The following is a 54,201-nucleotide window of genomic DNA, read 5'->3' as shown; positions in this document are numbered from 1 at the left end:
TCTGTACAGGGCTCGGCCGCTGTTGTCGGCAATCAGTCACATGATATTGTCGCTCTATCAGGCGGTAGAGAGTTTAATAGAGGCTTTAACCGCGCTTTTCAGGCGTATCGCCAGCCGGGTTCAACCATCAAGCCGCTGCTTGATTACGGCCCTTTTATGGACACATATGGCGCCGGCCCGAATTACTTAGTGTCAGCTGATAAGTTTTGTTATCAAGGAGACTGCCCTTCAAACTACAGCGGAGCAGAATACGGAATGGTTACGCTGAATGAAGCGTTAACGAAATCCCATAATACCGCTGCCGCCCGTCTGTATGTGCGTACAGGGATGGAACGCTCTTTCACGTATTTGGACAAGTTTGATTTTGACCGTGTCATTCAATCTGATCGTGTTAACTTATCCGCTTCACTCGGGGGATTCGAATATGGCGTCACCGCACTTGAAATGGCCGGTGCTTACAGTTCGTTTGTAGACGGCACATTTACAAAGCCGCACGCCATTAAAAATGTAACTGATTTACAAGGCAACGTTCTATACCAATGGAAAGAGCAGCCTATCCGTGTCTGGTCCACAGCCACAACGATGAACATGCGCGGAATGCTGACGAGTGTTGTGAAAAATGGCACCGGCAAAAAAGCCAATTTCTCTGCACCTTATATCGGCGGTAAAACGGGTACAACCAATAACTATCGTGATCTATGGTTTGTTGGATTGACTGAAGGGTACACTGCAGCTGTCTGGACCGGCAAAGACCAATACGAAAGCAAATACGATAATATCCGCTACATGGAATCCTATGCACCGCACCAGCTTATTTGGCGGCGTATTATGAGGTAACAATAAAAAAAGAATCGGAGCCTGTGAACGGCGGCTCCGATTCTTTTTTATGCTTTTTCACGCTCGTCATCGTAGATTGGCACCCATCCTTCTTTTGTAACAAAGATGCGGACTGCCACCACTTTACGGTCTTCCATTAATGTAAAATAGTGACGCGTGTTAACCGGTACAGAAATCAAATCCCCCGGCTCAAGCTCAACATTAAAAAATTGGCCGTCTTTCGCCTGAATCGCAAAAATACCGTGGCCGCTCACAATAAAACGAACCTCATCATCCGTATGGATATGAATTTTTTGAAAATTCGTCAATAGCTCATCCAGATTTGGCGTGCTGTCTGATAAGGAAATAACATCATGTGCCTCATAGCCGCGGCGCTCTGAAATATCTTTAATTTCCGCGGAAAATACATCAAGCACCTGCTGCTTGTCTTCATCCGTCAACGCGTAATTTTCACGTAAATTTTCGGGAAGTTTCGTAATATCCCAGTTCTCATAAATCACTTCCTGGCCTGTTAAAAAGGCGTCAATTGCATTTTTATCCGTAATACGTTCGCCTGTTTCCTGAAATTGAATCACTGCCATTTGTTCATCTTCCTTTCAACATGAGTAGTTTAATATGCCATGAAAATAAAAATTCATATGCTTCTAAAAATTTCTTCGCTTCAAAGGCATCGCGTCCCCAGACGGTGATTCCGTGATTGCGGATTAATACCGCACCGTTATCTGCACGAACATATTTGCCAAATTCTTTGGCAAGCGTCGGAATGTCCGCATGATTCAGAATAATTGGCACCGTGACCGATGCATTTTCTTCCCAAACGCCGAATGCTTTAATGATTTCCTGGCCGGTAAACGTCACTTCGCCCTCTTCACCGTACAATTCACCGATCACATTATTATCTACTGTATGAACATGTAAACTGCATCCTGCATCCGTTTTTCCATACACTTCCACATGCAAGAGTGTTTCTGCAGACGGTTTGCCGGCAAAACCATCAATGGCGGTACCAGCCGCATCCACAAGCAGAAAATCCTCAGCTGTTTCTTTCCGCTTATCTTTCCCGCTCGCTGTCACGAGAAACGATGCATCGTCCACTTTAATGGACAAATTCCCGCTTGTTCCCGGAAACCAGTCACGCGCCGCCAGCTCCCTCTTTACGTCAGCCAAATCGTTCCATCTTAATTGCAATGTATTCATCCGATACCCTCTTTCACATGATCCAGACAATCATAAAATGTGTCAAACGGCTTGTGGTTCAAACCGAGTTCACGGCATTTATCAAGCAATAAATCCCGTGCGATCACGAAATCCGCCAGTTTCGCGGCTTCGAGATCGGTAATGGAATCACCGATGACAATAATGTCTTTCCCCTTCGCGATCTTCCGTACGATGGATGGCTTACAGCAGCCGCACTCATTATAGCAATGTTCATCACATGAATGCGGCCAATGTATCTGAATGTATTCGCCTGAAAAATCGGCCCGGTTGCAATAAATATGATCCTCCGGTACAAGACCATTCAAAATCGGCTTTACAAAAAAGTCCATCCCGCCGCTCAAAATATAAAGAGGAATGCCGGCATCGCGCGCATACGCCACAAAATCCGCAAACCCCCTACGAATTTTTGCATCATTTAAAATAAATTGAGTAATCTCTTCTTTTTGCGACGATGGAAGGAGCGCAAACATTTTTCCGACACCTTCTTTTATGGAAATACGCTGCGAAAGAACAACTTCTTTCAACTCTTCCCAGCCGTCCGGCGCAAACCGTTTCATAATCGCAATAATGTTATCGTTTTCCGTAATCGTACCATCGAAATCACAGATCAATACCGGATTTTTTATCATTTGCCTGTTCCCCACAATTCGAGTGCGGCGCGCAAATCTTCCCGGTTTTTTGCCGCTTCTTCAAGTGTCCGTCCGGCTGTAACGGCGTCCACTGCCTGACGGAACGCGCGTCCGCCTCCCGCTGCGCCGTTCGGATGCCCGTGTACACCGCCGCCTGCATTAATGATTGAATCGATGCCGAAATCTTCGAATAAAACAGGCACGAGACCCGGATGTATACCGGCGGACGGTACCGGGAATGTCTGTTTATAGATGCTTTCTTCCAGCGCCATTTCCGCTGTTTTTAAAGCCGCTTCCCGCTCAAGTGCAACCGAGCCGTATGGTGACGGGAATAAGGTGAAATCCGCACCGGCCATACGAACAAGCTTGCCTAACATGAGTTCCGTTGAAAAGCCATGATAAGGAGCGGATGTGAACGCACCGGATACAGCGGGATGTGCCATAATCGGAACCGGAATATCGCGGTCTTCCGCGAGCTCCTGCAGCACATCAAGTCCATAAGCGAAGACATTAAATAAATATGCGGTTGCCCCGAGTTCAATACCGCGGCGCGCTTTTTCTTTCAAATCGCTCGTCCGTCCGGTCAAGTTCACCGCGTACAATGCTTTTTTGCCGCTTTCTGCAATCACCTGCTGGCCCAGTTTCAAACGCTCTTCAAACGATGTCAGTTTATTATCGAACAAAATTTCATCGTCTTTGACAATATCAATGCCGCCTTCAAGCTGTGCTCTCAACTGCTTTTCCATGTACGACAGATCGCGGCCGATGACACCTTTAAATATGCTCATCACGAGCGGCCGCCCGTAAACACCGGTCCGTTCACGAATGCCCTCCACTCCGTACTTTGGACCGGGAAACCGCTTTGCCAGATCATGAGAAAAATCAAGATCCATTAAGCGAATGACACCGTCTAATGACAATTTCCCAAAGACAGTCACTAAAATAGCCGGCAAGTCGGCACTGAAGTTTGCAGCAGGATAAGCGATTGTGATATCCGCTTCCTTTCCTTCTGCTGTTTCACGTCCTGTTTCTTGAATGGAAACAACGCCCCCTTTATGCTTTTTGAGCTGTTCCTGTTCAAGGTGCGGCAAGTCGGTCCATGACCCTATCGTGAGGCCCAGCGCAATCCCTTCCGCTTTTTTTTCAAAGTTGCCGTTCCGGTCAAAAAGCCGGTACGTTGCGATCACTTCACTCATGATTTGTTCTCCATTCTGAATACCTACTAGTTTACTAGGATTGTGTCACTTTTCTTCATTTTTGTCAATGAACAGACCGAGCTTTCCAATGCGTTCCACCGCTTCTGCCAGCCGCTTCTCATCGGTCAGGAGACCAACGCGGACGTACCCTTCTCCGTACGCCCCAAACCCGATTCCCGGGGCAGCGACGACATGAGCCTGCTCAAGCAGAATATCCGCAAATTGAGCAGATGTGTAAGGTTTCGGCACAGGCAGCCACGCAAAAAACGAACCGGCCGGAGCAGTGACATTCCAGCCGATTTTCCGGCACGCGTCTATGAAGATGTTACGTCGCCGCTCATACATTGCAGACAGCTCACGCACACAATCCTGTGGACCTGTTAATGCGTCTGCGGCCGCTTGTTGAATGGCACTGAACAAGCTCACATACATATGATCCTGCAATAAATTAATTGCTGAAATCACACTTTTGTTCCCGGCCGCAAAGCCGACACGCCAGCCGGCCATGTTGTATGTTTTCGACAATGTATACACTTCCACACCGGTTTCTTTCGCGCCTTCCGCCTGTAAAAAGCTTGGCGGCTTCTGCCCGTCAAAACCGACACCGCCATAGGCAAAATCGTGAACGACGCAGATATTATGTTTTTTTGCCAGTTCAACCGTCCCGTCAAAGAATGCGGCATCCGCCTGTGCGCCTGTCGGGTTGTTCGGGTAATTCAAAAGCATTAACTTAGCCCGGTCAAGCCGTTCTGCGTCGATCGCTTCATAATCAGGCAAAAATCTATTTTCGGCAGTCAGCGGCATATAGTCCATTCGCGCTCCAGCCAATGCGGCACCAGACCAGTAGTCTGGATAACCTGGGTCCGGTACGAGCATATAATCCCCCTCATTTAAGAGACACATTGGCAGTTCAACGAGCCCCGCTTTTCCCCCAAACAGGATGGCTATTTCCGTTTCCGGATCGAGATCCACGTTATATTCACGCTTGTAAAATTGCGCGGCTGCTTCCTTTAAAAACGGCTGTCCTTGAAACGGCGGGTATCTATGAAAATCAGTCCGGTCTGATGCGTCTTTCAGCGAATCCACAATGTGCTGCGGCGTCGGCTGATCCGGATTTCCCTGCCCGAGATTGATCACATCGTGCCCGGCATTTACATACTGCGCCGCTTTTTTTGTCAATGCCGCAAAAAACTGCTTTGGCAATGTATTTAATAATGTCGATTGTTCAAATTGAATCATTTATACACCTACTTAAAATTTTCTTGCAATTTCAGACATAAATATATATTGTATTAGTCAAATTGTAAATATATTCGGAGGGATGAACATGTCTTCATATGAATCTTTAACGACCGGGTCAGCCGTTTCCCTTGTGAAAAAACTTGGTTTATTCGCTGAATCTGAAACCCTTTCCAGCCGCGAAATCGGTGATGGAAATTTAAATTACGTGTTTCATATAAAAGGTAAAGAAAAAAGTGTCATTGTTAAACAGGCACTGCCATATGCAAAAGTGGTTGGTGAAAGCTGGCCTCTTACTTTAGAACGGGCGGACATTGAAAACCGTGCACTCCGTCTGCAAGGTAAATTTGCACCTGATTATACACCTAAAGTCTACTATTCGGATAAGGATTTAGCCATTACGATTATGGAAGATTTGTCTCACTTGGAGATTGCCCGCACCGGATTCATTAACGGTGAAGATTATCCGCTGATCGCGCAGCACACTGGTGAATTTATCGCTCGGACACTATATTCGACATCTGATTTTGCCATGGGTCCGCAAGAGAAGAAAAAATTACAAAACACGTTCTGCAATCCGGAACTATGTGATATTACGGAAGGGCTTGTGTTTACGGATCCTTTTTTCGATGCTGAAACAAATGATTTTGAAGAGGGCTTGCGGCCGGATGCAGAAAAATTATGGCAGGATTCGAATTTGAAGCTTCATACGGCACAGCTAAAACGGCTATTTTTAACGTCAGGTGATGCTCTTTTGCACGGTGATCTTCATACAGGCAGTATTTTTGCGAGTGAAACAGAAACGAAAATTATTGATCCGGAGTTTGCATTCTATGGTCCGTTTGGGTTCGATATTGCGCATTTTACAGCGAACTTGTTTATGAATGCGTTGTCGCGCGAAGATTCACGCCGTGAGCCGCTGTATGCTCATATTGTGACCGTATGGGATGTGTTTAATCGTGAATTTACCCGTTTATGGAAAGAAAACAACACGGAAGCATTCGCAAAAACAGAAGGCTATCTGGAATGGCTGCTGGCTGATATTTTTGAACAGGCAGCCGGGTTTATGGGACTTGAAATGATCCGACGGACGATCGGACTTGCGCATGTCAAAGATCTGGATGGGATTGAAGATGAGGCGGCACGTCTTCAAGCGAAACAACGGTCACTGGCAATCGGGGCACGCTTTGTTAAAGAGCGTCATCAGTTTACATCTGCTGATCAGCTTGTCTCAGCATTTCAGGAGGGCTTACAATGAATATTCCACAGTCTGTCATTTGGGAGAACGATACGATTCAGCTCTTAGATCAGCGAAAATTGCCCCATGTGACGGAATATTTGACGCTTGAATCCGTTCCCTCCGTGTTTGATGCGATTAAATCACTTGCTGTTCGCGGTGCGCCAGCCATCGGGATCGCGGCGGCGTTCGGTATCGCATTGTCGGCGCTTCGCCACGAGACAAATGATATCCATGAATTGAAAGAGCTTGTGCTTATGGACAGCGGCTATTTATCACAGTCGCGGCCAACAGCGGTAAATTTATTCTGGGCATTGAACCGGATGAATGATGTGGTTGTCCGCTCGAATGCAGCGGAAACGCTGCGTGAAAATGTGCTGGCTGAAGCGCTGGCGATTCAAGCGGAAGATGCGGAAGTTTGCCGTTCGATTGGGGAACATGCACTTGAATTGTTTCAAGAGGGTGACCGGGTTATGACCATTTGCAACGCCGGCTCCATTGCTACCGCAAAATACGGCACGGCTCTCGCTCCGTTCTTTTTAGCAAAAGAACGCGGTATTGATATATCCGTGTTTGCTTGTGAAACGCGTCCTGTTTTCCAGGGTGCTCGTCTCACCACCTGGGAATTAATGCAGGCCGGCGTTGATGTGACGCTTATTGCCGACAGCATGGCGGCGCACACGATGAAGACGAAAAACATTTCGGCTGTCATTACTGGCGCGGACCGGATTGCGGCAAATGGGGCTGCCGCAAACAAAATCGGAACGTTCGGTCTGGCCGTTCTCGCAAAGTCTTTCGGCATTCCATTTTATATCGCGGCGCCGTTGTCGACGTTTGATCTCGACACACCAAATGGGGATGCGATTCCAATTGAGGAACGCGATCCCGCTGAAATTACGCATGTAAACGGGCTGAACGTTGCACCCGATGGCGTAAAAGTGTTTAATCCTGCTTTTGATGTGGCGCCGGCTGAATTCATTACCGGTATCGTAACGGAAAAAGGCGTTATTAAACCGGATGCCGCTGCGATCGCCGCTTTATTTGAATAAATATGCATGATTAAGTTGTCTCATAAGTGCGGATGGCCTTACCAAAAATCCGGCTATAGTAATGATGAAAAGGGTGTCTCAATGAACTTTTGAGGCCCCTTTTTTATTCACATATTCCGATTTGGTCACGTTCATTTTCAATAACTCACGCTTACTTCACTTTGCCCGTGCTCCATGTTTACAGACACTCATATAAAAAAGCCTCCCGCTAATTTCAGGAGACCGTGCGTTTTTACAATGGCAGCGAGGCTAAAATTCCGTTGTACAGCTTCATAAAAATGAGGGCCAGGAGCAGTCCGAAGAAAATCCAGAACAGTGCTTCAAACACAATAATACCGATCATTTGTGGTGTTGTGATATGCGGGCTTAATTTATAGACAAAATAGACAATGTAAGCCATGGACGTTACTGCAAAAATAATCATAATGCCGGCTGCCGATGAGAAGCTGACAAGTGATATAAGACCGCCGATGAAATAAATAACGGCACCGAAACGGGCTTTTTTTAACAGTTCACCTTCCGTGTCATTTGAAAAGAAAAGAAGTGCAAGTTCGTTCGCTGTGTTTGCCAGCAGCTTTAATGTTGCGAAGATCATCGTGAAGAAAAGCATGAGGCCGCCGATCACGACGAGGTTCATTTCTGTTTTTGTAAAAAAATCGAGCATCCCGTTATATAAATTAGCCTTTTTCAGTACATCGACTACAAGAGCCTGTCCATACATTGCAAACGACAGGCTGAAAAGCAAAATAGCTAACAGCGGCATATAGCCGGTTAAATATGAATTTTTCATCAAAATGATTCTCTCCTGTCACAGTCAGTCACTGTTCATTATGCAAGAGGATGGTGATGATGACAAGTGATTTTCGATATTTTTTTGGAAATTAGGTACAGTTTCTGGCAAAATCCGCACAATTTTATTCCTACCTAAAAAATTTTTTTCAGCTAAAATAACTGTATTTCTTCATATTTATTATCAATGATTAACTTTTCAGGAAGATCGGATTATAAGAATGCACAATCATTTTGTTTACGCTATAATTTTAAGCGTGCACTAAACTTTAGGGGGGATTTCATTGTCTTTGCTTCACTGGGCCATTCTCGCTCCTTTTATATTGGCCGCATTCGTTCCTTTTGTGCGAAAAAAAGCACCATCTATACATACAGGCTGGTTCGTTTTCGTTTTACCCGTCGTCCTGTTTGTTTCGTTTCTTCAATACCTTCCTGTAACGATGAATAATGACTCCGTTTCGAAAACGGTTTCTTGGATTCCGTCTCTCGGTATTGACTTCACAGCATATGTTGATGGCCTCAGCCTGCTTTTTGTTCTTCTCATTACCGGAATCGGGGCACTTGTTGTGCTGTACTCCACCTACTATTTGTCAAAAACGAAAGAAAGCCTGCAGCACTTTTACGTTTATTTGCTTATGTTTATGGGGGCCATGCTTGGCGTCGTTTTATCGGATAACGTCATTACACTGTACATGTTCTGGGAATTAACATCTATTTCATCCTTTCTCTTAATCGCTTACTGGTTTGACCGTGATCGTTCCCGTTACGGGGCCATGAAATCGATGCTCATTACTGTATTTGGCGGATTGATGATGCTTGGTGGATTTGCTGTACTGTCGATCATGGGCGGTACATTCAGCATTCGGGAGCTCGCTGCACAGGCCCCAGAATTAAACAACCACCCTCTTTTCTTATTAGCGATGATCTTGATCCTGCTTGGTGCCTTCACAAAGTCCGCGCAGTTTCCATTTTATATCTGGCTGCCTGATGCAATGGAAGCGCCTACTCCGGTCAGCGCGTATTTGCACTCGGCAACGATGGTTAAAGCCGGTATTTATCTCGTCGCCCGTTTCAGTCCGATTTTTGCGTTTTCCAGCTACTGGTTCTGGATTGTTGGCGCTGTTGGATTATTTACTATGGTATGGGCATCCTTTAATGCGGTTAAACAGACCGATTTAAAAGGAATTCTTGCTTTTTCAACAGTCAGTCAGCTCGGATTGATTATGTGCCTTCTCGGAGTTAGTTCCGCAGCTCTTTACTTTGATTCGCTTGATGATAATTTGTACACAGCAGCGGTTATTGCGGCTGTCTTTCATTTAATTAATCACGCAACGTTTAAAGGAAGTCTTTTTATGGTCGTCGGGATTATTGATCATGAAACCGGCACACGTGACATCCGCCGTCTTGGTGGATTGATGAGTTTAATGCCTGTCACGTTTACGCTTTCTGTCATCGGTGCATTTTCCATGGCCGGGCTGCCGCCATTTAACGGTTTCCTTAGTAAAGAAATGTTCTTTTTATCCATGGTACAACTGACAGAGTTGAATTTGTTCCAGCTGGAAACGTGGGGCATGCTTCTCCCTGTCCTTGCCTGGATCGGCAGCGTGTTCACGTTTATTTACAGCATAATCCTTGTATTTAACGTATTCGGCGGGAAATTTCAGCCCGAAAAACTGGAGAAAAAACCGCATGAAGCACCAGCCGGCATGCTGATTTCTCCGATCGTTCTTGCCGCGCTTGTCATCCTATTTGGTTTATTTCCAAACTTGCTGTCTTACAGCTTGATCCAGCCGGCGGCGGCATCCATTGTGCCATCCATTATCCCGGCAGGTGATCAGCTTTACGTAAATATTTATTTTTGGCATGGCATTACAGTGGAATTATTAATGACGATCGGTGTAGTGGCTGTCGGAATTGTTTTGTATAAGTTTTTGCCGAAATGGATCGGTTTGTACGATTATTTCCCGGGAAAAGTCACGCTGAACCAATTTTATAATAGCAGCCTGTATGTGGCGGAACGTGGATCAAATTCACTGACAAAAGCCTACATGACCGGCTTTATCCGCAGCTATCTTGTTTATATATTCGCTTTTTTCATTGCGATTCTTGGTTTTACCATGTGGGCGAAAAATGCGTTCCGGTTTGATGCATCGAATACGGCGCCGATTGGTTTTTATGAAGCCGGGCTGCTCGTTGTGCTTTGTATTTCCATCGTGACGATTTTGATGGCTAAATCCCGCTTAACCTCGATTATTGCACTCGGTGCGGTTGGATACAGTGTATCGCTGTTTTTCGTCATTTTCCGCGCACCGGATCTTGCCTTAACGCAGCTTGTTATTGAGACGGTATCTACTGCTTTGTTCCTGCTTTGCTTCTATCATTTGCCGAAATTGTATCGGCATGAGGAAAAGATCGGCTTCCAGATCGGAAATGCGATCATTGCGGCTGGAGTCGGGATTATCGTCACTTTAATCGGAATATCCGCCCACAGCACGAAATTATTTTCGTCCATTAATGAGTATTACATTGAAAATACGTATTCAAAAGCGGGCGGAGAAAATATGGTCAATGTTATTCTCGTTGACTTCCGCGGGTTCGATACGTTGTTTGAAATTTCGGTACTCTCGGTAGCCGCACTTGGTATTTACGGATTAATTAAATTACGGATGGAGAAAGGCGGCGAGCAGCATGAAAACAAATGATGTGATTTTTCAAACCGTCGCTAAAGTTGTTTTCTTCATGATCATCTTTTTCGCCGTCCGTATTTTTTTCGCTGGTCATTATTATCCAGGCGGCGGATTTGTCGGCGGGTTGCTTACATCAGGCGCAATCGTTCTGTTATTGCTTGCATTTGATATGAAAACAGTGAAGAAAGGGCTCCCGATTGATTTTAAATGCCTGATTGGTCTCGGCTTGCTGTTTGGAGCCGGAACTGCCGCCGGATCTTTATTGTTTAACGTACCTTTTTTTACACATGCGTACGATTATTTTCAACTGCCGCTCTTCGGCAAAACATCGCTTCACACCGCAATGCTGTTCGACCTCGGTGTGTATTTTGTTGTCATTGGTGTAACCATGACCATTATTCAAACGATTGGAGAGAGTGAATAATGGAAATTTTAATGTGCATGATTGCCGGTCTGCTGTTTGCAGCGGCAGTCTATTTAATGCTTTCAAAAAGCTTGCTGCGGATTATTATTGGAACGGGTCTACTGAGTCACGGGACGCATTTAATGCTGCTCACAATGGGCGGATTGAAAACAGGTACTGTGCCTGTTTTAGGAGAAAATGCGGCGGCGTATACGGATCCGATCCCGCAGGCGCTTATTTTAACAGCCATCGTAATCAGCTTCGGTGTTACTGCGGTCTTTCTTGTTATCGCGTACCGCGCGTATCAGGAGCTTGGCACCGACAATATGGATCAATTGAGAGGAACAGAATCGGATGATTAATTTACCAATTTTGCCGATTCTCATTCCTCTTGCCGCTGCGATTGTGTTAATCTTTTTGTCTAAAAGCGTTTCTGCTCAGCGGATCGTATCCGTCATAGCCTCGACTGCAACGGTCATATCGGCCATTATTGTCATGGCTAAAGTGAAATCAGACGGCATTCAAACTGTCGATATGGGCAGCTGGCCGGCTCCGTTCGGCATTACACTCGTATCCGATATGCTCAGCATTTTGCTTGTATTGACGGCTTCTGTCATTACGCTGTGCGTCGTACTCTATTCATTCCGATCCATCGGGAGCGGACGTGAAAATTTTTACTATTATCCCATCGTGCAGTTTTTACTGCTCGGCGTGAATGGTTCGTTCACGACTGGCGATATTTTCAATTTGTTCGTATTCTTCGAGATCATGCTCATGTCGTCTTACGTGCTCATCGTAATTGGCGGGACGAAAATTCAGCTGCGCGAATCCATCAAATACATTCTCGTCAATGTCATTTCATCCGCCATTTTCGTTATTGCCGTTGGTTTTTTGTATTCGGTGACCGGTTCTCTGAACATGGCTCATATCTCAGTGCGTATTTCCGAAATAGGCAGTGAACCGATTATTACGGTTCTCGCTGTACTATTTTTAATCGTATTTGGCTTAAAAGGCGCTATTTTTCCGCTGTATTTTTGGCTGCCGGGATCATATGCGGCACCGCCCGCGCCGATCCTCGCTTTGTTCGGCTCACTTCTGACCAAAGTCGGGATATATGCGATCTTACGGACGTATACACTTTTCTTTTATCACGATCAGCCATTTACGCATGACATTTTGTCTATGCTTGCGTTATTAACCATTGTGGCCGGTGTCATCGGCGCGCTCGCCTATCGTGATGTGAAACAAATTTTAATTTACAATATCATTATCGCTGTCGGCATTCTGCTGTTCGGCATCGCGACGATGACGGAAGAATCAATTGCCGGAACCGTGTTTTATTTAATTCACGATATGATTATCAAAGCCGGATTATTTTTGCTCGGCGGGATTATGATTTATATCGCCGGCACATCGAATTTGAACAAAATGGGCGGCCTTATCCGCCAGTATCCATCGCTTGGATGGACCTTTTTACTTGCTTCGTTTGCACTTGCCGGCATTCCGCCATTGTCAGGTTTTACTGGTAAATTGTTAATCGTCCGCTCCGGATTTGCAGAAAGCGAATATGTCGGGTCAATTATTGTGCTGCTATCCAGTTTAGCGGTTTTATATTCCGTCATAAACTTGTTTATGGCCGTATTCTGGAAAACACCAGAAACGCCGCTGCCCGACGTGAAAAAACGGACAGGCTTACTGTTTGTCCCAGCAGCTGCGCTCGTCGTCCTATCTGTTTTATACGGTGTTGGAACTGAAGCGGTATATCCTTATGTGATGCAGGCTGTTGACGCCCTCATCCAACCGGAAATCTACATCGACGCCGTGTTAAAGGAGTAGATGGTATGTCCTTTCAAATTTTATTAAATGTATTTTTAGCGTTTCTCTGGATGTTTTTTCAAATGTCATTCAGCGCCCGCACATTCATAATTGGCTATTTATTGGGCTTAATCGTTATGATCGGAATGCGCCGTTTTTTCAGACACCGTTTTTACCTCCACCGGGTGTGGGCCGTGATCTATTTGTTTTTCCTTTTCTTGTTCGAATTGATTAAAGCAAATATCGACGTGCTTAAATTGGTTCTTCGTCCAAAGTTGAATATGCGTCCAGGTATTTTCGCTCTTGAAACAGAATTAAAATCGGATTGGGAAATAACCTTGCTGTCAAACTTAATTACATTGACTCCAGGTACACTTGTGATCGATGTTTCAGATGACAATAAAACATTGTACATTCATGCGATTGATATCGGCGAAGTATCGGAAGCGGTCGACAGCATTAAAAACTCGTTTGAAAAAGCCATTATGGAGGTGAGCCGGGGATGATCGACATCGCTTTAAAATTATCACTTATCATACTGGCCATCGCCATGCTCGGGCTTGTTTACCGTCTCGTCAAAGGACCCACAACACCAGACCGAATTGTGGCGCTTGATGCGATGGGTGTCAATCTCGTTTCCATCGCCGCTGTTCTCTCGATGATTCTCAATACGAGCAACTTTTTAGACATCATTTTGCTCATTGCGATTTTGGCGTTTATCGGAACGGTTGCTTACGCGAAGTTTTTGGAAAAAGGAGAAGTGATCGAATATGACCGTAATCAGTGACATTATTATTGTGTTTCTGCTGCTTGCAGGCGCGTTTTTAAGTCTCGTCGCGGCGTTCGGTGTTATCCGTCTTCCGGATGTGTATACACGCAACCACGCGGCGTCTAAGAGTGCTACACTCGGCGTTATGTTCATTTTACTCGGCACATTTATTTTCTTTCTTGCCAAGGACGGTTTTTTCAGCTCCCGCCTCCTTCTCGGCATTGCTTTCTTTTTTATCACCGCACCGGTAGCCGGCCACCTAATCAGCCGCGCCGCCTACAATTCCGGTGTGAAAATGTGGGATAAAAGTGTCCGTGATGACCTGAAAAATAAAAAATAACCTTAAATGGGTGTCAGGAAAATGTGCTTTCCTGACACCCTTTTTTACTCATATAACGTCTCTTCTTTTTCCCCATTTTCTTTATAGATGGCTAAAATGCCATCATGTTCTCTCACGTATTCCTTTACGTTTGTCAGCAGCTCCTGCTTCTTATCTCCAGAGAGGATTTTTCTCTTTCCATCTTTTTTCATTAAACACCAGCCGTCATCTTTTGATTTTACTTCATAATGCGGTCTCCCCGTCTCTTCTTTTCCAACAGAACTGCGTGCCCGGTCAATCGCAATGGCAATCGATCTACCTTCTTCGTAACCATCTTCAAGAAGTGCATTGGCGATTTCAATCGCTTTACGGCGAACAGCATCTGGCAGATTCTTCATCGAATCAGGATAGTCATTTTTGTTCCAAGGCATCAAAAATCCCTCCTTCATCGAAAATTTTCCCCGCTGAGCATTTGATAAACGTTATTTTTTCTGTACGACAGCCACCGTACAGCGTGACAGGCAAATGAGCGCCCCGTCCTCATCCGTTATTTTAATAGTCCAGACCATCGTTGTCCGGCCCCGGTGATCGATTTCAGCAGTTGCAGTAACGATACCGTCACGTTTTGATTTTATGTGATTCGCGTTTATTTCCAGCCCGAAACATAATTCCTTTTCATGGTCAATGAGCAGTGCCGCACCAACACTGGCAGCTGACTCTGCAAGAGCAACAGAAGCACCTCCATGCAAATACCCGAATGGCTGGCGGGTCCGTTCATCTACCGGCATCGTCATCACAACACGCCCTTCTGTCATTTCAACCATTTCTATGCCAAGCGCTTCCACCAGTGTTCCTTCTGTTTTAAAGTCCATTTCCCATTCCCCCTTATCAAAATAAAAGCGCCCGGTCCTATACGAAACGGGCGCTTTACTTACAGCACCATCGCTGCAATCCATCCAAAAACAATGACTGATATATTATAATGTAAAAATGTCGGGACAACCGTATCCCAAATATGATCATGCTGCCCATCCGCATTTAAGCCGGACGTCGGCCCAAGCGTACTATCTGAAGCCGGTGAACCGGCATCTTCAAGTGCTCCCGCCGTTCCGACAAGGGCAATGGCCGCCATCGGGCTGAAACCAAGTTCAAGCGCAAGCGGAACGAAAATGGTGGCAATTATGGGAACAGTTGAAAATGAGGAGCCAATTCCCATTGTAACAAGAAGCCCGACAACGAGCATTAAAAGCGCACCGAGAGGACGATTGCCGCCAATGGCTGCCGCCGAATTTTCAACGAGAGTTTCAACGTCTCCTGTTGCACCCATCACACTCGCAAAACCGGATGCTGCAATCATGACAAATCCGATAAATGCCATCATGCGCATCCCATTCGTTAACAATTGATCCGCTTCATTCCAGCGAATCGCCCTGAAAATATACAAGGCGATGATACCTGCCAGTGCGCCAAATACCATTGACTCCGTCCAGAGCTGGGTGGCAAGTGCTTCTGATTCAACCTGAACCGGCAACTGAGATTCATCATAATCACGCGGCTTCCGGTACTTGATTCATTTCCACTTCTAGACCACTTTCAGCCATATTCGTTACAATAATTTAATGGAAAATCTGTCCGAATCCAACCGGCAAAAGCATGTAGGGCGTGACAAGACCAAACGTTAAAACACTTGCCGTTAAACGGCGGTCAATCCGCAGCTCATTCATAATTTTAAGAAGCGGCGGGATTAACAACGGAATAAACGCGATGTGCACAGGCACGACGTTTTGTGAAAAACAAGCCATGATTAAAATGACCAATAAAATGAATGCTTTCGGCAATTTTTTGGAACGAGCTTCTTCTTTTTTGCCGATCAATTTTAAAACAAAATCAACGAGGGCTTCCGGCAGACCTGTATGTGAAATGGCGACTGCAAATCCGCCCAGCATAGCATAACTAAGCGCTACATTCGCGCCGCCGCCAACCCCTTCCGAAAAAGCGGCGATTGTTCCTTCCAATCCGAGCCCGCCGATCAATCCGCCTAATAATGCACCGGTAATCAGTGAAAAGACCACATTGACGCGGAGCAGGCTGAGTACGAGCATGATGATAACAGCAGTGACAACTGCATTCATGACGATATTCCTCCTACACTTTACTATATTAAAATACTAAAGAATCGTTTACACAATAGCAAACCGCCTGTCCGCTTGTCAATGCTTTTTAAGATAACGCTAAAATGGCCAGTGTGCGCGTCATAACGCCCGGTGACATTTCAGCGCTCCCGGCGATATCGAGATGCACCCATGGTGTCTCCTCCGCAAATTCACCGATAAAGCCGCCGCCCATAATCGCGTGTCCATCCCGTCCGGGCGAATTATTCAAATCCGCTACATCACTTTGGCGAATCCGCTTTTTATCGAATTCCGTGAGCGGCAGCTGCCAAATAAATTCCCCCGCTTCATGCGATGCTTCAAGCACTTGTTCAAAAAATGGCTCGTTATTCGTCAGTGCGCCTGTTTTATCTTTGCCGAGGGCAATAATGACGCCGCCTGTCAACGTCGCAACATCCACAATCCTGCCCGCCCGCTGCTGTTTTGCATATGTAATGGCATCCGCCAATATGAGCCGCCCTTCTGCATCTGTATTTTTAACTTCAATGGTTTTGCCTGACAGCGACGTGATCACATCATCCGGTTTAAATGCATGGCCGCTGATCACATTGTCAGTTGCCGGAATGACTGCCATAACCGGCTGATCTGGCCGCAGTTCGCCGATGATTTCCATGGCACCCAGTACTGCCGCCGCTCCCGCCATATCCGTTTTCATACCGACGATCCCATCTTTTGATTTGATTGAGTAGCCGCCTGTGTCAAATGTCACGCCTTTGCCGACAAACGTAAGCACATCATTCCAGTCCTCATTCGGCTTGTATTTAAGTGTAATCATTTTTGGCGGGGCAGCCGAACCCTGTGCGACCGCGAGAAATGACCCCATCCCTATTTTCTCCATGTCCTCCCGCTCTAAAATTTCAATATCGAACCCGTATTGATCCGCCAATTGTTGTGCATGATGGGCGAGATCAGACGCAGTCATCATGTTTGGCGGTGTGGCCGTAAGCCGCCTTGCTGTATTTGTCCCGCCGGCCATTGCTCGGCCGACTTCACATGCCGCTTTTACTTCCACCGCATCTGCTTCTGTCCACACATCAATCGATTTTAATATTTTTTCCGGTTCGTTGCCTGGCGTGCGGTAGCCTGAATAGTGAAAGCGTGCCATGAAAAAAGCTTCAAAAATTGCTTTGGCTGCTTCAACAGCTGTCACATTCTCATTAACAAATGAATCAAGCGCGACAGCAATCGATTCGAGGCCGTAGGTTTCTGACTGCTTCGCGGCAATCGTTACCGCTTCGTGAATCGTGTGAAAATCCGCTTCTTTTTCTTTCCCAAGCCCTGCAAACACGATACGCTTCGTTTGAATTTGACTCATTGTCGGGATAACGGCCGCCTGTCCTTTTTTTGCAGAAAGGTCGCCATTTTTAACAAGGCCGGTAAGATTTCCTTGAAAGGATTCATCAAGTGTTTTCAGAACGCCTTCAAATTTCAATGGCTTGTCGAATAGTCCAACGAGGAGTGCGTCCGCATTTGTTTCAGTGAATGGTCCGTTTTTAATTGTAAACATATTGATCACCTCACGTGTTATTATAGTAGAAAATGCAGGAGTGATGCAGAATTTGAGGATTGTGTCGATTTGTCCAAGCAATACGGAGGTTTGCGAATATTTAGGGATAGACGATAAAATTGTGGGTGTCGATGACTTTTCGGATTTGGAGCGCGTAAGACTTGGCCCGGATTTAGCCATTGATATAGAAAAGCTTGAATCATTGAAACCGGATGTGGTGCTGGCATCACTCAGTGTGCCGGGAATGGAGAATAATGTGGCAGAGCTTGAACGGCGGAAGATTCCACATATTGTGACGAATCCCCATTCTCTCGATGACATCGGCGCATCGATCAGACAAATAGCAGATTCATGCGGGGTGGACGGTGCTTCTGCAAGTGAGCGGTGGCATCAGTCGCTCGAATCTTATCGCATACGCAAATGGAATCAACGTGTGCACGTGTACTGGGAATGGTGGCCCAAGCCCTTGTTCACCCCGGGGCGTACCAATTGGCTGACCGAAATGAGCGCGCTTTGTGGAGCGGAAAATGTCTTTGCGGATCATGAAGAAGCCAGCGTGCAGACAGACTGGGAAACGGTTCTCTCAAAAAAACCGGATGTCCTTTTTCTCGCGTGGGTCGGAGTCATGACGGAAAAAGTCAACATCGGTGTGGTGAAAAAGCGGCCGGGATATAATGGCCTGCCAATTCATGTGATGGAAGAGAAATACTTTTGCCGGCCGTCGCCGCAGCTGCTTGCCGGGCTTGAAAAATTAGATCAAGTAATGAAAAAAATCCGCTCATAAAAAAGAACCTTCAGGTGCCTCCCTGAAGGTTTTCTTTAAAACATTTGATAGCCTTTTGCACGGAGAAGCCGCATAACAAATCCGCTTACGACCGCGCCGAGAAAGCCGCATAATAATATCGTATTATCAACCGGCTGCAGTCCAACGATCCGCTCTCCGAGAATACGAAATGATTCACCGGCATTAAATATGTAGTCAAACGAACTGATGCCATCGACAATGGCAATCGTGACGAGCGGATAAATGAACGCCATAATCCAGGTCATCCGGAGCAGCATGTTTAAAATAAACCCGATGCCGAAAAAAAGCACAAAAAAGAGCAATGACGACACGAGCACAGTTGCGATATGCATGAAACGATTCCCCCTAAACTCATTACTTTTAGTTTACTGAACCGCCGCTGAAAGGTCAATGAACGAAAATGTGACAAAAAAGAAATGCGTAAGGTGCCTGTGTATCGGCGACAAGCATAAGACGATCACTGGCGAGGCGCTTTTTCCCTCCAGAAGGGATTGGCTTATGACCTCGAGCCGATGGCGCCTGGAGCTGGACAAAAAACACCTGCAGCGAGGGGGGTCACTGCCGGTGTTTTGCAAAAGTATTTCCGATTCTTCTTCACCTAAAGACGGAAATAATCTTTTCTTTAATTAAGATAACCATTTTCGACTACTTTTATTAGTATATTAATTTACCAAAAATGTAAATATCAAATGAAAAATCGGTATGAGGTGTAGCCAAACTGCGGACCCGGGTCTGGAATCTCCGGGCAGCCAAGTCCTGCAGTCACAAACAAATTCACAATGCTGCGAAGCAAAACGGATGTGTCCGGACTTTCTTCAAGCTCCGCTGCCGACATCCAGCGAGCATCAAGCAGTTCTCCTTCGTGGGCCGCCGGCTCTTTTTCTTTATCGGGCGTCATTTGAAAAATGATCATCGTATCACTCACATCATGGCGGATCACGCCAGACCGAATCCCTGCCACACCGCATACTGTCGCATCGATTCCTGTTTCCTCTTTCACTTCACGCACTGCCGCTTCATCTGCTCTTTCTCCCGCATCAACAAAGCCGGCAGGCAGCGACCACTGTCCCTTTAAGCCGCCATATCCTTTTTTAACAACGAGCCAGCGTCCTTCGCTGTCAATCACAATGCCAGCTGCTGCTAACCAAACTTTTCCCCTTTTCACCGGATCTCTTCCCTTCTGATAAAGAAAAAAACTCCGAATAAATATCCGGAGCTTTCATATCCATTTACATTAAAGTACGTTAAATTTACCTTTTTTCAGCACAAGAGATGGACCACCGATTAGGAAGAGCGCGCGGTTATCAACCATTTTCTTCATAAATGATGCTTTTGTGCCAGTAAGTTTCTTGTCGAATACAACGCCGATTGCATCGTCATCACCAAGAGAGCAAACTGTTCCTTTAAGGTGAGGCGTAAATGTTTCAAGGTCGCCTTCGCCTTTTACAAGTTTCACGATGTTGCGGGCACATGTTTCCCCTTGCTGCATCGCGATTTGTGCTGTCGGCGGATACGGACGGTTGATTTCTTCATTGATGATCAGTGAGCAGTCACCAATGACGAAAATGTCATCATGGTTTGGCGCACGAAGATCAGGATTTACTTTTACGCGTGCGCGCATGTTTTCAATGCCTGATTTTTCGATGATGCTGCTTCCGCGGACGCCCGCAGCCCATACAACTGTACCTGCTTTAATTTCTTCTGTTTCATCTTCGTCTTTTGCGACGATAATGCCTGTCTCTGTTGCGCCTTTGATCGGCGTGCCGATTTTGAACTCGACGCCTTTTTTCTCAAGCTGTGCCACTGCGTATTTCACAAGCTCCGGATCGAAGCCAGGAAGAACCATCGGCGCTGCTTCTACACAGTAAATGCGGACTTTTGAATAATCGATGTCATATTCTTTGCAAAGCTCTGGAACACGGTTCGCAAGCTCGCCAAGGAATTCGATGCCTGTGAAGCCGGCGCCGCCGACAACAAACGTCAAACGCTCTTCTTTTTTCTCTTCTTCATTTGCATATGTAGCAAACTGGAATTCAATATGATCACGGAGCTGACGTGCTGTGTTCACGTTTGATATAGTGAAAGCGTGTTCTTTCAGTCCTTCAATGCCGAACGTTTCAGACTCGCCGCCAAGTGCCACCACGAGGTAATCGTAATCAACTTCTCCCGTGTTCAAAATAACTTTCTTTTCTTCAGGCTTAATGTCCTGAACTTCCGCGCGGATAAATTCCACTTTGCTGCGGTTGATTACAGCATCCACATCGTAACGGACACGGTCATGATGCAATGTCCCGGCAGAAGCTTCATGAAGCCATGTTGTTTCATAGTGGTAATCATTTTTATTTACAAGCACAATGTTTGCTTCGTCAACAGACAATGCTTTTTGAAGACGGGTTACGGTAACAAGACCGCCATAACCGGCGCCCAATACTACAATTTTCGGCTTTCTCACTGTCATCTTTATCCACCTCTATTAAAATATTCGGTAAAGAATGTGATATTCTTCACGTATGGTTATAAAAAAACATGTTTCATTTTGACACAAAATGTTAACAATGTGCACAACTAGTTTTATCATAGACGTTTTGACATCGTTTTTCAAGTTATTTTGCCAACTAATTTCAGACAGGACTTGGTCTGAAAAGTTCTGTCTAATAAAGAAAAAAGAGCAGCGGGAGGTCACTCATTAAAAAATTGGGAGCTTGCGAAAGAGAAAAATTCCATTACTGTCAAGGTATTTACGCAGCTGGGAAAACGCTGCATATGAGGGAAACATAAAACGAATCGCCACTGGATGGGTGAAGCGTTAACGGCTGTGAATAACACAAAATCCTATATTGACCCATCAGTAAAAGTCCAGCCTTTGCACAATACTTGCCTGTTTTAAGTCAGTTAGTGCGGGTAAACTAACAATAAAAAGGGTGATTGACTATGAATGTGCTCGTTATTGGCGCCGCCGGTCATACAGGCCGTCTCGCCGTCAGCAGCCTGGCTGAAAACATTCAGCATCATGTAAAAGCAATGGTCAGAAAAACAGATCAAATGCGGGAGATGGAAAAGTTAGGCGCAAAGCCTGTTTTGGCCGATCTGGAGCAGGATTTCAGCTATGCGATAAATGATGTAAATGCCATTATTTTTGCTGCCGGTTCAGGCTCTTCAACCGGTCATGATAAAACCATTGCCGTTGACCGCGACGGCGCGATAAAAGCGGTGAATTTAGCTGTTCAGCACGGGATTACACGATTTATTATGCTCAGTTCTATGGGAGCTGACCGTCCGGATGCCGCTTCTGAATTTATTCGTCATTATCTTGAAGCGAAATACGCGGCAGATGCCCATTTAATGAAAAGCGGGTTGAATTATACCATTGTCCGGCCCGGATGTTTAACAAATGACTCCCCTTCTGGAAAAGTGGCGGCGGCTGTACAAATTGCTGACCGAACCGGAACCATTTCCCGCGCAGATGTGGCAGAAGTACTCGTACAATGCTTACTCGTTCACGAAACAGAAGGCCGCATTTTTGAAATCGTTTCCGGCGATGTCCCAATAGGAGAAGCATTGAGACAAATTTGATGAAAAAACCGGCTGTGTGCCGGTTTTTTCATAGGTGAATTTTTGTTTTCCTTGACCAATTTAAAAACCGTCCAGCCTCCGCCGGACGGTTTTCTTCTGGCTAACCAGCCATTTCTATTTGTTCTTCTTAAAAATTGCCGATTAAAAAATTGGTTATTGTTCATATTAGTAAAAAACAAAAAATGAGGTGGTTTTTGTGTATGATATGATCATGCTCCAATTTATCATTGCGTTCTTTATCGTTTTCTATGTTGCCATCCCGGCTGCTGTCATTTTACTGACGCTGAAAAATAAAAAAAGATACTAACCGCAAAACTTTATTTCATTTGCCGCTAAAAAACGATCTTCTTTTATCGAGTTCCAATGAACCGGTAAAGAAGATCGTAAATAGAATAACTTTTTTTAATGATTAGCTTCAGCAGTTCTCCGGTGTTCCCGCTTCTGTTGCTGTTCAGAAGGATGAACCGCAGCCGCATGATGCGATGGCGTTCGGATTGTCAATCGTAAATTATGCGGTATACGATCGAAGCCCCAAACGCTAACTTAACCGGATTTTCGCGATATATCGTAGCTATGTATTTTTTCGTTCTTACGTATTCAACGTAACGTGTATTGTTTCTTAATTATAACGGCGTGGGTTTCGTTGTACAAGTTATTTCCTGATTATAGGCACAAAAAAAGAGCCGCCTCGGAAGGCAGCCCTTTGTTTATTCGTTATGCTCCCCCCTCTACAGCCTGCGCCAATCTGCGATTTAAGAACGCGGAGAAGCGTTCCATTTCGGATTCGGTAAGCGACGGGCCGCCTGCATAGTTGACCGTCAGGTAGACGTTATTGACGCCGGACTTTCCTGCGCGATATACTTCTGCTTCCGGTCTTGGCAAAACTGTTTCCCCTTTGTGCAACTTGTAGAGCATATTATCCCGGGGTACAAAACGCTCGCCGTGAAATGCTGAACCATCTACGCCGCTATCTCCGCCTGGAATAAGGTTCTGCGCCCATTTCGACATGGACGGCAGGCTAATCTTCGGCATTGAGAAGCTAGTTATTTTACTTGTTAATGACTCCCAACGCCCTTTTGCGTCTGAAATAAAGTCGAGTAACGGCTGGAAGAAATTCTTTACTTTTTGCTTAGCTGCGTCCATTGCGCCACTGATTTTCGACTTTATACTGTCCCACGTTTCAGCCGTTTTTTCCTTCAGCGCTGACCACTTGTCTTTGATCCACGTCCACAACTCACCTGCCTTCGCCTTGACGATATCCCAGTTTTTATATAGCCATACGCCTGCCGCTACTACCGCGCCGATTGCAGCGATAATCCAGCCGCCAGGGAATAATAGCATCGACAATCGTAGTATCGTAAATGCAGTCTTCGCGAGTTTAAATGTCTTCGAAAGTACACCGAAGACGCTAATTGCTCCTTGTACTAGCAACACCACGGTCCCGATAATCTTAAACGCTGCAAACGCCGCCGCAACTCCGAGAATAGTCGGCTTGATGACGCTCCAATTATCCACGATAAAGACTGCGATGTTTTTAATCGCGTTGCCAACGTCTTTCAATACGACTAACGCACTCGATGCAAACTCCATAATAGCCGCGCGGTTCTCGTACAGCTTCGTCACGCCAGCGCCAAATGACTCAAACATCGATGCAAATGCCGTTTGTGCCTCAGACTGGAACTTCGCGAAGGACGAACTCTCCATAAACGCCGTTAGTTTATCGACCATCGGCCCGACCGAAGTGAGCGCCGCTTCGCCTAGCTTCCGGAATGCGGCCTGAACCGTATCCGTCAACTTGTTCCATTTTGCATATGTCGTGTCGTTAACCGTGCCGAGATATTCCGTAGTGATGCCAACGTCGTTCAGAATCTTATTTAACGCCGCCAGTTTCTCCGTCTGTGAAGCCGCCTCTTTCAATGGAGCCAACTGGTCACTCGTCAAGTTAAAGCGGTCTTTAATCGAAACTAAGTCGCCGCCTAGCGCTTCCTTAATCGCAAAGCCTGCACCCTCGAAGCCTTCCATCGGATTTAAGTACGACAGCCGCTCGGTTAATCCGACCATTTCTTTGATCTGATCCGTATTCTTCGTCAAAGTCGAGAATGATTGCGTTGAACCGAGTACATCTTGATAGGACATAACGGAGTTCATCGCTTTGTTTTCGATAAACTTCGTTAGTTCTTCGGCCGCCGCTTGGTCACCTTTGAACATCGCCTGTAAACTTACGCGGTTATAGTCGACTTTCATCGCTTCTCCGACGGTTGCGTTGAGGAGCTTTTGCGCCGCGTAAACGCCTCCGATAGCGCCTGCAAGCCCCGCAACAGCTCGCGTTGCACTGCCTGCGCCGGATTTCATCGACGATAGTCCTTGCGAAAACTGTTGATTTGTGTTTTTGGCGTTTTCTGTAGCGATTTTCAGCGAGTCCATTGTTTTGCGGATGTTTTTCATAGGACGCGAAATTTCATCTCGAAGACGGAGTACAGCTGTCAGGTCCATTGCCATTATGCACCGACCACTTTCTCAATAGCTTCGGCAATATCCGTTACCTTTGCACCCATCTTCTCGATTTCAGAAAAATCAACAAGGCGCTCATTATACGCCAATGCGAAAGCACGAACAGCCTCGATTTGTAACAATGCAAGCGCTCCAGCCTTCGCTGTCTTCTCGTCAAGGCTGCGCGACATTGATTCGAACACTAACTGGTGATTTGTAACACGAGCGATTTTGCGCTTACTGATTCTATCTTTCTTCATTCCGTTTACAACAGCTTGTGTATCGCTCATTAAGTTCATGATTTTTCTCCGATTTAAACTGTCCATTCTCTCATCCCCTTTGTTCATAAATAAAAAAGCAGCCCGCGTGGGGCCGCTCTTTATGCGCTGTATGTTGCGAGATACTTTTCTTTTAGCAACGAATAACGTCCGATCGTTTCTACTGTTTTTCTAGCGCAAGCAATTTCGAACAACTTAGACAACTCATCCGCATCGACGCGAATGTCATCCACGCTGATTTCATTGAGATTTTCGCCTTCAATTTTCGCTAGTAATGATTCATCGCCTGTGATGACGATTTGTCCGTTTTCACTGTGTAGAATTTTCAAGTATACGACCCCTTTTTTGTTTTTTTGCGTGAAAACGGCGCCGTGTCTTCGTTCCGAGGCGTAAGGTCACGACGCCGGCTTGCTTAACGGAGGTTGATGCGGTCTGACTTCCCGGTATGTCACGCCGGAGCCATTCAAACCCGCAGTTTTTTTCTTATTCGTATTCCGCGCTCAGCAAGGATTCTTCCATTGATATCAGCGATGTATTAACGTTTGCCGCACCCGGATTAGCTGCGAAGTAGGCAGCCGGATTTTCAAAACTCTGCTGAGCCGTTAAGCTGACTGTCGAAACATTGTCGGTTACGATAGAACTCCAAAAACGACCGTTGCGCAGTGCCTCGGCCGTCTCCATTGCTTTTAAAGCCTCGACTCCTTCCGGTCCGCGAGCTTTGGTTTTCGTTTCTTCAAATAGATCATTGAACTTGTAACGGGTTGGCATGTCAGCTTGTCAAATTACCGGCGCAATAAGAGAAGAAAACTCATGGCGGACGCGATCAACTAAAGCCTGCTCATCCGTGTTGGTAACAAAATCGGAAATCATTTGAAGCGCCTTTTTCGGATCACTCAGCATGACTTGCGTTTTTAATTCACCGAAACTCTTTTCCCAGCGAGCTGCTTTTTCCTCATCAACCTTTGGAAGCGGAGCATATGCGATCTTGTCAGCTGCTTTATAGGCATCATCCAGGTACTTACGATAAAGACTGACCTGGGATTCCGCGAGCTTCATAACCTCTATTTCTTTACGCTTATTAAGTGCGGCGATCAGTTTATCCTGACCTTCCTGCGTCAGTTCACGGCTTGATCGTATCTTTCCGGCTTCCTGATCGTATTTCTGGCGCCAAGCGCGGTAAATGCCCGTTGCTTCGTCTCTAGTTGCATGAGCCTTGTTGATTAGTTCTTTAATTTCTACGATTGTTTTTCCCATATTTATTAACTCCTCTTAGTTAGTTGTGTTTAACGATTGTCATTTTCATCAGCTTTTCGCGAATTTCGTCCGCTAGTAAATCAGCTAAAATAAAACCTTGTTTCTTGTAAATTTTCGGCGGTTTCCGTTTTTGTCGAGCCATTTACTGCTTCCCTCCTGTGATTTTTAATGAGTGAAGATCGCAAGCCTTAAACGGAGACAGTACTTTATAATATTGGGCTCGTGCATCCGAAACTTCTCGCTGCTTTTCTTCTGCAAAACGATTAAACTCGGCAACCGCCTCTTTTTCCGTATCTTTCAAGTAATCCGAAGATGTAATTAACACCTGCATTTTTTCGTGCATATCATCCGCCGCTCGGATAGCCGAGTCTCTAAGGCTGGTTAACTTGGACATTTCCTTTTCAGTTCCGGTGCCGTCGCGTCTCAGCTGATCGATTTCTTTCTCTAATGTGTGCGCTCGTTCTGCGAATCCTGACCACGCCCAGTAAAGGCCGTAGGAACCAGCGTCATGTACCGCTTTTTGCTTTTTATAGAGCTCTAATTTCTCCATCAGTTAGCCTCCCATTTAACAACGTTGCTGCTAGACAAGTACTGAATACGCCGCTTTGAAACATGCGGACCAACTTTTAGCCAGCCCACTCGATTATTTTTCGTGATTTTTACTAGTTTTGCGTTACGATTGACGCTCTCACAGACTGTTATGTGCATCCTGACCGAACCTCCATGTAAAAGTGTGTGTATTTGACAGATTTTCAAGGCGAAATGGCATCTCAGACGGGCTTTTATTACGTTTGAATACTAGCGGTAGGGTAAGTTATAAAACTGCTTAAATCGCTTTATTTTCACGATTATCTGCCTTCACATTAAACATCCTTTCAGCCGACCTCCGCTGCTCAATCGGAATCTTAAATTGAACACCAACAAGACGGTTTCCCTTGAAGTAATCCGCTAATATAATCCAATCCCGCTTATACCGCTTGATTCTGCGAATGAGGTCGCGATCCTCTGTATAGCCGCAGAGAAATCCGGTTTCAAACTTCCAAAGCTCGTTGTTCACCCAGTCGCCTCCTCTGCAGCCCATCCGGCCATAATTTTACGAATACGCTCGTTATTCCACTGGCGCTGTTCCTCTACAAATTCAGCCAGTACATTGCGGTAAGGAACGCCCCGACGCGAAGCCACTTGATGCATAAGCTCGTCCGCTTCTCGATGTCTTAGCCGAACCTCAAGAAAGTCGAGGAAATCACCGTCTTTCTTTTCCTGGTTACAACGGGCACATACCGCGGTGCAGTTGGAAATCGTATTCGGATGTCCTTTGCTCATTGGCAGTAAGTGTTCGAGGGTAAGCCGGTCTAGTCGATTGCAATAGCTACAGCGGCCGCCTGAGATCGTGAACAGATACGCCACATCATCGGCAGTAAGATCGCTGTACACTCCGAACTTGGCGGCTTTCTTTGCGGCATTACGTGCTGCAGTAGCCGCAATATTTGCTTTCGAGTGCATACGCCACTTTGCGCTCTGGCGTTCACAGGCGATACAGTAATGGCGGCCTGGATTATAGAATTCCTTTAATCTCTTCGTTTGGTCACAGCGGCTACAATGTTTCGTTTTCATCTCCCTCATCATCATCACTCCTCATCGTCTTCGTTTTTACCTCTCGATGCCCAATCGTTTTTCAATTGCGGCGATCGCGCGGTCTACTTCCTGCTGGTTTTGGAGACCGGCTCTTTTCAAGTCAGCCAGAACCGCGAGATATTTGATTAGCTCCATGTTTGTCAACGTCTCCACCTCCGAAAATGCCGGTTCCTCAATTACATAAAATTCCACCAAAAACGCTATTTACTTTACAAAACAGGTATGATAATATGATAATGGATAATTATTTTCATTTTGATTTATAGAGCCGAAAAAATATAAGTTCGTCATCAACAGAGATTTTCTCCTCTAATCGATACCGAACCGCATCTGAAATATTGCGTCTTTTATTCTCAATCGCCGCTACAGTGCTCTCGGAAATACCGAGGTAGGATCCGAAAGCAGACTGAGACATCCTTTTGGCTAAGCGGCAGTTTTTGAAGATAGAAGCATCCATTCATTTCCCTCCTTTTCCGTACACGAAGCCCCAAAAAAAAGAGCTTACTATGTCTCACCTATATAGGGAATTCTGCAGGGTATAGCGGCACATTCTTTCTTTGGCCACTCAATCTTTGCCGCATTTACAAACTTCGGCTCATCGATAACCTCCGAAATGTGACGGGTAATAACCGGATACACTCTCCCATCATCTTCCCGCACCTTTTCGCGCCCTTTAGTCCGGTAATTAAACGGCTTTTTATCAAACTCATCCCGTCCAACGTACGCCGGCTTTAGTTTACCGTTCATGCGCACCTTATCATGCTTCGAATCTTGCTTGTAAATCATCCATTCTAGGTTATCCGCAGAACGAGCGCCTTCACTCTTGTTCGATAGCCACCACATTTCATACGGATTGTAGAAGCCATATTCGAGGTCCATACGCTGACGGTCGCCTTTCCGACGAGTCTCATCCTCAAGACCGAGCACTTTCTCGTTATAAGCAGACCGGTTGCGCAGTCGATTCTTGAAACGGCCACACTGAGCGCCGCAGACTTTGGCCATTTTGTTTCTACTGCGGTCAATAAAGTTCGACTGGCAAATCTCGCATACTCTAACGCGCTTCTCCTCGTCTTCGGTTAGTTCGCCCATTTCCATAAAGTCGCGCGCCCCTTCACCCAACGGCGGCACCTCATCGTCAATCTCCAGCTTTCCGTCCGCATAATCTTTTCGCATCAAACCGAGAGCATGATCTTCCGCTAAAATGTAGTCTGTCAGCAACTCTACGGAAGATTTAACACGCGGCATCGGCATCATAACCTTCCGGGCAGGCATCGTGTGCTTGTAGCCCGGCTTTTGCAACGCCACAAAAAACTCCCACATTTCCTTCGCCAAGCTGTCCGCAATATCCAGACGCTCAAGCAGCCCTTTATTAGCCGAATGCAGTTCGTAATGCTGCGGATACTTATTCGGGTAGGAGCTTGCAATCATTTTCGCCATTTCTTCGTAACCTAGTTTAGTCGTTTTAGCTGCTGGTTGTTTGGATGCTTTAGTCGTTGTCATGTACGTTCCCCCGTTTTAGTTATTTTGGATGAAACTAGCAATTTCTTCGTTCAACGCCTGTGATTCCGCAAAAACAAAAACTAGCTGACCCCTTACCTTACGGCTCGGCTCGATGTCTACGAGCTGAAATCCCCTCGCCAACAAATGCCGGGCGATCCGCAAGCTCAACACACATTTCTGCTCCACCATAACCCCTCCTTAAAGTTCGTAATTACTCCATTCGTTGAGTAGCCGCCGCATTCTCGACGACGGGATATAAAGTTTGATAGACTCGCCATTCCTAATACAGCTGCGCCAGACCCACTGCAGCAAGTCCGAAACCGCAAGCAAATCTTCATTTACCGTGACGCCGTTATCCTGGAAGAACCCCCTTTCCTCCGGATTCATAAAGCGATTGTAGGCGTAAATGAGCGTATTCCGGTCTGCATACTGATTGGTAGCGCGGGCATTTACAGCTACGAATCCTTTTGAGTAACCTCTGCCAGCGAGCTCATAACGATAGTCTTTCAACGTCGTCCACATGACGTCTGTAGACTTCGCTTTGGCAATCCGTCGAACATACGAATACATACTCCTTTTCATCACCTCAAAATCTTCCGGATCCCGACGTGACAGCCAGCCCCGTGCAAAAGCAGTCCGACCCTCTCCGTGACGGTTGTGGTCGCCATCATAAAGGTCAATCAACTGACGCAGTTCCGGACGATTATCTGCTTTCGTATCATGCTCGATCAGCTGGCCGGCTTTAATGCTTTTAAGCTCATACGGTACCTGAAACAGCTCGAAGTAATACTTCTGAATCTGCGCCGGAAACAGGTAGGTCATGACGTAAACCTCGCTGAAAGCCCGGAAAACCTGCGAAGGAAACGCCCAAACAAGGAAACTATCACGGTGATAAAACAGCGTGCCAGCCCGCGCAAGCAAGCGAATGTCATCAAAGCGACCGGAATCATACTCCAGTTCACTGGCGACCCACTCGACGCGATTGTTTTCAATGCGGATGAAACTCTTATCGATAAGAAGGCGCATGTCCGCCTGGGAAACGGACGCTCTTGTAATGACGTCCATAACTTCGTCCAGCACCAGGACATAATCCGACGCCATAAGCAGATCAATTAACTCATCATCCGCCATTTCGAACAGCGCGTGCGTTGCAGCAATGTTAGCGCCATCCTCTACTAATCGCTTTAAACTCGTCAGCTTACGACCGCCCTCAACAGCGTTTGTCGGCGAAAAGAAGGTGCGATTCGTGACGGATTTTTTCACCCGTTCCACTTCGTCGAGAAATGGGGTAATGTAAATGAACTTCTTTTCCGGAGAAGCTTCGTTAATGTAGTCCAGCATGAAAGTCGTTTTCCCTGCGCCCATTACCGCATCGATCACTTTTACGTTTTCCATCGTAAGTCCCCCTTTTAATTCCGATTAATATTGTCGGTAATAACCCCATTCCGCTTAGTTACGCGTGCACTTTTTACTACCTTCTCTTTAAGGAAATCGTTTAGAAACGTTGATATGGCGCGGTTTATCGAGGGTGGCGTGCACTTTTACGTGCACCGTTTGACTAGCGCTTATTAACTTCGCAGGAAGATCACCTGCTCAGGCAGCCGGGCAAGCCGTCTGCAATATCCCTTTTCGAAGGTTTTCATACGATAATAAGAACCTACGATAATAGAGATTCAAGGACATGGCGGTTTTCCATGGACTTGGCGGCTGCTCTTTGCCGCGTGGTGTGTTCATTACGATTCCTCCCGATTTATTAGTTCACTTTATAAAGGCGTTTAAATTTGTCGTATCCGGTGTTATAGCGTGCAGATACCCACTCGTTGCCGCCTGCGTCTGGATGTGCCTTCGCACGAGCTTTCCGAAATGCGCGATCAACCTCTTGCACAGTTGCGGTTTCCGGAAGACCTACCATTGCAGCGAAGACAGCGAGCCCATTATCGACTAAAGAACCCCAGCTTTTTAATTGCTCCACCTCTTTTCTGTATGTTTCCGCTCCCAAGTTCCTTTACTGTAACTGCCATTTATACCGCCTCCATATCGATTATTGTTTCGCCGTCAACCCGGACAACCACACGGCCGACTTCGTTTGTGAATTGTTTCAGCGTTTCTAGCGCGGTTTCATACTGACGTAGAGTAGCGTCGTCTGTATTGCGTATGATGGTGCTATAGTTACGCAAGTATGAAAACCTTTGGACTAACTCCCGCACTTCCGAAGAGAACATCGCAGACATTGCCCGGAACTCTGTTTCGTCGTCGATCGGCGCCGTCCTCCCTTCCCCGCCAAGCTCCCCGTATATTTCACGATAAAGTTCGAGCTCGGCAGCGGTCTTTTCGTCGGTTACTTCGATGTATTCCGTTTTAGGCGACTGTCGTGCGGCTTGCTCCGCTTCCTTAAGCGCCTTTTTAACTTCGCGTAACTCACGGACGGTCATTTCGTGAACGTGCTTTTCGACTCCGTTGACGACGTGCGGCTGGTCGCGTGATTCTTCCGACATGGTTGCGATTTCATATAATACGTTCAATCCCAAATCTGACGACGTCGTCATTTTTTCATCTGTTAATTCGTTCACGACTTTCATAAATCTGTTCGCTTGTCGGTAAGGTATTCCGGCAGATTGTTCGACCCATTCGGTAAATTGTCCGTGCGCCAGGTCGTTCTCCTTAACGTGTTTCAGTCGGCGCCCGATTTCGAATATAGCCTCGCCTGCGACCTGCTTGTAAGCGTTGATTTCCGCTGTGATTACGTTTATGTCGGTACTTAATGAAACGGTAGCGCCGCCCTTCTGTACTTCAGTCATTTTCGCCAATCCTTTCTTTCGTGTATTTGGCGTAGGTTTAATATGCGTTCGGCACGCCCTTATTTAACGTATTGCATGAACAACGTTCTTTGTTGTGAAATGCCGTCCCGGTTTTGGACGCAATGTTTTATCTCGTTAATATTGGCTCTTGTTATTAATGGCTATAGTTAGTGTTACGTGTAGCCATGTTAGCTCTAGCCGTGTGCTCCTACGCGTCACTCGGCTGTCCATCGAATATTGCGAGCTGACTGACCGGTAGTATTGTGTATCTTGCGTTCTCCCAGCGTTGCGTGTCGTTTGACCGCGCCTGCTCCTTAATGACGACCGGCCGCCCCTGCCAGCGATAGTCACATAACGATTTCACACGTCTGTTTGCCGTTTCCCTTCGGATATTCAGCGCACTAGCGATTTGGTATTGCGTCGGATAACATCGACCCTCTGCGTCCATAAATGAAGCTAGTACGCAAAGTGTCTGCCATCGTTCCGCCCCCATGTCGGCGATCAATCCGTTTTTAACGGCTGATACGTACATCTTTACGAAAATTCGCGTTTCTGACTTGCCGCTGGTGATATCGTATTCCTGCTGCGTCTCTACTGAAACGAGTTTATTGTCGGACAATTTACCGCCCCTTTCCGTGTGACTTTTTCGCCTTACACTTATTAAAACCGTTTGCGCCCGCCCGTTTGGTTCATAAAATCGAAAATAATTTAAAAAACCTTTTCGCCTTACACCGTATTTGTTGCTCGTCAAATCCGTTTCGCACAATTTTCCGCAAACTTTTTTCGTAAAAACGTAAAAAAAAACGCCGATTGGCGTCTTAAATTTCGCATATACGTATATATCGTTGGGCTAGCCGTGTGTGGGGACGGTTTTATAAACTTTTTTCGCATTTACCGTCGCCGCATCGCACGCAACCGTAAGCATTCCGCTTTGACGTGCCTTCTACGCAACAATAATTCGAGCATTTCCTCCGAATACAATTCCGGTCTACACCGCATACCTAGTTCGTTTATACGGCGATCAATGCGCTGATTCTCTTTGCGATGATACTGAAAATCAGCTTCGATAGTTGCGTTATCCATAATCATAGCCCGTTCACCTCCGCGCAGCCAAGCGACCCTGTAGGCGTGTAGCCGAGCAACGCCGTCATTTGCTGCGGTGAAAGAGTCGCGATGATTGTTTCGCTTCCTGCGGTGCACACGTTGTAGAATCCAATTACCGTGCGTGTGTAAGTGATTTGTTTTGTCATTTTGACGACCTCCACTTCTTAATTTGACTACATAAAGTTGTCGATAAACATATATTAAACCGACTACATAAAGTTGTCAATAATTTTTTGACAACTTTTTTAAGTCAGAAGCGTATACTTGAATAATAAATATTAAGGAGGAAAAACTAATGCGTATTAAATCAAACTTAAAAACTATTCTCGACGAGAGAAAAATGTCAATTCGTGAACTTGAAAGAAAAACCGGTTTAAAGTTCGAAACTCTCCGTCGCTTATACAATGACACTACAGTTCAATATCATCGAGATGCTTTAGGAAAGGTATGCACAGTTTTAAATATTAGAATTTGCGAACTATTAGTGTTAGTGGATGAGGACGTTGAGGAAGAAATACATATGTAAACATAGAAAAGCCCCGTCTAATGCAGACGGGGTGCTTCTGTATTACTTTACGTGATTTTTATAAAGTTCATAAATACCAAGTTGAACAATTTCATCGTCATCTATATTGTATTTTTCTTTAATTTTTTCTAAGTAGTAATCTGTTATATCAGATGATACTTCAACGTTTAAGTTCTTCTTATTTCTTGCCATTGCTCTTAATGTTGATATCCAAGCGCCAATTTTATCAGTTTTCTTTGTTCGTCTGACTCCTCCCTGTATTTGCTGTCTTTCTTGCACATCATCGCTTCTCTTATACCAACATTCTCCGTCTTTGCCGTAACCTTCTTTTCTTAACCGATCCTCGATTGTACGCCTGCTTCTTTTAAGTATCTTCGCAATCTCTTCGGTCGTCTTTCCTTCTTCAAGCATTCTTACAATTTCCGGTGTGTAATCATAGTCTTTCAAACAAAATACCTCCTACGTAACTCTACGTAAATCACTTTACGCAAACGTATCGTACCAAAATACGTTACGCATTTCACTAGTCCAAATTATTCCACGTAAGCATTTACGTAAATTTTATCTTCACTTTATGCGTGAATCCACACTTATTAACGAATATAGTTATCCGATGGTAAAATATGGTCAAAGAGTTTTTTTGTTGCGCGCAAATTCCGTGCACCAGTTGCGGGTTATCCGATCGGGGTACTCTGGGGGGTCAGCGTAAATAAAAAAGCAACGGTCACTTCGCCGCTGCTCCTTTCTCTTCGTATTGTTTAACAAGCCGATAAAACTTCGTCTTCTTTACGTCAAGCAAGCGCATGAACTCGACAGCCTTTACTTGATCGGCTTTCCAACGCGGGTACACGTCAGCCCATACTTTACGCTGTGCATCCGTTAATTCCTCAACAGGACGACCTAGGTGCTTGCCTGCTTTCTTCTCGCGGTCAATGCCTTCACGCTGGCGCTGCCGGATATTCTTACGCTCCTGCTCAGCTACATACGCCAATAACGATAGGAACTGGTCTTCCATTAGCTTGCCCATATCGCCCATTTCACGGAATTTGCGGCTGTCGAATAACGCCTCGTTCTCAAGCACAATAATATCAGCGCCAATTTCCCGTGTGATATAGCGCCATTCAGCAATGACGGCATCATAGTTACGGCCCAGGCGATCTAGCGCGTCAATATAAACGAGGTCACCTTCTTGTAATGCCCGGCGCAGCACCGTGTATTCCGGACGATTAAAGTCCTTTCCGCTGGCCTTATCGACGTATAGATTGCGTTCTGCTACGCCCTTTGCATTTATTTTATCGAGCTGGCGCCCCTCGTTTTGATCCTTTGAGCTTACCCGTACGTAACCGAATACCGTCATTGTTATCGCTCCTTTTTCATCGTTAACATAAGTATAAACAAAACGTTCGTTAAGGTCAACGATAATTAAAGAACGTTCTATAATTAATCCCCGAACTTAAAGAACGCTATTTTATATACTAAATCGGTCATTTCCGATTGTTCCGTAAGGTATACCTTAGAGAACGAATAAAAAAGGACTATAACGGTTGCCCATTGTAGTCCGAACAGGGATAGAAATGTCTTCTTAGTTTATTCCGAATGATAATTATCGCGGCGGCGTAAGCCCCAGTGATCGCTCAAATCGGAAGTTTTCGGCACCCCCTGAGTTTTTCAAAGGCGTCCGTCTCGCGACCTTCCTGCCGGTGAAATGCACACTGATGCACAGCGATTTATTACGTATTCGGAAGCTAAGGATTCCGTTATTTCGCCGTTCAAAAAGTTTCCCATGGGTCTGCTTTTGGGTGTGCATGCCGGTAAAAACTGAACTATACTGCAGCGTCAAAATGTTCCGAGGGTCACGCGCCAAGACCTCGGTGCAGGTAAAACGTATAAAAAAGTGTAATGGACGCCCTCCAAAATGTTCGTAAAAGTGTCATTTTGTAACTACCCTTTAGATCGCTTTGAATGCCGATAAAAGCTGTTGCAACGCCTTTGCATCGCCTGCCAACGCCATTTCCGCATGTGTCCGACCCTTTGGTACTGTCTTGCGCAAGTATGAGCGGAGCATTTTACCTTTTTCATACTGGAAGTCCTTGCGTTGTTCCCAACGGTAAAGCTGCATGCGTGATATACCGACGAGCTCCGCAATTTCTGTGCGGCTCGGACGGCGGTTGCGGCCAGGTTTCTCGTCATAATATGGCTTTATCATAAGTTCCATTGCGATGTAATGTCGTTTATCCAGCGGCGGCACCTGTGAAGGCTGTTTGCTGCCCTTTTTCTTACGTTTTGTCATCCATTCAATACCTCCTTTAGCGGTTTGTATCAACTATGCTAAGAAACCTAATCAAGATTGTTCTAAAACTCCTCCTATAAAGAAGATTACATGGTAAAATAGTAATTATTTTCATATTAAATAGACTAAAAGGTTAGAAAGGTTGTACACATCATGAATGAATTATGGCTTAGCATAGGTAGTTTAATAGTTGGTGCACTTGTATCGCACTATTATTATCGACGATCTGTTAAAAAGAGCTCCTTAACCCCATATATTCAGTTCTCTTCTGCTCCTTTACGCGGAATAGATTCTACTGTACGCAAGGCTCTCTCAGTTAAATATCAAGATCAGGAAATTGAAAACTTATATGAAATTCAATTTTTAATAGCTAATACAGGTGATACGACAATAAGCAATATAGCGGAACCATTGTCTTTAACACTGCCTGATGGTTGCAGATTATTGGACGCCCATATACTTCACGTAAGTCCTGATGGCCGCAAAGTTACGCTAAATTTTAATAATGATAAAAATGTAATAGAGTATAATTTCGCCTTATTAAACAGCGATGACTTTTTCATTACTAAATTATTGATTAATGGAACTCCGAAAACAGAAGATTTTGCTTTTTCAATTGCAGCAGAAGAGTTACCACCTGTATTAAAAACAGCTTATTTATCACATGATTTAATTGGGCATTCAGAAGAGAAACGAGAATTCGAAATAGAACTTCTTGTTATGGGACTGGCTTTTTCCTTACTTGGTTTATCTATATTTAAAGTGGTTATTGATAATATCTCTCCTCTATTTTCTGGCAAGTTTAATTTAATAAATTTTATTTCAAATTTAGGCTTTAGTGAATTTGCTTTATTTTTAACTTCTATTGCAGGACTTTTTTTCACGTTGCTTGGAATTTTACTCAGTATAGGATCTTTTACAAACTTTAGCTTTCCAAAACAAAAAAGAAAATTTATAGTACCCAACGATAAAAAATATTTAAGATATGGGAGATTCCCTTTTGATTATCTTGAATCCCATAAAAGAATTGGTTAAGACCTTATTAATTCTCTCTAAACTCCCTTGATACTATATCTAAGGGTTTTTTGTCTTTATTATATTTTGTCTTATTGGGAGAGAACTGTTTGATATCTAAAGTCCTTTCTAACTACTGTTCTAACAGTAATTCTCTTGTCTTTTTAATAACTAAAAGATCCAGAATGCGATCAAACACACTGCTGTAATAACCAGCAATGTTGCGAATACGCTTCGTTTTGCACGCCATTACAGATGCTCGTAACGCTTCATATCCGGCATGTTCAACGTCAGCTTCTTCAAACGCTCCGTACTTAGTCATTGGCGTTGAATGCGCCTTATACACACCAAATAAACGACTAACGAGCGCCTGGTCGCCTCCGATAGTTGACGCAATAAACTCCTTAAATCGACGGTAAAACGGGCGGCACGGCGAAGCCCCATACGTATTCTTTAGAACTTTTTTAAGTTTAATAGAAGAAGCGGTTTCCTTTTCCGTTTTACTGGCTTCCGGCTTACTCTCACAAGGCTCTGCGTCTTCCTGCCGGCTGGACATGCACGGTTGGACAGTATATATATTTGCGCCCTGACCACCGCTGACAGGCCGTGTTGTAACGTGCTTAACAATAGCGCCTAGTTCGGCCAGCGACTTTAATGCCCGGTAAACAGTTTTAGTACTAACGTTAATACCAACAGCAATAGTAGCGGCTTTTAAATGTGCAGCGCCAGGATACTTTACAGCGTAATTGCTGACGAACCAAAGCACGCGAAATTCAGTCGCTGTAGTTAGATTGCGCCACTGATCGACGTGATGATTCAATTCCTGCACGCTGTCGAACGTTTTATATTCAGATAGATATAGCGTCATTTTAACGGCTCCTTTACGAAGCCACACAGCACACACGTTCTATCGAATAGACAGACAGGCAGTATTTGCGTTAATCCGAAATTTTTGATAAACTGACGTTGCGTAGGCGTCATTTGGTAACTCTTTAGTTTCGGCTAACGGGGTGCTGGATGGCCCTTTTTTTGTTTTAGCGTAATCTAGTCCGGAACTTCTTCACCGGCGAAAACTGATCGTGCTTGATACGTACATCGTCGGCAGTCATTTGAACGTAACGGCGTGTCATGTTTATCGAACTATGTCCAAGCAAGCGCATTAGTGTATAAGGATCGCCACCGTTTAAAATGTAATTGCGCGCTGCTGTATGCCGCCATGTGTGCGCTGTTGACCGAATCTCTTTGCCCACTCCCGTTATATCCCCGTAATACTTCAAGCGCTTATTCATCTGCGTATCCTGCACCTCGTCACCGTAGCAGGACAAAAATACCTTCTCTGCGTGCGGAAAATGGATGCGGTTCTCATCGATTAATTCCATAAGCAACTTAACGGTTTCAGCGGATAACGGAATAATCCGGACACGCCGGTTTTTATTAAAACGGGCTGCCAGCGTAACGGACCGGGTTTTTATGTCTATATCCTCCGGCTTTAGCGATAACAGTTCATTCATGCGCATCGCCGTATCTAGCAGTGTCCATTGAAAAACGTAGTCACGGAAGCCAACGTAACTGCGCTGATCGCAGGCGCCGAGCAGTGCTTCGACCTGTTCATCCGTAAATGATTTGATTTTATCCTCGTCGACTTTTTGACAGCGGATATTATCCATTGGGTTCTTGCGCACAAAACCTTCACGATACCAAAAGTTGAACGCCACTTTCAGCCCTCTTATGCGCATATTGATCGTGGCAGCCGACAACCCCTTGCCCTGGTCCGTTTGGATGTACTTGTGTCCTTTGTAACGCGGCGCCTCAACAGTAACGTAATGAATATAGGTGCGGCATATTTCCGTGGTGATTTCATGTACATACGTGACGTCATAGTTTTCCTCGGCGAGCCAACCGGTGAAATAACGCCACGTATTCGAATAGTCATCACGGGTTCTGTCGCGGATTCCTTCGCCTATCTTTGCAGTAATAAAGTAGTGGAACGCCGGTTCAAGTGCCATCGGTTGAATATCCGTTGAATCATTCGCTCGCTTTTCTACTTTCGTGCGTCTGCGTTTGATCGATCGTTCATCTGACATAACAAAAAACGCCTCCTAACGTATCGTTAAATACGTCAAGAAGCGTTTAAATAATAACTCGATATAGTCGCTTAGCCTGCTTCACAACGGAAGCCTGGCGCCTGCAAATACGCAAGCCCCACCGTTTAACTTACCGGCTGGCTAACGTTAGCAGTTCTCCGGTGTTCCCGCTTCTGTTGCTGTTCGGAAGGATGAACCGCAGCCGCATGATGCGATGGCGTTCGGATTGTCAATCGTAAAGCCGCCGCCCATGAGTGATTCTTTGTAGTCGACGACTGTTCCGTTTAAAATCGGCGCACTGTCTTTTGCGACCACGATATGAATACCATGCTGTTCAAGCTCAATATCATTTTCCTCCGCTTCCGGTGTGAAGCCCATTCCATATGAAAGGCCGCTGCATCCGCCGCCGTGCACAGCTACACGCAAAAAAGAGCCTTCTTCTTCATTTTGCTTCATCATATCTTTTATTTGAAAAGCCGCCGCTTCCGTAATTATGACTACTTGCTGCTCAGACAAATGAGATCTCCCCTTTCATTTTCTTTTAGTATACGGTTTATCCTGTTTTTCCTCAACTGAGCCGCTCAGCATATTTTTCCAGAAAAATTTTCAATCTTTTTTCCCTGTAACTATTGTATACTATTCATAAGCACAAAGACCCTACAAAAAAATGAACGGGAGGCTTATCTTATGTCAAACGTCCCTCCACTTTACGATAAAGAAACAAAGTGTCCATTATGCCAGCAATCATTTACCGCGACCAAAGTCCGGAAAAGTACAATCAAAGTCGCCGGCCAGGACACAGACTTAAAACCGATTTATGACAGTGATCAATTAAATCCGCTTTTTTACAATGTTCAAGTGTGCCGTCATTGCGGTTATTCTTTTACAGAAGATTTTACCCCTTATTTTGCACCTGGAACAGCTGATGTATTGCGGGCATCCGTTACGGATCACTGGGTGGAACAGGATTACAGCGGAGAACGGACTCCCGCAAAAGCAATCAAGAGTTACAAGCTCGCCTTGTACTCCGGCGTCCTGAAAAAAGAAAAGCATTTAACGCTTGCAGGACTGGCGCTCCGGACAGCGTGGATTTACCGTGATCTCGGACGAAAAAAAGACGAGAACCGGTTTATGTCCATCGCCGCGCGCGAGTATGAAGAAGCCTTCCTAACAGAAGATGTTGCCTCTAAAATGTCCGAAATGAAAGTGTTATATTTGATGGGCGAATTGAACCGCAAGCTCGGAAAAAACGATAAAGCCGCATCCTTTTTCTCAAAAGTGATTGAGCGGCAGCGAAATTCCAATGAAAAACAGATTATTGAGATGGCACGTGACCGCTGGCATGAGCTTCGGGAAGAAAAAAAGGAACATGATGAATCAGCATAATAAAAAACCGGGTGCATCAAAAAAGCCCCGGTTTTTTTGGCGTTTAAAACAGCCAAGTTTCGTCAATAAATGTGTATATGTTAGAAACGAGCTCGTCCGGTGTTGCACCGATGATGACTTCTCCGTTGACGAGTGCGAACGGTGAATCCGAGCAGCGCGTACAATAACTGAGACACCCGTATTCAATCACATCGAGATTAGAATCCCTCTCTAATTGTTCAAAAGCTTTTTGCGATCCGCTTGCTAAATTGCTGACGCAAAATTCGATAATTGGTTTCATAATTCAGGTTCACCTCACCGTTTCATTGTACTACCATTTTCAATTTGAAAAAAGCCGGAAGTTTTCCCTATGTCTGTTGTATAATAAGCCCATTTTCGTTATACTCGTTATGGATAAGCGGACATACATATATTGATGGACAAAGGAGATTTTACATATGAAAAATTTAGTTTTGCTCGGAGGCGGATACGGCAATATGCGAGTATTGCTCAGGCTGCTGCCAAATCATTTGCCAGATGATGTAACGATTACGCTTGTTGACAAAGTTCCTTATCACTGTTTAAAAACGGAATATTACGCCCTTGCGGCTGGAACCGCTTCCGATCATGAAGTGCGTGTACCTTTTCCGGAACATGAAAAACTAAAATTAATTTACGATGAAATTACCGCGATTGATGCGGATAAAAAAGAAGTTTCCTTAAAGACAAACGGGTCGATTTCATATGATGATCTCGTGATCGGCCTTGGCTGTGAAGATAAATATCATGATGTACCGGGTGCCGCCGAATATACGCACAGCATCCAGTCCATTCATAAGTCGCGCGAAACGTACCGGACATTAAACGATATGCCTGCCGGATCAAGAGTGGGTATTGTCGGTGCCGGTCTGTCCGGCATTGAACTCGCGAGTGAACTTCGTGAAAGCCGCCCGGATCTTGACATTAAATTATTTGACCGCGGCCCTCGGATTTTGAAAGACTTCCCGCAGCGTTTAAGCCGCTATATTGAAAAGTGGTTTACCGATCACGGTGTGGATGTCGTCAGTGACGCGAATATTACGCGCGTAGAGCCGGATCGCATTTACAATCATGAAGATGTCTATCCGATGGATGCAATCGTGTGGACAGCCGGCATTCAGCCAAGCCGGGTCGTGCGTGAAATGAACGTAGAAAAAGACAAATCTGGACGCGTGGTTTTGACGGCACATCATAATGTACCGGGCAACGAGCACGTGTATGTTGTCGGTGACTGTGCCAGCCTGCCTCATGCACCGAGCGCGCAATTGGCTGAAGAGCAGGCCGAGCAAATTGTTGACGTCCTGCAAAAGCGCTGGAAAGGCGAGCCGCTGCCGGAAAAAATGCCGGAAATGAAGCTGAAGGGCATTCTCGGTTCACTCGGTAAAAAACAAGGGTTCGGTTTTGTTGCGGACCGTGCCATTACCGGACGCGTGGCAAGATTTTTGAAATCAGGCGTCCTTTGGATGTACAAATATCATAACGGATAATTTCCCCAAATAAAAAGATCCTTTCCAATTGAAAAGGATCTTTTTTCCTGTCTTCCTGAATGTACATTCGTATTTGCCTGGAGAAACAACTTACGTGTTCCACCTGTTCAAACACCGGGTGTATATCCGTGTTTCTCCATTTTAGCAAAGATCGGTTTCAGCCGTGGATTTCCTTCTGCGACCATTTCATTTCCAATGAAAACGACCGGGTAAAATAAATCGTCCTCAATGACACGTGCCGCCATTTCTTTTTTCAATTCATCGTCCGGCGGTGAGAAAATATCAACGTATTCAATTGTGAACGGCTGGTCGGGAAATTTACGTGATATGGCGGCTTCCAGCCATTCATATGTGTCTTTGGACGACGGTAAATTCACGCAGCCTGCGCAAATCTGATCGGCTCCATAAACGGTTATTTCCATGAATTGTCCCCCTCTTTTCAATGATAAATTGATTTTTTAATTTAAAATCATTATAATATAATTATTGAAAGGAGACGATTAAAGATGCAAGAACAAGAAATGTATGGTGAAGTGCAAGAAGTACTAGATAAATTACGCCCATTCCTGCTGCGTGACGGCGGCGACTGCGAACTCGTTGATGTTGAAGACGGGATCGTAAAACTTCGTCTGCTCGGCGCATGCGGTAGCTGCCCTAGTTCAACGATCACATTGAAAGCGGGTATCGAGCGCGCGCTTCTTGAAGAAGTACCGGGTGTCGTTGAGGTAGAACAAGTATTTTAATGAAGAAGGAGCTGGCCGCACTGCGGATCAGCTCTTTTTCATTAAAATTGAAGCACATCTTTATTGACGAGCGTTTTTGGATGACGGCCTTCAAAAACAGCCTCAATATTATCACAGCACGTCCCCATCATCGCCATGCGTGTCTCTTTGGACGCACTGCCGATATGCGGAAGTGCCACCACATTTTTCATCGTCAGGAAAGGATGATCGGCATTGATCGGTTCTTTGTCGAATACATCAAGTCCCGCCGCCGCAATTTCCCCTGCAGTAAGGGCCTCAATTAATGCCTGCTCATTAATGATCGGTCCCCTGCTCGCGTTTATAAAAATCGCATCGTTCTTCATTTTTTGAAAATGCTCCCGTTGAAACAAGCCGCGCGTATCCTGATTCAGAGGGGCAAGACAGACGACAAAATCAGCTTCTGCAAGCAGCTCGTCAAACGTGCAATACTGGGCGCCAAGCATTTCTTCCGCCACTTCATGACGATTCCGGTTATGATACAAAATTTCCATATCAAATCCTGCTGCCCGTTTCGCGACAGCTGTCCCGATTTTCCCCATCCCTACAATCCCAATTTTTTTATGATGGACATCTGTTCCAACGAGCATCATCGGCGCCCAGCTGGTCCACTCCCCGTCTTTCACAAACTCTGCCGCTTCCATCATACGGCGCGCTGTGGCCAAAAGCAGTGCAAATGTTAAATCAGCCGTTGTATCGGTGAGCACATCTGGTGTATTGCAAATCGAAACACCGTGCCTGCTCGCTGCCTCCAGATCAATGTTGTCAAAGCCGACGGCCATATTCGCGACCACTTTTAACTGACCCGCCTGCGAAAACAACACTTCATCAACAGCATCGGAAATAACAGTTAACAATGCGTCGGCCTTCGCTGCTTTTTCAAGAAGAATGCTGCGTGGAACCGCTTTATCTTCTTCCGTCCACATCTCAACGTTATACTTGTCTGCCAGGCGCTCATAAATTTCATCCGGTACTTTTCTTGTTACATACACAAATGGCTTCACATACGCACCTCTTTTCTGATTATTCCGTAATTATTGTACCATTTTCCGTATGAGTATGTCACAATTAAGAAGGGCATGATAATGCTATACATGAATATACTGATGGAAAAAAGGTGTGAGAAACCATGACAATTGAAGAAAAACCAGTAATGAGCATGTCAGAGAAAACGGCGCGCCGGTGGATTGCGGAACGCGGTGTTAAAGTAGAAGACATCGCTGAACTCGTCATTTATTTACAAAAACCTTATCATCCGGAGCTCGAGCTTGCAGACGCGGTTGAACATGTAGAAGCTGTTCTCCGAAAACGCGAAGTTCAGAATGCCGTGCTGACCGGTGTACAGCTAGACATGCTTGCTGAGAAAAATATGCTGGAAGAACCGCTTCTGTCCATTATTAAGACCGATGAAGGACTATATGGCCTTGACGAAACAATCGCGACAGCTATCGTGAACGTATATGGCACAATCGGTCTAACAAGCTATGGCTACATCGATAAACAAAAGCCAGGCATTTTGCAGTTTTTAAATGATAAATCAACCGGTCAGGTGCATACATTTTTAGACGATATCGTAGGTGCCATTGCAGCGGCGGCGGCAAGCCGCCTTGCGCATCGTGCAGCACATACGGAATAATGAAAAAAGCGGCACACTAAACCTAAAAAAGGTTACTGCGCCGCTTTTTATCTATTTGTACCTAACGCAGGAACCGCCTTGTGAGTTCATCATCATTCCCTGCTTTCTTATTCCGCTTTGAAGAAATACGTCAGCGCGGGATATACTTCTTCACGCTTTTTGATGACATATGAACGAAACAGCGGATCGTTTATTTTTCGGAAAGCAGACATGAGCGGTGTCGTCCGATTGTACTGATTGACCTCTCCATAGCCAAACATGCGGCAATGGGGCAATAGTTTCTGCAGCAGCGTCACGCACTGCGGATTATCGGAAGCTAAATTATCGCCGTCTGAAAAATGAAAAGGATAGATATTGTATTGCTCCGATGAATACTTTTTTTCTATTAAATCCAAAACAAGTGCATAGGCTGATGAGCAGATCGTACCGCCGCTTTCCCCTTTTGAAAAAAAGTCATCTTCTTCCACTATTTTTGCTTCAGTATGATGAGCGATAAACACAATCTCAACCGTCGTATATTTTTTCCTCAAAAAGCGGGTCATCCAGAAGAAAAAGCTGCGGGCAATATACTTTTCAAAAGGTCCCATGCTTCCGCTCGTATCCATCATCGCAAAAATAACGGCTTTTGACTGCGGCGTTTTTTCCTCCGTAAATGAGCGAAACCGCCTGTCTTCCGGCAGCACCGGGAAAAAAGCCTGAATCCCTGATAATGAATTCCGTTTAAACGCGGCCAGCAATGTTTTTTTCTTATCAATCCGTGCTGTTACACCTGTTTTACGAATATCGTTTATTTTCCAGTCTGTAATAAAGGATGTCGACTTTTCCTTTTCGACTAAGCGCGGCAGCTCCATCTCTGAAAATAATGCTTCTTCTATTTCCGCAATGCTGACATCCGCTTCATAGTAATCTTCGCCGCGTACATTCCCCGCTTTTTTCCCTTGACCTGCCGCCTGTTGATCCTCACCCGCTCTTGCAATGGCATCCCCTACGTTCCCTTTTCCCTGCCCCGCATGACGGTTTTTCTCTTCTGTGTATCGAATTCGATATTCCTGCAATGAGCGGATCGGCAGTTTCACAATTCGTTTTCCGTCCGACATAATAATCTGCTCTTCCGTCACCATATCAGCCAAATTTTTTTTAATCGCTTCTTTTACTTTTTGCCGGTGCCGCTCTTGATCATCAAAGCCTTTTCGATGCAGGGACCAGTCTTCTTCAGAAATGTGATAAAATTTCTCCATTTCTTCGTCCTCCCGGTTTCATTTTTCAAATGACAGGGTATACTTACAAAAAATGAACATGAGGTGACTTAACATGAATTTTAAAGAGCGTGAAGTAGAGCCTGTCAATTCTATGGTCACAAATTTTGAAGATATGGAACAGCTTGGACGCCAAATGGAACGCCAGCGTACGAATGAAGAATTGAAGCAGCATGAACGTCAGCCGGACCCTGTTCAACATGACAAGAAAATAGATGGAAAACAATAACCCGGTCCGCATTCAACCGGGTTTTTTCTCGCTATCGATTCAATAAACCGCCGACGTAGCGAAGCAGTTCATTCGCTGATACAGAATTATAACCGCACTCATCAATAAGCCGTGCTGTCACTTCGTTCATCTTTTTCAGCTGCTGCTCATCCGGTGCAACAGAAGATGTCGTAATCTTCACCACATCTTTCAAATCAGAAAACAGCTTTTTCTGAATCGCTTCCCGCAGACGGTCATGCTCCCTGTAGTCAAACTTCTTCCCTTTACGCGCATAGGCTGAAATACGGATCAGCATTTCTTCACGGAACGACTTTTTCGCATTTTCCGAAATGCCAATCTGCTCTTCTATTGACCGCATAAGCCGCTCATCCGGATTCATTTCTTCACCCGTCAGCGGGTCGTTTAGCTTCGTTTTGTTGCAATACGCTTCGACATTATCGAGATAATTGTCCATCATCGCCCGCGCAGATTCTTCATACGAATACACAAACGCTCTCTGAACTTCTTTTTTCGCCGTTTCATCGTATTGCTTCCGCGCTTCAGAAATAAACTGCAAATATTTTGCCCGTATTTCTTGTGAAATGGACGGGTGGCTGTCGAGTCCGTCTTTCAGCGAGCGAAGCACATCCAGTGCATTGATCGAATTCGTCCCTTTCTTTATAATCGCTGCAGAAATCCGATTCATGACATAACGGGGATCAATGCCGTCCATTCCTTCATCCAGATGCTCTTTTCTCAGCTCTGCCGCATCAAGCCCTGTCAACCCTTCCACTGCCGCACCATCATAAAGCTTCATTTTCATGACTAAATCAATATTCGAACGGCTCGACTCTTTTAATCGAGTTAAAATCGTAAACATCGCCGCCGTGCGGAATGTATGCGGCGCAAAATGAACGTCCGCAGCTTCACTTTCATGCACCATTTTCTCATAAATTTTTTCCTCTTCCGATACTTTTAAATTGTACGGAACCGGCATGACAATCATCCGCGAGTGAAGGGCTTCATTCTTTTTATCCGCAATAAACGATCGATATTCCGTTTCGTTCGTATGAGCGATAATCATTTCGTCCGCCGAAATAAGGGCAAACCGGCCAGCTTTAAAATTGCCTTCCTGAGTGAGTGACAGCAGATGCCATAAAAACTTTTCATCGCATTTCAACATCTCCTGAAACTCCATCAGCCCTCTGTTTGCAATATTTAATTCACCGTCAAACCGATACGCCCGCGGATCAGATTCCGAACCGAACTCCGCAATGGTTGAGAAATCAATGCTGCCGGTCAAATCGGCAATGTCCTGTGATTTCGGATCAGATGGACTAAACGTACCGATCCCTCTGCGCCGGTCTTCCGAGAAAAAGATGCGTTCCACCGGCACATCCTCAATCCGGCCGCCAAATTCATGCTCCAGCCTGAACGAATTAAGCGGTGACAATGACCCTTCAATGCGTATCCCGTATTCGTCAAAAAATTCATCGCGCAATTCACGTGGAATTAAATGAAGCGGGTCTTCTGCCATCTGGCAATGTTTTATCGCATAAACCGCGCCGGCATCCGTCCGGGTAAATTGTTCCAATCCGCGCTTCAGCATTGACACAATGGTCGATTTCCCGCCGCCGACTGGCCCCATTAACAGCAAAATCCGTTTTCGTACATCCAGCTTTTTCGCTGCCGGATGAAAATATTCCTCGACAAGCCGTTTGATCGCTTCATCCAGTCCGAATAATTCGCCGCTGAAAAACGAATATTGATCCTTCTCAACACCGGCCGACCGGATCATTTCATGTATACGAGCATGCGCCGGCATCGCAATATGCGGATGTTTTTTCAATAAATCTAAATACTCCCGAAATGTCCCTTCCCAGCGCAGCTTTTCTTCTTCAGCACGGCACGATTGAATTTTATCTAATATCGTCATAAATAGCTCCCTCCGCTCCGCTCACAATGGGCGTATTTACCGGATTTTATGCAGACAACTCTCTATTTATGAAAAATCCGCTGTCACGATTTCGAAAAAAAGAAGCGTTCACAATGTTGTTTATTTCCGTTATAATGGATGAAGATATGTACTTTCACGTTGAAGGAAGGAGCATGAATTCATGAGACTATTAGGTGTTCTTGCTGTTTGTGCGGCGTTTTTAGCAGCGATTTTCACAGCGGGCTATAACGATAAGCCAGGCACAAAATAAAAACAACAAAAAGGCTGTACCGAATAAATCGGTACAGCCTTTTTAATGAAGTCCTGGAAACCCTTGCTGCCGCAGCGCTTCATACACAAGAATCGCCGCAGTATTGGACAAATTAAGCGAGCGCACATTGTCGTTCATCGGCACGCGCAGGCAGCGGTCAATGTTTTCCTGAATAAGATCTTTCGGCAAGCCGGTCGTCTCTTTGCCGAACATAAAATAATAATCCTGGTCCGGGTCGCTGTAATCAAATTTTGCATGATCCTGCACGCCGAACTTCGACAAATAAAACATATTGCCGTCTTTATTTTTTTCAAAAAAATCATCAAGTGAATCATAATACGTAATATTCACGAATTCCCAGTAATCAAGACCGGCGCGCTTTAACATTTTATCATCTGTCGAAAATCCAAGAGGCCGGATTAAATGAAGCGGTGCCCCCGTCGCAGCGCACGTCCGTGCAATATTCCCCGTATTTGCCGGAATCTCCGGCTGATATAACACCACATGAACAGCCACAAACCTTCACTCCTTTTCAAAACACCATTATAACATGGAATGAACCGTTTGAATCGCACGTTCAATTTCAAAAAGAACGTCCTCTTCTTTTTCTTGTGAAAGCGCCAAGTTCAGCGCCTGTTTTGCCTCTGCTCCTCCAATCTGGCCGATTGCATAGGCGGCGGTTCCTCTGAGAACCGGGCGCGGATCATCATTCAATACTTGAACAAGCGATGGAAGAGATGATTCTTCTTTAAAGTGAGCAAGTGCAATAATCGCATTGCGCTGAATCGGCTTTTTGCCGCGCCACGAGCCGGACATGGACCCGAATCGTTGTTTAAATTCTTTGTTGCTGATGGATAACAATGGTTCCAGCAGCGGCTTCACCTGTTCCGGCTCCGGTGTCATTTCTGCATGTTTAAGCACATGCTTTCCTTTATTCTCCGGGCAAACAGTCTGGCACGTATCACAGCCATATAAACGGTTGCCGAGATGTTTGCGGAACTCCTCCGGCAGAAAGTCTTTTGTCTGCGTTAAATACGCGATACAGCGCTGCGCATTCAGCTGCCCCCCCTGAACAAGTGCACTTGTCGGACACGCATCGATGCATTTTGTACAGCTGCCGCACTGGTTCTCTATCGGTGTATCCGGCTCAAATGGCACGTTCGTAATCATCTCACCGAGATACACGTATGACCCGAATTCCGGTGTAATGATCGCACAATTTTTAGCGCTCCATCCAATCCCCGCACGTTCTGCTACAGCCCTATCGGACAGCTCGCCAGTATCGACCATTGATTTAAAACGCACATCCGGCAGTTTTTCTTGCAAAAAAGCCTCCAGCATTGCCAGTTTTCTGCGCAGAACAGAGTGATAATCTTCACCCCATGAAGCCCTGCAAAACAATCCCCTCCGCTCGCCTTTTTTTCCTTTTGGCGCTTTTTCAAGTTTCGATGGATACGCCAGGGCAATGGCAATGATTGAACGCGGCTGATCGAGAAGAAGCGCTGGATTTACACGCTTTTCAATGTCTTTTTCTTCAAATCCTGACGCGTAGCCAAGTTCTTGATGCTGAATTAGTTTTTCCTTTAATTCCAAAAATGGATCGGCTGCAGCGAACCCGATTTTATCAATGCCGATTTCTTTGCTGTAGTCGATCAGTTCCTGTTTTAATTGCCGATACATTTTTTCACCTCTTCACAGAAAAAACAAGCAAACGGTTGACCCGCTTACTTGTTTAATCGTTCTTTTATTTCTTCAATTTGCAGCAGATGCCTTTTTTCATGTAGACCGATAAACGGCACCCACTGGCTGAGCGGCATTGGTCCGAAAGACGAATGCGGATATGATTTATTGTTTAATGTTTCTTCATCTGTCTGTTCAAGCAGCCGTAAAAGCTGATCGCGTGAAATGTACAGACGATCTTTCATTTGCTGGAGCGTCCGGTAATCATACGGAGGTTTGGCAAATTCAGGCGCATCTTTTTTGTAAGAGCGGTCGGTTGTTTTTTCAATTGGCTTCGGTTCCGCTTTTTTGCTGTCCGGGTTTTTCAGCTCCGAAGCGATCGCTTTCGTGATACCCTGTTCCATTAAATACAAATGGTCGAGTACTTGCATAATCGTCCAGCTGTCGCTGTCAGGACGTTTGTTTAATTTATCATCCGTCAGTCCATCCACTGCCTCAAGCAATTCATTTCGGTACTGCTCATTTTGCTTCAGGTGTTCAGAAAGCATATCGTCTTCCCTCCAGAATCAGTGAAAATCCCACACAGGGGTACTTAACATTATTTCACAATAGATCTGAAAAGTCGAACAATGTGCATCAGTTGTATATTTTGCCTCCAGCTTCAATAAATTCTTCTGATTTTTGTTTCATGCCGCTTTCCATAAATTCCTCATCTGCGGCGGCCTGTTTTCGAAGGTCATGAGAAATCCGCATCGAGCAGAATTTGGGTCCGCACATTGAGCAAAAATGAGCCGTTTTCGCTCCTTCAGCCGGCAATGTTTCATCATGATACTCACGCGCCCGGTCCGGATCAAGCGATAGATTAAACTGGTCATGCCATCTAAATTCAAAACGCGCTTTAGACAATGCGTCATCCCGCTTTTGCGCACCTGGATGACCTTTAGCCAGATCGGCGGCATGGGCGGCAATTTTGTAAGCGATAACGCCTTCCCGCACGTCGTTCTTATCCGGCAATCCCAGATGTTCCTTCGGTGTTACGTAGCAAAGCATCGCCGTTCCGTGCATGGCGATCATCGCCGCACCGATAGCTGAAGTAATGTGATCGTAACCCGGCGCAATATCAGTTGTCAATGGACCAAGGGTGTAGAAAGGAGCTCCCTGGCAAATGTCAATTTCTTTGTCAATATTCTCTTTAATCTTATGAAGCGGCACATGCCCCGGACCTTCAATCATGACCTGCACATCGTGTTTCCAAGCAATTTTTGTCAGTTCTCCAAGCGTCTCAAGCTCCGCAAACTGCGCTTCGTCATTTGCATCGGCAATGGAACCCGGGCGGAGGCCATCACCTAGTGAGACAGAAATATCGTATGCTTTTAAAATTTCACAAATCTCTTCAAAATGCGTATAAAGGAAATTTTCTTCATGGTGAGCAAGACACCACTGCGCCATAATTGAACCGCCGCGGGACACAATCCCTGTCGTCCGTTTAATTGTGAGCGGAATGTAACGAAGCAGTACACCCGCATGAATCGTAAAGTAATCAACACCTTGTTCTGCCTGTTCAATAAGTGTATCGCGATATACTTCCCACGTTAAATTTTCAGCGATTCCATTTACTTTTTCCAGCGCCTGATAAATCGGCACTGTCCCGACCGGCACCGGTGAATTACGGATAATAAACTCGCGGGTTGCATGTATGTTTTTTCCAGTTGATAAATCCATGATGGTATCGGCACCCCAGTGCGTCGCCCACGTCATTTTTTCTACTTCTTCTTCAATCGAAGAGCTGACAGCCGAGTTACCAATATTCGCATTTACTTTTACATGAAAATGGCTGCCGATAATCATCGGTTCATTTTCCGGATGATTAATATTAGAAGGAATAATGGCGCGGCCTGATGCAACTTCTGCACGAACCACTTCCGGATCCATATTCTCACGAATCGCAACGTATTCCATTTCCGGTGTAATGATTCCATTCTTCGCGTAATGCATTTGCGTGACGTTTTTTCCAGGCAATGCGCGGCGCGGTACGTGATTAAAATCGTGCTTAAACATCGAAGCCGCGTCTTTCGCTCCATTATCTTCCGGCTTCACTTCACGTCCGGTATATGTTTCCGTATCATTCCGCTCTTCAATCCAGCGCTCTCTTGTCCGCGGCAGCCCTTTATGTACATCTGCCACAAATCCGGGTTCTGTATAGGGACCGCTCGTATCATAGACCGAAATGGGTTCATTTTTAAATGTGCCCGCATCCGTTGTCGTATCAGTCAATTCAATTTTTCGAAACGGCACCCGCACATCCGAACGGCTTCCTTCTACATACACTTTTTCACTTGCAGGGAACTGAGACTGCAGTTCGATTTTTTCACTTTCCAGTCGATTCATCCTATTTTCCTCCTTTTAATAGCCGAACCGATCTGGAAGCACACAACTTTGGAAAATAAAAACGGGTTCTTTTAATAATTTAAAAGAACCCGTGAAATAGTGTGGTTAACGACTTATAAGCCGTCTCTCCCTACTTCCCTACGCTGGTATCAACCAGATCAGGTTCGAAGGGTTAAAGAGCCTTACAAGCGCGCTCTTCTCTCAGTCCGGCTAACGGACACCCCCAGCAGATATCAATATGAAACTGGTTACACTTTATCATAGACAAAACATTCTGTAAAGTTATTTTTCTCTTTTTATATGAATCGTTTGATTCTTACACCTTTTTAGGATGGATCCTGGGTCTTCTCTCTGTGGAACAACCCCTTCCGGCGGCCAGAAGGGGTTGTTTAATTCTATATGCGCGCATTGCGGATGACATTAATCATATTTTGATTAGGATATTTTAACTGCTCATACTGCTTAACCACTCTCTCCACATTATATTCAACACGTTCAATTGACGTACTGACTCGATTGTCTTCAATTTCGACGATAGCGTATGACGATTTTTTCATACCATCAAACGGAAGCCCTACACTTCCGATATTAATCAAAATTTTCCCGTTAATCGTGCGGATATACGGCTTATGAATATGGGCATATACATACACATCCGAATCGGTAGACGACATCAGGTTTGTCTTGAGCACTTCATCCGATTCCCCTGGAAGCACGACCTCAAATAAACTATCAGGCGTTGCATGAAAAACATTAATAGACAGACCTGCTGCTTCAAAATGTAATTCTGTCGGAAGCTCATGTAAATAATCGATATCATCTTTTTCTAAATGTGACGCAATCCAATCACGCTCGTTGTTCATCATTTCAAGTACGGAATCCGGTACTTCTCCCTTTTGAATACCTCGCACGACCCACTCATCTGCATTTCCTTTGATGACATTAGTATTCAATCCTTGTACCAGCTGCAAAGACCTCTTCGGTTCCGGACCACGATAACAAATGTCCCCAAGCACATAAATTTCATCAACTTCTTTTCGTTCAATGTCTTTCAATACAGAATCCAGTGCAACCGCATTGCCATGAATATCTGAAATAAACGCGATTTTCATTCATATACCGTCCTCTCAAATATTATGTATTTCTTTTATGTTATCACGATTATTATTGAAAAGTGAAATATTGCATACAAAAAGAGCTTCTACAAGATGTAGAAGCTCTTTTTGATGCGTACTAAACGCCGTTTATACCGGCGGCCGGGGTCGAACCGGCACTCCCGTGAAGGAACTGGATTTTGAGTCCAGCGCGTCTGCCAATTCCGCCACGCCGGCAATTTTTATGGAGGCGGCAACCGGACTCGAACCGGTGGTAAAGGTTTTGCAGACCTTGGCCTTACCACTTGGCTATGCCGCCTTATTATATGGAGCGGAAGACGGGATTCGAACCCGCGACCCCCACCTTGGCAAGGTGATGTTCTACCACTGAACTACTTCCGCAAAATGGCTGGGCTAGCTGGATTCGAACCAGCGCATGACGGAGTCAAAGTCCGTTGCCTTACCGCTTGGCTATAGCCCAAAAATATGGGGCGATCGATGGGAATCGAACCCACGAGTGTCGGAGCCACAATCCGATGCGTTAACCACTTCGCCACGACCGCCATAATAGTTTTCGATTGGCAGGGGCAGTAGGAATCGAACCCACACTGGAGGTTTTGGAGACCTCTGTTCTACCGTTAAACTATGCCCCTGTAAATGGTGGAGGGGGGCAGATTCGAACTGCCGAACCCGAAGGAGCGGATTTACAGTCCGCCGCGTTTAGCCACTTCGCTACCCCTCCGCAATATAAAATTGCTTTTAAAAAACGTGGTGCCGGCAAGAGGACTTGAACCCCCAACCTACTGATTACAAGTCAGTTGCTCTACCAGTTGAGCTACACCGGCAAATGGTGGCTCAGGACGG

66 protein-coding genes, 8 tRNA genes, 1 pseudogene and 1 riboswitch (1 of these 76 only partly in view) are annotated in these 54,201 nt (G+C 45.4%); of the genes and pseudogenes, 19 read left to right on the top strand and 56 right to left on the bottom strand.

Annotated elements, in window-relative coordinates:
* A protein-coding gene (locus tag BTO30_RS03130) for a transglycosylase domain-containing protein (RefSeq protein WP_075397264.1) crosses the window boundary here: on the top strand, positions 1-837 show its 3' portion. 1,023 nt of this gene lie to the left of the window's left edge; the window shows 837 of its 1,860 coding nt (coding positions 1,024-1,860); its start codon lies beyond the left edge, outside the window; it ends in the stop codon at positions 835-837.
* 47 nt (positions 838-884) lie between these two features.
* Here BTO30_RS03130 and BTO30_RS03125 read toward each other — a convergent pair whose 3' ends face one another.
* From BTO30_RS03125 to BTO30_RS03105, 5 genes are read right to left on the bottom strand one after another with little or no spacing between them, the layout of a single operon-like run.
* Positions 885-1,418 (bottom strand): cupin domain-containing protein, encoded by a 534-nt coding sequence (locus BTO30_RS03125; RefSeq protein WP_075397263.1) that lies wholly within the window; start codon positions 1,416-1,418, stop codon positions 885-887.
* Positions 1,419-1,422: 4 nt separating this feature from the next.
* The gene (locus BTO30_RS03120) at positions 1,423-2,034 is read right to left on the bottom strand and encodes a methylthioribulose 1-phosphate dehydratase (RefSeq protein WP_075397262.1); all 612 of its coding nucleotides are present in this window, start codon (positions 2,032-2,034) and stop codon (positions 1,423-1,425) included.
* A complete protein-coding gene (locus tag BTO30_RS03115; protein WP_075397261.1) occupies positions 2,031-2,684 on the bottom strand; it encodes a 2-hydroxy-3-keto-5-methylthiopentenyl-1-phosphate phosphatase in 654 nt (217 codons plus the stop codon). The genes BTO30_RS03120 and BTO30_RS03115 overlap by 4 nt, the downstream gene beginning before the upstream one ends.
* Positions 2,681-3,880 carry a 2,3-diketo-5-methylthiopentyl-1-phosphate enolase gene (locus BTO30_RS03110; protein WP_075397260.1) on the bottom strand — a complete coding sequence of 400 codons (1,200 nt, stop codon included), beginning with the start codon at positions 3,878-3,880 and terminating at the stop codon, positions 2,681-2,683. Before BTO30_RS03110 ends, BTO30_RS03115 begins: the two co-directional genes overlap by 4 nt.
* A 45-nt stretch (positions 3,881-3,925) precedes the next feature.
* A complete protein-coding gene (locus BTO30_RS03105; RefSeq protein WP_075397259.1) occupies positions 3,926-5,119 on the bottom strand; it encodes a pyridoxal phosphate-dependent aminotransferase in 1,194 nt (397 codons plus the stop codon).
* 88 nt (positions 5,120-5,207) lie between these two features.
* Here BTO30_RS03105 and mtnK point away from each other — a divergent pair, with 88 nt between their 5' ends.
* Both mtnK and mtnA read left to right on the top strand, forming a co-directional pair.
* The gene (gene mtnK / locus BTO30_RS03100) at positions 5,208-6,377 is read left to right on the top strand and encodes an S-methyl-5-thioribose kinase (RefSeq protein WP_425429439.1); all 1,170 of its coding nucleotides are present in this window, start codon (positions 5,208-5,210) and stop codon (positions 6,375-6,377) included.
* Positions 6,374-7,405 (top strand): S-methyl-5-thioribose-1-phosphate isomerase, encoded by a 1,032-nt coding sequence (gene mtnA, locus BTO30_RS03095; protein WP_075397257.1) that lies wholly within the window; start codon positions 6,374-6,376, stop codon positions 7,403-7,405. The genes mtnK and mtnA overlap by 4 nt, the downstream gene beginning before the upstream one ends.
* Before the next feature lie 232 nt (positions 7,406-7,637).
* On the opposite strand, the gene BTO30_RS03090 is transcribed toward mtnA, so the two are convergent.
* On the bottom strand, positions 7,638-8,195 hold the full coding sequence (locus tag BTO30_RS03090) for a DUF5366 family protein (RefSeq protein ID WP_075397279.1): 558 nt from the start codon (positions 8,193-8,195) through the stop codon (positions 7,638-7,640).
* 283 nt (positions 8,196-8,478) lie between these two features.
* On the opposite strand from BTO30_RS03090, the gene BTO30_RS03085 reads away from it, so the two are divergent.
* The 7 genes from BTO30_RS03085 to mnhG are packed head-to-tail and all read left to right on the top strand — an operon-like array spanning position 8,479 to position 14,208.
* The gene (locus BTO30_RS03085) at positions 8,479-10,896 is read left to right on the top strand and encodes a Na+/H+ antiporter subunit A (protein ID WP_075397256.1); all 2,418 of its coding nucleotides are present in this window, start codon (positions 8,479-8,481) and stop codon (positions 10,894-10,896) included.
* Positions 10,883-11,305 (top strand): Na(+)/H(+) antiporter subunit B, encoded by a 423-nt coding sequence (locus tag BTO30_RS03080; RefSeq protein WP_075397255.1) that lies wholly within the window; start codon positions 10,883-10,885, stop codon positions 11,303-11,305. Before BTO30_RS03085 ends, BTO30_RS03080 begins: the two co-directional genes overlap by 14 nt.
* Positions 11,305-11,646 (top strand): Na(+)/H(+) antiporter subunit C, encoded by a 342-nt coding sequence (locus BTO30_RS03075; protein WP_075397254.1) that lies wholly within the window; start codon positions 11,305-11,307, stop codon positions 11,644-11,646. Before BTO30_RS03080 ends, BTO30_RS03075 begins: the two co-directional genes overlap by 1 nt.
* Positions 11,639-13,120, top strand: coding sequence for a Na+/H+ antiporter subunit D (locus tag BTO30_RS03070; protein ID WP_075397253.1), 1,482 nt, complete (start codon positions 11,639-11,641; stop codon positions 13,118-13,120). The genes BTO30_RS03075 and BTO30_RS03070 overlap by 8 nt, the downstream gene beginning before the upstream one ends.
* A gap of 5 nt (positions 13,121-13,125) precedes the next feature.
* Entirely contained in the window at positions 13,126-13,605 is a 480-nt protein-coding gene (locus tag BTO30_RS03065) for a Na+/H+ antiporter subunit E (protein ID WP_075397252.1), read from the top strand.
* On the top strand, positions 13,602-13,886 hold the full coding sequence (locus BTO30_RS03060) for a Na(+)/H(+) antiporter subunit F1 (protein WP_075397251.1): 285 nt from the start codon (positions 13,602-13,604) through the stop codon (positions 13,884-13,886). Before BTO30_RS03065 ends, BTO30_RS03060 begins: the two co-directional genes overlap by 4 nt.
* A complete protein-coding gene (gene mnhG / locus BTO30_RS03055; RefSeq protein ID WP_075397250.1) occupies positions 13,870-14,208 on the top strand; it encodes a monovalent cation/H(+) antiporter subunit G in 339 nt (112 codons plus the stop codon). The genes BTO30_RS03060 and mnhG overlap by 17 nt, the downstream gene beginning before the upstream one ends.
* 44 nt (positions 14,209-14,252) lie before the next feature.
* Here the strand turns inward: mnhG and BTO30_RS03050 are convergent, their stop codons facing one another.
* The 4 genes and pseudogenes from BTO30_RS03050 to BTO30_RS03035 form a co-directional block, all read right to left on the bottom strand.
* Positions 14,253-14,618 carry a DUF2188 domain-containing protein gene (locus tag BTO30_RS03050; protein ID WP_075397249.1) on the bottom strand — a complete coding sequence of 122 codons (366 nt, stop codon included), beginning with the start codon at positions 14,616-14,618 and terminating at the stop codon, positions 14,253-14,255.
* A 51-nt stretch (positions 14,619-14,669) separates the two neighbouring features.
* A complete protein-coding gene (locus BTO30_RS03045; RefSeq protein ID WP_075397248.1) occupies positions 14,670-15,059 on the bottom strand; it encodes a hotdog fold thioesterase in 390 nt (129 codons plus the stop codon).
* Positions 15,060-15,118: 59 nt separating this feature from the next.
* Positions 15,119-16,319: pseudogene (locus BTO30_RS03040) on the bottom strand (Na+/H+ antiporter family protein).
* A gap of 88 nt (positions 16,320-16,407) precedes the next feature.
* The gene (locus BTO30_RS03035; RefSeq protein WP_075397247.1) at positions 16,408-17,865 is read right to left on the bottom strand and encodes a leucyl aminopeptidase; all 1,458 of its coding nucleotides are present in this window, start codon (positions 17,863-17,865) and stop codon (positions 16,408-16,410) included.
* A 43-nt stretch (positions 17,866-17,908) separates the two neighbouring features.
* Here BTO30_RS03035 and BTO30_RS03030 point away from each other — a divergent pair, with 43 nt between their 5' ends.
* Positions 17,909-18,649 (top strand): cobalamin-binding protein, encoded by a 741-nt coding sequence (locus tag BTO30_RS03030; protein WP_342743374.1) that lies wholly within the window; start codon positions 17,909-17,911, stop codon positions 18,647-18,649.
* 35 nt (positions 18,650-18,684) lie between these two features.
* On the opposite strand, the gene BTO30_RS03025 is transcribed toward BTO30_RS03030, so the two are convergent.
* The 3 genes from BTO30_RS03025 to BTO30_RS03015 form a co-directional block, all read right to left on the bottom strand.
* Positions 18,685-19,002: a YuiB family protein gene (locus BTO30_RS03025; RefSeq protein WP_075397245.1), complete on the bottom strand. Its 318-nt coding sequence runs from the start codon at positions 19,000-19,002 to the stop codon at positions 18,685-18,687.
* A 353-nt stretch (positions 19,003-19,355) separates the two neighbouring features.
* Positions 19,356-19,835: an NUDIX domain-containing protein gene (locus BTO30_RS03020; protein WP_075397244.1), complete on the bottom strand. Its 480-nt coding sequence runs from the start codon at positions 19,833-19,835 to the stop codon at positions 19,356-19,358.
* A 69-nt stretch (positions 19,836-19,904) separates the two neighbouring features.
* Positions 19,905-21,122 (bottom strand): NAD(P)/FAD-dependent oxidoreductase, encoded by a 1,218-nt coding sequence (locus BTO30_RS03015; RefSeq protein ID WP_075397278.1) that lies wholly within the window; start codon positions 21,120-21,122, stop codon positions 19,905-19,907.
* A gap of 479 nt (positions 21,123-21,601) precedes the next feature.
* Here BTO30_RS03015 and BTO30_RS03010 point away from each other — a divergent pair, with 479 nt between their 5' ends.
* Positions 21,602-22,243, top strand: a complete 642-nt coding sequence (locus BTO30_RS03010) for an SDR family oxidoreductase (protein ID WP_075397243.1) — start codon at positions 21,602-21,604, stop codon at positions 22,241-22,243.
* A gap of 714 nt (positions 22,244-22,957) precedes the next feature.
* On the opposite strand, the gene BTO30_RS03005 is transcribed toward BTO30_RS03010, so the two are convergent.
* From BTO30_RS03005 to BTO30_RS17165, 19 genes are all read right to left on the bottom strand, one after another.
* Entirely contained in the window at positions 22,958-24,742 is a 1,785-nt protein-coding gene (locus BTO30_RS03005) for a phage tail tape measure protein (protein WP_075397242.1), read from the bottom strand.
* A complete protein-coding gene (locus BTO30_RS03000) occupies positions 24,742-25,059 on the bottom strand; it encodes a hypothetical protein (RefSeq protein WP_075397241.1) in 318 nt (105 codons plus the stop codon). Before BTO30_RS03000 ends, BTO30_RS03005 begins: the two co-directional genes overlap by 1 nt.
* Positions 25,060-25,112: 53 nt before the next feature.
* Positions 25,113-25,340 carry a hypothetical protein gene (locus tag BTO30_RS02995; protein ID WP_075397240.1) on the bottom strand — a complete coding sequence of 76 codons (228 nt, stop codon included), beginning with the start codon at positions 25,338-25,340 and terminating at the stop codon, positions 25,113-25,115.
* 154 nt (positions 25,341-25,494) lie between these two features.
* Positions 25,495-25,779, bottom strand: a complete 285-nt coding sequence (locus BTO30_RS02990) for a hypothetical protein (RefSeq protein ID WP_075397239.1) — start codon at positions 25,777-25,779, stop codon at positions 25,495-25,497.
* A gap of 9 nt (positions 25,780-25,788) precedes the next feature.
* The gene (locus BTO30_RS02985; protein ID WP_075397238.1) at positions 25,789-26,265 is read right to left on the bottom strand and encodes a hypothetical protein; all 477 of its coding nucleotides are present in this window, start codon (positions 26,263-26,265) and stop codon (positions 25,789-25,791) included.
* A 19-nt stretch (positions 26,266-26,284) separates the two neighbouring features.
* Positions 26,285-26,407, bottom strand: coding sequence for a hypothetical protein (locus BTO30_RS17820; protein ID WP_281248577.1), 123 nt, complete (start codon positions 26,405-26,407; stop codon positions 26,285-26,287).
* Entirely contained in the window at positions 26,408-26,815 is a 408-nt protein-coding gene (locus BTO30_RS02980; RefSeq protein WP_075397237.1) for a hypothetical protein, read from the bottom strand. It lies immediately after the preceding gene.
* A 276-nt stretch (positions 26,816-27,091) separates the two neighbouring features.
* Positions 27,092-27,322, bottom strand: a complete 231-nt coding sequence (locus tag BTO30_RS02975) for a hypothetical protein (RefSeq protein ID WP_245796316.1) — start codon at positions 27,320-27,322, stop codon at positions 27,092-27,094.
* The gene (locus tag BTO30_RS02970; protein ID WP_158023559.1) at positions 27,319-27,891 is read right to left on the bottom strand and encodes an HNH endonuclease; all 573 of its coding nucleotides are present in this window, start codon (positions 27,889-27,891) and stop codon (positions 27,319-27,321) included. The genes BTO30_RS02975 and BTO30_RS02970 overlap by 4 nt, the downstream gene beginning before the upstream one ends.
* Positions 27,892-27,915: 24 nt before the next feature.
* Entirely contained in the window at positions 27,916-28,044 is a 129-nt protein-coding gene (locus tag BTO30_RS17815; protein ID WP_281248576.1) for a hypothetical protein, read from the bottom strand.
* A 106-nt stretch (positions 28,045-28,150) separates the two neighbouring features.
* A complete protein-coding gene (locus BTO30_RS02965) occupies positions 28,151-28,357 on the bottom strand; it encodes a helix-turn-helix transcriptional regulator (protein ID WP_075397234.1) in 207 nt (68 codons plus the stop codon).
* A 47-nt stretch (positions 28,358-28,404) separates the two neighbouring features.
* Positions 28,405-29,400 (bottom strand): hypothetical protein, encoded by a 996-nt coding sequence (locus BTO30_RS02960; protein ID WP_075397233.1) that lies wholly within the window; start codon positions 29,398-29,400, stop codon positions 28,405-28,407.
* Between the two features lie 15 nt (positions 29,401-29,415).
* Positions 29,416-29,586, bottom strand: coding sequence for a DUF5659 domain-containing protein (locus BTO30_RS17175; protein ID WP_158023558.1), 171 nt, complete (start codon positions 29,584-29,586; stop codon positions 29,416-29,418).
* 12 nt (positions 29,587-29,598) lie between these two features.
* Entirely contained in the window at positions 29,599-30,795 is a 1,197-nt protein-coding gene (locus BTO30_RS02955) for a hypothetical protein (protein ID WP_075397232.1), read from the bottom strand.
* A gap of 198 nt (positions 30,796-30,993) precedes the next feature.
* On the bottom strand, positions 30,994-31,134 hold the full coding sequence (locus tag BTO30_RS17170) for a hypothetical protein (RefSeq protein WP_158023557.1): 141 nt from the start codon (positions 31,132-31,134) through the stop codon (positions 30,994-30,996).
* A 19-nt stretch (positions 31,135-31,153) separates the two neighbouring features.
* Complete coding sequence (locus tag BTO30_RS02950) at positions 31,154-31,399, bottom strand: hypothetical protein (protein ID WP_075397231.1); 246 nt, start codon at positions 31,397-31,399, stop codon at positions 31,154-31,156.
* 22 nt (positions 31,400-31,421) lie between these two features.
* On the bottom strand, positions 31,422-32,198 hold the full coding sequence (locus BTO30_RS02945) for a DUF3102 domain-containing protein (protein WP_075397230.1): 777 nt from the start codon (positions 32,196-32,198) through the stop codon (positions 31,422-31,424).
* A 208-nt stretch (positions 32,199-32,406) separates the two neighbouring features.
* Positions 32,407-32,949, bottom strand: a complete 543-nt coding sequence (locus tag BTO30_RS02940) for a helix-turn-helix domain-containing protein (RefSeq protein ID WP_342743373.1) — start codon at positions 32,947-32,949, stop codon at positions 32,407-32,409.
* Between the two features lie 334 nt (positions 32,950-33,283).
* Positions 33,284-33,448: a hypothetical protein gene (locus tag BTO30_RS17165; protein ID WP_158023556.1), complete on the bottom strand. Its 165-nt coding sequence runs from the start codon at positions 33,446-33,448 to the stop codon at positions 33,284-33,286.
* A gap of 149 nt (positions 33,449-33,597) precedes the next feature.
* Here BTO30_RS17165 and BTO30_RS02930 point away from each other — a divergent pair, with 149 nt between their 5' ends.
* A complete protein-coding gene (locus BTO30_RS02930) occupies positions 33,598-33,828 on the top strand; it encodes a helix-turn-helix domain-containing protein (RefSeq protein ID WP_075397227.1) in 231 nt (76 codons plus the stop codon).
* Between the two features lie 42 nt (positions 33,829-33,870).
* On the opposite strand, the gene BTO30_RS02925 is transcribed toward BTO30_RS02930, so the two are convergent.
* The 3 genes from BTO30_RS02925 to BTO30_RS02915 form a co-directional block, all read right to left on the bottom strand.
* The gene (locus BTO30_RS02925; protein WP_075397226.1) at positions 33,871-34,275 is read right to left on the bottom strand and encodes a helix-turn-helix domain-containing protein; all 405 of its coding nucleotides are present in this window, start codon (positions 34,273-34,275) and stop codon (positions 33,871-33,873) included.
* Positions 34,276-34,552: 277 nt separating this feature from the next.
* Entirely contained in the window at positions 34,553-35,185 is a 633-nt protein-coding gene (locus BTO30_RS02920; RefSeq protein WP_075397225.1) for a recombinase family protein, read from the bottom strand.
* A gap of 591 nt (positions 35,186-35,776) precedes the next feature.
* Positions 35,777-36,118, bottom strand: a complete 342-nt coding sequence (locus BTO30_RS02915) for a phBC6A51 family helix-turn-helix protein (RefSeq protein ID WP_075397224.1) — start codon at positions 36,116-36,118, stop codon at positions 35,777-35,779.
* A gap of 153 nt (positions 36,119-36,271) precedes the next feature.
* Here BTO30_RS02915 and BTO30_RS02910 point away from each other — a divergent pair, with 153 nt between their 5' ends.
* Positions 36,272-37,153, top strand: a complete 882-nt coding sequence (locus BTO30_RS02910) for a hypothetical protein (RefSeq protein WP_075397223.1) — start codon at positions 36,272-36,274, stop codon at positions 37,151-37,153.
* Positions 37,154-37,265: 112 nt separating this feature from the next.
* Here the strand turns inward: BTO30_RS02910 and BTO30_RS02905 are convergent, their stop codons facing one another.
* From BTO30_RS02905 to BTO30_RS02895, 3 genes are all read right to left on the bottom strand, one after another.
* A complete protein-coding gene (locus BTO30_RS02905; protein ID WP_075397222.1) occupies positions 37,266-38,000 on the bottom strand; it encodes a helix-turn-helix domain-containing protein in 735 nt (244 codons plus the stop codon).
* 166 nt (positions 38,001-38,166) lie between these two features.
* Entirely contained in the window at positions 38,167-39,216 is a 1,050-nt protein-coding gene (locus BTO30_RS02900) for a tyrosine-type recombinase/integrase (protein ID WP_075397221.1), read from the bottom strand.
* 147 nt (positions 39,217-39,363) lie between these two features.
* Positions 39,364-39,732, bottom strand: coding sequence for a HesB/IscA family protein (locus BTO30_RS02895; RefSeq protein WP_075397220.1), 369 nt, complete (start codon positions 39,730-39,732; stop codon positions 39,364-39,366).
* Between the two features lie 171 nt (positions 39,733-39,903).
* Here BTO30_RS02895 and BTO30_RS02890 point away from each other — a divergent pair, with 171 nt between their 5' ends.
* Entirely contained in the window at positions 39,904-40,602 is a 699-nt protein-coding gene (locus BTO30_RS02890; RefSeq protein ID WP_075397219.1) for a DUF2225 domain-containing protein, read from the top strand.
* 43 nt (positions 40,603-40,645) lie between these two features.
* On the opposite strand, the gene BTO30_RS02885 is transcribed toward BTO30_RS02890, so the two are convergent.
* Entirely contained in the window at positions 40,646-40,882 is a 237-nt protein-coding gene (locus tag BTO30_RS02885) for a YuzB family protein (RefSeq protein WP_075397218.1), read from the bottom strand.
* Positions 40,883-41,039: 157 nt separating this feature from the next.
* Here BTO30_RS02885 and BTO30_RS02880 point away from each other — a divergent pair, with 157 nt between their 5' ends.
* On the top strand, positions 41,040-42,107 hold the full coding sequence (locus BTO30_RS02880) for an NAD(P)/FAD-dependent oxidoreductase (RefSeq protein ID WP_075397217.1): 1,068 nt from the start codon (positions 41,040-41,042) through the stop codon (positions 42,105-42,107).
* A gap of 107 nt (positions 42,108-42,214) precedes the next feature.
* Here BTO30_RS02880 and BTO30_RS02875 read toward each other — a convergent pair whose 3' ends face one another.
* The gene (locus BTO30_RS02875; RefSeq protein ID WP_143331898.1) at positions 42,215-42,529 is read right to left on the bottom strand and encodes a YuzD family protein; all 315 of its coding nucleotides are present in this window, start codon (positions 42,527-42,529) and stop codon (positions 42,215-42,217) included.
* 84 nt (positions 42,530-42,613) lie between these two features.
* Between BTO30_RS02875 and BTO30_RS02870 the strand changes: the two genes are divergently transcribed.
* The gene (locus BTO30_RS02870) at positions 42,614-42,850 is read left to right on the top strand and encodes a NifU family protein (RefSeq protein WP_075397215.1); all 237 of its coding nucleotides are present in this window, start codon (positions 42,614-42,616) and stop codon (positions 42,848-42,850) included.
* 41 nt (positions 42,851-42,891) lie between these two features.
* Here the strand turns inward: BTO30_RS02870 and BTO30_RS02865 are convergent, their stop codons facing one another.
* Positions 42,892-43,872: a 2-hydroxyacid dehydrogenase gene (locus BTO30_RS02865; RefSeq protein WP_075397214.1), complete on the bottom strand. Its 981-nt coding sequence runs from the start codon at positions 43,870-43,872 to the stop codon at positions 42,892-42,894.
* Between the two features lie 125 nt (positions 43,873-43,997).
* Between BTO30_RS02865 and BTO30_RS02860 the strand changes: the two genes are divergently transcribed.
* Positions 43,998-44,504 carry a phosphatidylglycerophosphatase A family protein gene (locus tag BTO30_RS02860; protein ID WP_075397213.1) on the top strand — a complete coding sequence of 169 codons (507 nt, stop codon included), beginning with the start codon at positions 43,998-44,000 and terminating at the stop codon, positions 44,502-44,504.
* Between the two features lie 107 nt (positions 44,505-44,611).
* On the opposite strand, the gene yhbH is transcribed toward BTO30_RS02860, so the two are convergent.
* On the bottom strand, positions 44,612-45,742 hold the full coding sequence (gene yhbH, locus BTO30_RS02855) for a sporulation protein YhbH (protein ID WP_075397212.1): 1,131 nt from the start codon (positions 45,740-45,742) through the stop codon (positions 44,612-44,614).
* A 73-nt stretch (positions 45,743-45,815) separates the two neighbouring features.
* Here yhbH and BTO30_RS17340 point away from each other — a divergent pair, with 73 nt between their 5' ends.
* Complete coding sequence (locus BTO30_RS17340; protein ID WP_169829346.1) at positions 45,816-45,989, top strand: hypothetical protein; 174 nt, start codon at positions 45,816-45,818, stop codon at positions 45,987-45,989.
* A gap of 31 nt (positions 45,990-46,020) precedes the next feature.
* Here the strand turns inward: BTO30_RS17340 and BTO30_RS02845 are convergent, their stop codons facing one another.
* The 14 genes from BTO30_RS02845 to BTO30_RS02780 all read right to left on the bottom strand — a co-directional run bounded on the left by BTO30_RS02845 (position 46,021) and on the right by BTO30_RS02780 (position 54,182).
* Positions 46,021-47,904: a PrkA family serine protein kinase gene (locus BTO30_RS02845; RefSeq protein WP_075397211.1), complete on the bottom strand. Its 1,884-nt coding sequence runs from the start codon at positions 47,902-47,904 to the stop codon at positions 46,021-46,023.
* A 313-nt stretch (positions 47,905-48,217) separates the two neighbouring features.
* On the bottom strand, positions 48,218-48,691 hold the full coding sequence (gene trmL / locus BTO30_RS02840; RefSeq protein ID WP_075397210.1) for a tRNA (uridine(34)/cytosine(34)/5-carboxymethylaminomethyluridine(34)-2'-O)-methyltransferase TrmL: 474 nt from the start codon (positions 48,689-48,691) through the stop codon (positions 48,218-48,220).
* 27 nt (positions 48,692-48,718) lie between these two features.
* Entirely contained in the window at positions 48,719-49,855 is a 1,137-nt protein-coding gene (gene queG / locus BTO30_RS02835) for a tRNA epoxyqueuosine(34) reductase QueG (protein WP_075397209.1), read from the bottom strand.
* 44 nt (positions 49,856-49,899) lie between these two features.
* Positions 49,900-50,403 (bottom strand): DinB family protein, encoded by a 504-nt coding sequence (locus tag BTO30_RS02830; protein ID WP_075397208.1) that lies wholly within the window; start codon positions 50,401-50,403, stop codon positions 49,900-49,902.
* Between the two features lie 88 nt (positions 50,404-50,491).
* Positions 50,492-52,243, bottom strand: a complete 1,752-nt coding sequence (gene thiC, locus BTO30_RS02825) for a phosphomethylpyrimidine synthase ThiC (protein ID WP_075397207.1) — start codon at positions 52,241-52,243, stop codon at positions 50,492-50,494.
* Positions 52,244-52,361: 118 nt separating this feature from the next.
* A riboswitch (TPP riboswitch) is annotated at positions 52,362-52,478 on the bottom strand.
* A gap of 160 nt (positions 52,479-52,638) precedes the next feature.
* Positions 52,639-53,355: a metallophosphoesterase family protein gene (locus BTO30_RS02820; protein WP_075397206.1), complete on the bottom strand. Its 717-nt coding sequence runs from the start codon at positions 53,353-53,355 to the stop codon at positions 52,639-52,641.
* 135 nt (positions 53,356-53,490) lie between these two features.
* Positions 53,491-53,574 (bottom strand) — tRNA-Leu (locus BTO30_RS02815).
* An 8-nt stretch (positions 53,575-53,582) separates the two neighbouring features.
* Positions 53,583-53,656, bottom strand: a tRNA-Cys gene (locus BTO30_RS02810).
* 8 nt (positions 53,657-53,664) lie between these two features.
* A tRNA-Gly gene (locus tag BTO30_RS02805) sits at positions 53,665-53,739 on the bottom strand.
* A gap of 4 nt (positions 53,740-53,743) precedes the next feature.
* Positions 53,744-53,818 (bottom strand) — tRNA-Gln (locus BTO30_RS02800).
* 6 nt (positions 53,819-53,824) lie between these two features.
* Positions 53,825-53,900: transfer RNA gene (locus BTO30_RS02795), tRNA-His, on the bottom strand.
* A gap of 16 nt (positions 53,901-53,916) precedes the next feature.
* Positions 53,917-53,990: transfer RNA gene (locus BTO30_RS02790), tRNA-Trp, on the bottom strand.
* Between the two features lie 5 nt (positions 53,991-53,995).
* A tRNA-Tyr gene (locus BTO30_RS02785) sits at positions 53,996-54,079 on the bottom strand.
* Positions 54,080-54,106: 27 nt separating this feature from the next.
* A tRNA-Thr gene (locus BTO30_RS02780) sits at positions 54,107-54,182 on the bottom strand.
* Positions 54,183-54,201: the final 19 nt, after the last annotated feature.

Origin of the sequence: Domibacillus antri, from assembly GCF_001936625.1 — a bacterium.
Taxonomy (GTDB): domain Bacteria; phylum Bacillota; class Bacilli; order Bacillales; family Domibacillaceae; genus Domibacillus; species Domibacillus antri.
This window is presented reverse-complemented; position numbering and strand designations above follow the sequence as displayed.

What these genes read in the sequence shown, in the direction of transcription:
- BTO30_RS03115 (WP_075397261.1), bottom strand. Translation starts at nt 2,684, where the DNA reads ATGATAAAAAATCCGGTATTGATCTGTGATTTCGATGGTACGATTACG.
- BTO30_RS03065 (WP_075397252.1), top strand. Translation starts at nt 13,126, where the DNA reads ATGTCCTTTCAAATTTTATTAAATGTATTTTTAGCGTTTCTCTGGATG.
- BTO30_RS03010 (WP_075397243.1), top strand. Translation starts at nt 21,602, where the DNA reads ATGAATGTGCTCGTTATTGGCGCCGCCGGTCATACAGGCCGTCTCGCC.
- BTO30_RS03080 (WP_075397255.1), top strand. Translation starts at nt 10,883, where the DNA reads ATGAAAACAAATGATGTGATTTTTCAAACCGTCGCTAAAGTTGTTTTC.
- BTO30_RS03125 (WP_075397263.1), bottom strand. Translation starts at nt 1,418, where the DNA reads ATGGCAGTGATTCAATTTCAGGAAACAGGCGAACGTATTACGGATAAA.
- BTO30_RS02910 (WP_075397223.1), top strand. Translation starts at nt 36,272, where the DNA reads ATGAATGAATTATGGCTTAGCATAGGTAGTTTAATAGTTGGTGCACTT.
- BTO30_RS03050 (WP_075397249.1), bottom strand. Translation starts at nt 14,618, where the DNA reads ATGCCTTGGAACAAAAATGACTATCCTGATTCGATGAAGAATCTGCCA.
- BTO30_RS02890 (WP_075397219.1), top strand. Translation starts at nt 39,904, where the DNA reads ATGTCAAACGTCCCTCCACTTTACGATAAAGAAACAAAGTGTCCATTA.
- BTO30_RS02870 (WP_075397215.1), top strand. Translation starts at nt 42,614, where the DNA reads ATGCAAGAACAAGAAATGTATGGTGAAGTGCAAGAAGTACTAGATAAA.
- BTO30_RS02985 (WP_075397238.1), bottom strand. Translation starts at nt 26,265, where the DNA reads ATGGGAAAAACAATCGTAGAAATTAAAGAACTAATCAACAAGGCTCAT.
- BTO30_RS02960 (WP_075397233.1), bottom strand. Translation starts at nt 29,400, where the DNA reads ATGACAACGACTAAAGCATCCAAACAACCAGCAGCTAAAACGACTAAA.
- yhbH (WP_075397212.1), bottom strand. Translation starts at nt 45,742, where the DNA reads ATGGAGAAATTTTATCACATTTCTGAAGAAGACTGGTCCCTGCATCGA.
- BTO30_RS17820 (WP_281248577.1), bottom strand. Translation starts at nt 26,407, where the DNA reads ATGGCTCGACAAAAACGGAAACCGCCGAAAATTTACAAGAAACAAGGT.
- BTO30_RS03000 (WP_075397241.1), bottom strand. Translation starts at nt 25,059, where the DNA reads ATGGACAGTTTAAATCGGAGAAAAATCATGAACTTAATGAGCGATACA.
- BTO30_RS03060 (WP_075397251.1), top strand. Translation starts at nt 13,602, where the DNA reads ATGATCGACATCGCTTTAAAATTATCACTTATCATACTGGCCATCGCC.
- BTO30_RS17170 (WP_158023557.1), bottom strand. Translation starts at nt 31,134, where the DNA reads ATGAACACACCACGCGGCAAAGAGCAGCCGCCAAGTCCATGGAAAACC.
- BTO30_RS02990 (WP_075397239.1), bottom strand. Translation starts at nt 25,779, where the DNA reads ATGCCAACCCGTTACAAGTTCAATGATCTATTTGAAGAAACGAAAACC.
- mtnK (WP_425429439.1), top strand. Translation starts at nt 5,208, where the DNA reads ATGTCTTCATATGAATCTTTAACGACCGGGTCAGCCGTTTCCCTTGTG.
- BTO30_RS03025 (WP_075397245.1), bottom strand. Translation starts at nt 19,002, where the DNA reads ATGCATATCGCAACTGTGCTCGTGTCGTCATTGCTCTTTTTTGTGCTT.
- BTO30_RS03110 (WP_075397260.1), bottom strand. Translation starts at nt 3,880, where the DNA reads ATGAGTGAAGTGATCGCAACGTACCGGCTTTTTGACCGGAACGGCAAC.
- BTO30_RS03035 (WP_075397247.1), bottom strand. Translation starts at nt 17,865, where the DNA reads ATGTTTACAATTAAAAACGGACCATTCACTGAAACAAATGCGGACGCA.
- mtnA (WP_075397257.1), top strand. Translation starts at nt 6,374, where the DNA reads ATGAATATTCCACAGTCTGTCATTTGGGAGAACGATACGATTCAGCTC.
- BTO30_RS02820 (WP_075397206.1), bottom strand. Translation starts at nt 53,355, where the DNA reads ATGAAAATCGCGTTTATTTCAGATATTCATGGCAATGCGGTTGCACTG.
- BTO30_RS03005 (WP_075397242.1), bottom strand. Translation starts at nt 24,742, where the DNA reads ATGGCAATGGACCTGACAGCTGTACTCCGTCTTCGAGATGAAATTTCG.
- BTO30_RS02905 (WP_075397222.1), bottom strand. Translation starts at nt 38,000, where the DNA reads ATGACGCTATATCTATCTGAATATAAAACGTTCGACAGCGTGCAGGAA.
- BTO30_RS02880 (WP_075397217.1), top strand. Translation starts at nt 41,040, where the DNA reads ATGAAAAATTTAGTTTTGCTCGGAGGCGGATACGGCAATATGCGAGTA.
- BTO30_RS02980 (WP_075397237.1), bottom strand. Translation starts at nt 26,815, where the DNA reads ATGGAGAAATTAGAGCTCTATAAAAAGCAAAAAGCGGTACATGACGCT.
- BTO30_RS03030 (WP_342743374.1), top strand. Translation starts at nt 17,909, where the DNA reads ATGCAGAATTTGAGGATTGTGTCGATTTGTCCAAGCAATACGGAGGTT.
- BTO30_RS02965 (WP_075397234.1), bottom strand. Translation starts at nt 28,357, where the DNA reads ATGGATGCTTCTATCTTCAAAAACTGCCGCTTAGCCAAAAGGATGTCT.
- BTO30_RS03075 (WP_075397254.1), top strand. Translation starts at nt 11,305, where the DNA reads ATGGAAATTTTAATGTGCATGATTGCCGGTCTGCTGTTTGCAGCGGCA.
- BTO30_RS17165 (WP_158023556.1), bottom strand. Translation starts at nt 33,448, where the DNA reads ATGACAAAACAAATCACTTACACACGCACGGTAATTGGATTCTACAAC.
- BTO30_RS03090 (WP_075397279.1), bottom strand. Translation starts at nt 8,195, where the DNA reads ATGAAAAATTCATATTTAACCGGCTATATGCCGCTGTTAGCTATTTTG.
- BTO30_RS02955 (WP_075397232.1), bottom strand. Translation starts at nt 30,795, where the DNA reads ATGGAAAACGTAAAAGTGATCGATGCGGTAATGGGCGCAGGGAAAACG.
- BTO30_RS02970 (WP_158023559.1), bottom strand. Translation starts at nt 27,891, where the DNA reads ATGATGAGGGAGATGAAAACGAAACATTGTAGCCGCTGTGACCAAACG.
- BTO30_RS03105 (WP_075397259.1), bottom strand. Translation starts at nt 5,119, where the DNA reads ATGATTCAATTTGAACAATCGACATTATTAAATACATTGCCAAAGCAG.
- BTO30_RS17340 (WP_169829346.1), top strand. Translation starts at nt 45,816, where the DNA reads ATGAATTTTAAAGAGCGTGAAGTAGAGCCTGTCAATTCTATGGTCACA.
- mnhG (WP_075397250.1), top strand. Translation starts at nt 13,870, where the DNA reads ATGACCGTAATCAGTGACATTATTATTGTGTTTCTGCTGCTTGCAGGC.
- BTO30_RS03070 (WP_075397253.1), top strand. Translation starts at nt 11,639, where the DNA reads ATGATTAATTTACCAATTTTGCCGATTCTCATTCCTCTTGCCGCTGCG.
- BTO30_RS02885 (WP_075397218.1), bottom strand. Translation starts at nt 40,882, where the DNA reads ATGAAACCAATTATCGAATTTTGCGTCAGCAATTTAGCAAGCGGATCG.
- BTO30_RS02875 (WP_143331898.1), bottom strand. Translation starts at nt 42,529, where the DNA reads ATGGAAATAACCGTTTATGGAGCCGATCAGATTTGCGCAGGCTGCGTG.
- BTO30_RS02945 (WP_075397230.1), bottom strand. Translation starts at nt 32,198, where the DNA reads ATGACTGAAGTACAGAAGGGCGGCGCTACCGTTTCATTAAGTACCGAC.
- queG (WP_075397209.1), bottom strand. Translation starts at nt 49,855, where the DNA reads ATGTATCGGCAATTAAAACAGGAACTGATCGACTACAGCAAAGAAATC.
- BTO30_RS02830 (WP_075397208.1), bottom strand. Translation starts at nt 50,403, where the DNA reads ATGCTTTCTGAACACCTGAAGCAAAATGAGCAGTACCGAAATGAATTG.
- BTO30_RS03120 (WP_075397262.1), bottom strand. Translation starts at nt 2,034, where the DNA reads ATGAATACATTGCAATTAAGATGGAACGATTTGGCTGACGTAAAGAGG.
- BTO30_RS02860 (WP_075397213.1), top strand. Translation starts at nt 43,998, where the DNA reads ATGACAATTGAAGAAAAACCAGTAATGAGCATGTCAGAGAAAACGGCG.
- BTO30_RS03045 (WP_075397248.1), bottom strand. Translation starts at nt 15,059, where the DNA reads ATGGACTTTAAAACAGAAGGAACACTGGTGGAAGCGCTTGGCATAGAA.
- BTO30_RS02930 (WP_075397227.1), top strand. Translation starts at nt 33,598, where the DNA reads ATGCGTATTAAATCAAACTTAAAAACTATTCTCGACGAGAGAAAAATG.
- BTO30_RS02900 (WP_075397221.1), bottom strand. Translation starts at nt 39,216, where the DNA reads ATGTCAGATGAACGATCGATCAAACGCAGACGCACGAAAGTAGAAAAG.
- BTO30_RS02915 (WP_075397224.1), bottom strand. Translation starts at nt 36,118, where the DNA reads ATGACAAAACGTAAGAAAAAGGGCAGCAAACAGCCTTCACAGGTGCCG.
- BTO30_RS02845 (WP_075397211.1), bottom strand. Translation starts at nt 47,904, where the DNA reads ATGACGATATTAGATAAAATTCAATCGTGCCGTGCTGAAGAAGAAAAG.
- BTO30_RS02920 (WP_075397225.1), bottom strand. Translation starts at nt 35,185, where the DNA reads ATGACGGTATTCGGTTACGTACGGGTAAGCTCAAAGGATCAAAACGAG.
- thiC (WP_075397207.1), bottom strand. Translation starts at nt 52,243, where the DNA reads ATGAATCGACTGGAAAGTGAAAAAATCGAACTGCAGTCTCAGTTCCCT.